The organism is Winogradskya humida (genome assembly GCF_016862215.1).
Classification (GTDB): Bacteria; Actinomycetota; Actinomycetes; order Mycobacteriales; family Micromonosporaceae; genus Actinoplanes; species Actinoplanes humidus.
In genome coordinates this window covers 1-57,671 of sequence record NZ_BOMN01000063.1, presented here as the reverse complement: position 1 = coordinate 57,671, position 57,671 = coordinate 1, and the positions used below count along the sequence as shown (strand labels likewise).

General features: G+C 68.8%; 47 protein-coding genes and 1 pseudogene (1 of these 48 running past the window's edge). 21 read left to right on the top strand and 27 right to left on the bottom strand.

Annotated features, from left to right (window positions below; translation table 11 throughout):
* The 3 genes from Ahu01nite_RS24985 to Ahu01nite_RS24975 form a co-directional block, all read right to left on the bottom strand.
* Window positions 1-1,462, bottom strand: the 5' portion of a protein-coding gene (locus Ahu01nite_RS24985; protein ID WP_239159109.1) for a S9 family peptidase. It extends 221 nt beyond the left edge of the window; 1,462 of the gene's 1,683 nt are visible here — the first part of the coding sequence; it begins with the start codon at window positions 1,460-1,462; the stop codon falls past the left edge of the window.
* 97 nt (window positions 1,463-1,559) lie between these two features.
* Window positions 1,560-3,335: an N-acetylglutaminylglutamine amidotransferase gene (locus Ahu01nite_RS24980; RefSeq protein WP_203839050.1), complete on the bottom strand. Its 1,776-nt coding sequence runs from the start codon at window positions 3,333-3,335 to the stop codon at window positions 1,560-1,562.
* Window positions 3,336-3,391: 56 nt separating this feature from the next.
* Window positions 3,392-5,977, bottom strand: a complete 2,586-nt coding sequence (locus Ahu01nite_RS24975; protein WP_203839049.1) for a carboxylate--amine ligase/circularly permuted type 2 ATP-grasp protein — start codon at window positions 5,975-5,977, stop codon at window positions 3,392-3,394.
* 293 nt (window positions 5,978-6,270) lie between these two features.
* Between Ahu01nite_RS24975 and ppdK the strand changes: the two genes are divergently transcribed.
* Entirely contained in the window at window positions 6,271-8,931 is a 2,661-nt protein-coding gene (ppdK, locus tag Ahu01nite_RS24970; RefSeq protein ID WP_203839048.1) for a pyruvate, phosphate dikinase, read from the top strand.
* Window positions 8,932-9,013: 82 nt separating this feature from the next.
* On the opposite strand, the gene Ahu01nite_RS24965 is transcribed toward ppdK, so the two are convergent.
* A complete protein-coding gene (locus tag Ahu01nite_RS24965) occupies window positions 9,014-10,213 on the bottom strand; it encodes an MFS transporter (protein ID WP_203839047.1) in 1,200 nt (399 codons plus the stop codon).
* A gap of 146 nt (window positions 10,214-10,359) precedes the next feature.
* Here Ahu01nite_RS24965 and Ahu01nite_RS24960 point away from each other — a divergent pair, with 146 nt between their 5' ends.
* The 5 genes from Ahu01nite_RS24960 (at window position 10,360) to Ahu01nite_RS24940 (ending at window position 14,167) form a co-directional block, all read left to right on the top strand.
* Complete coding sequence (locus Ahu01nite_RS24960) at window positions 10,360-10,884, top strand: TetR/AcrR family transcriptional regulator (RefSeq protein WP_203839046.1); 525 nt, start codon at window positions 10,360-10,362, stop codon at window positions 10,882-10,884.
* A 131-nt stretch (window positions 10,885-11,015) separates the two neighbouring features.
* Window positions 11,016-11,312 (top strand): Rossmann-fold NAD(P)-binding domain-containing protein, encoded by a 297-nt coding sequence (locus tag Ahu01nite_RS24955; RefSeq protein WP_203839045.1) that lies wholly within the window; start codon window positions 11,016-11,018, stop codon window positions 11,310-11,312.
* Between the two features lie 129 nt (window positions 11,313-11,441).
* Window positions 11,442-13,595 carry a SulP family inorganic anion transporter gene (locus Ahu01nite_RS24950; RefSeq protein ID WP_203839044.1) on the top strand — a complete coding sequence of 718 codons (2,154 nt, stop codon included), beginning with the start codon at window positions 11,442-11,444 and terminating at the stop codon, window positions 13,593-13,595.
* Window positions 13,596-13,681: 86 nt separating this feature from the next.
* Complete coding sequence (locus Ahu01nite_RS24945; RefSeq protein ID WP_438874825.1) at window positions 13,682-13,927, top strand: hypothetical protein; 246 nt, start codon at window positions 13,682-13,684, stop codon at window positions 13,925-13,927.
* 3 nt (window positions 13,928-13,930) lie between these two features.
* A complete protein-coding gene (locus Ahu01nite_RS24940; protein WP_203839043.1) occupies window positions 13,931-14,167 on the top strand; it encodes a hypothetical protein in 237 nt (78 codons plus the stop codon).
* Window positions 14,168-14,170: 3 nt separating this feature from the next.
* Here Ahu01nite_RS24940 and Ahu01nite_RS24935 read toward each other — a convergent pair whose 3' ends face one another.
* Both Ahu01nite_RS24935 and Ahu01nite_RS24930 read right to left on the bottom strand, forming a co-directional pair.
* A complete protein-coding gene (locus Ahu01nite_RS24935; protein WP_203839042.1) occupies window positions 14,171-15,286 on the bottom strand; it encodes a hypothetical protein in 1,116 nt (371 codons plus the stop codon).
* Window positions 15,216-15,800, bottom strand: coding sequence for a SigE family RNA polymerase sigma factor (locus tag Ahu01nite_RS24930; protein ID WP_203839041.1), 585 nt, complete (start codon window positions 15,798-15,800; stop codon window positions 15,216-15,218). The genes Ahu01nite_RS24935 and Ahu01nite_RS24930 overlap by 71 nt, the downstream gene beginning before the upstream one ends.
* Before the next feature lie 540 nt (window positions 15,801-16,340).
* On the opposite strand from Ahu01nite_RS24930, the gene Ahu01nite_RS24925 reads away from it, so the two are divergent.
* The gene (locus tag Ahu01nite_RS24925; RefSeq protein WP_203839040.1) at window positions 16,341-16,703 is read left to right on the top strand and encodes a hypothetical protein; all 363 of its coding nucleotides are present in this window, start codon (window positions 16,341-16,343) and stop codon (window positions 16,701-16,703) included.
* A gap of 826 nt (window positions 16,704-17,529) precedes the next feature.
* On the opposite strand, the gene Ahu01nite_RS24920 is transcribed toward Ahu01nite_RS24925, so the two are convergent.
* The 7 genes from Ahu01nite_RS24920 to Ahu01nite_RS24890 form a co-directional block, all read right to left on the bottom strand.
* A complete protein-coding gene (locus Ahu01nite_RS24920) occupies window positions 17,530-21,360 on the bottom strand; it encodes a discoidin domain-containing protein (protein WP_203839039.1) in 3,831 nt (1,276 codons plus the stop codon).
* A gap of 93 nt (window positions 21,361-21,453) precedes the next feature.
* Window positions 21,454-23,766, bottom strand: a complete 2,313-nt coding sequence (locus tag Ahu01nite_RS24915) for a galactose-binding domain-containing protein (protein WP_203839038.1) — start codon at window positions 23,764-23,766, stop codon at window positions 21,454-21,456.
* 18 nt (window positions 23,767-23,784) lie between these two features.
* Window positions 23,785-25,380, bottom strand: a complete 1,596-nt coding sequence (locus tag Ahu01nite_RS24910) for a glycoside hydrolase family 13 protein (RefSeq protein WP_203839037.1) — start codon at window positions 25,378-25,380, stop codon at window positions 23,785-23,787.
* Window positions 25,381-25,391: 11 nt separating this feature from the next.
* Window positions 25,392-26,360 carry a carbohydrate ABC transporter permease gene (locus tag Ahu01nite_RS24905; RefSeq protein WP_203839036.1) on the bottom strand — a complete coding sequence of 323 codons (969 nt, stop codon included), beginning with the start codon at window positions 26,358-26,360 and terminating at the stop codon, window positions 25,392-25,394.
* 11 nt (window positions 26,361-26,371) lie between these two features.
* Complete coding sequence (locus Ahu01nite_RS24900; RefSeq protein ID WP_203839035.1) at window positions 26,372-27,271, bottom strand: carbohydrate ABC transporter permease; 900 nt, start codon at window positions 27,269-27,271, stop codon at window positions 26,372-26,374.
* Window positions 27,272-27,285: 14 nt separating this feature from the next.
* Complete coding sequence (locus Ahu01nite_RS24895) at window positions 27,286-28,644, bottom strand: ABC transporter substrate-binding protein (RefSeq protein WP_203839034.1); 1,359 nt, start codon at window positions 28,642-28,644, stop codon at window positions 27,286-27,288.
* Between the two features lie 196 nt (window positions 28,645-28,840).
* On the bottom strand, window positions 28,841-29,854 hold the full coding sequence (locus Ahu01nite_RS24890) for a LacI family DNA-binding transcriptional regulator (protein WP_203839033.1): 1,014 nt from the start codon (window positions 29,852-29,854) through the stop codon (window positions 28,841-28,843).
* 159 nt (window positions 29,855-30,013) lie between these two features.
* On the opposite strand from Ahu01nite_RS24890, the gene Ahu01nite_RS51415 reads away from it, so the two are divergent.
* Complete coding sequence (locus tag Ahu01nite_RS51415; protein ID WP_203839032.1) at window positions 30,014-30,463, top strand: methyl-accepting chemotaxis protein; 450 nt, start codon at window positions 30,014-30,016, stop codon at window positions 30,461-30,463.
* A 286-nt stretch (window positions 30,464-30,749) separates the two neighbouring features.
* Here the strand turns inward: Ahu01nite_RS51415 and Ahu01nite_RS24880 are convergent, their stop codons facing one another.
* A complete protein-coding gene (locus tag Ahu01nite_RS24880) occupies window positions 30,750-31,112 on the bottom strand; it encodes a hypothetical protein (protein ID WP_203839031.1) in 363 nt (120 codons plus the stop codon).
* Between the two features lie 493 nt (window positions 31,113-31,605).
* Here Ahu01nite_RS24880 and Ahu01nite_RS24875 point away from each other — a divergent pair, with 493 nt between their 5' ends.
* The 4 genes from Ahu01nite_RS24875 (at window position 31,606) to Ahu01nite_RS24860 (ending at window position 34,549) form a co-directional block, all read left to right on the top strand.
* Window positions 31,606-31,977, top strand: a complete 372-nt coding sequence (locus Ahu01nite_RS24875; RefSeq protein WP_203839030.1) for a MerR family transcriptional regulator — start codon at window positions 31,606-31,608, stop codon at window positions 31,975-31,977.
* A gap of 100 nt (window positions 31,978-32,077) precedes the next feature.
* Window positions 32,078-32,383 carry a YchJ family protein gene (locus Ahu01nite_RS24870; protein ID WP_438874826.1) on the top strand — a complete coding sequence of 102 codons (306 nt, stop codon included), beginning with the start codon at window positions 32,078-32,080 and terminating at the stop codon, window positions 32,381-32,383.
* 22 nt (window positions 32,384-32,405) lie between these two features.
* The gene (gene kynU, locus Ahu01nite_RS24865; protein WP_203839028.1) at window positions 32,406-33,638 is read left to right on the top strand and encodes a kynureninase; all 1,233 of its coding nucleotides are present in this window, start codon (window positions 32,406-32,408) and stop codon (window positions 33,636-33,638) included.
* Window positions 33,635-34,549 (top strand): amidohydrolase family protein, encoded by a 915-nt coding sequence (locus Ahu01nite_RS24860; protein WP_203839027.1) that lies wholly within the window; start codon window positions 33,635-33,637, stop codon window positions 34,547-34,549. The genes kynU and Ahu01nite_RS24860 overlap by 4 nt, the downstream gene beginning before the upstream one ends.
* A gap of 61 nt (window positions 34,550-34,610) precedes the next feature.
* On the opposite strand, the gene Ahu01nite_RS24855 is transcribed toward Ahu01nite_RS24860, so the two are convergent.
* Window positions 34,611-35,636, bottom strand: a complete 1,026-nt coding sequence (locus Ahu01nite_RS24855) for a Gfo/Idh/MocA family protein (protein WP_203839026.1) — start codon at window positions 35,634-35,636, stop codon at window positions 34,611-34,613.
* A gap of 117 nt (window positions 35,637-35,753) precedes the next feature.
* Complete coding sequence (locus tag Ahu01nite_RS24850; RefSeq protein WP_203839025.1) at window positions 35,754-37,964, bottom strand: putative bifunctional diguanylate cyclase/phosphodiesterase; 2,211 nt, start codon at window positions 37,962-37,964, stop codon at window positions 35,754-35,756.
* A 98-nt stretch (window positions 37,965-38,062) separates the two neighbouring features.
* Here Ahu01nite_RS24850 and Ahu01nite_RS24845 point away from each other — a divergent pair, with 98 nt between their 5' ends.
* Window positions 38,063-38,923 (top strand): methyltransferase domain-containing protein, encoded by an 861-nt coding sequence (locus Ahu01nite_RS24845; protein WP_203839024.1) that lies wholly within the window; start codon window positions 38,063-38,065, stop codon window positions 38,921-38,923.
* Between the two features lie 6 nt (window positions 38,924-38,929).
* Here the strand turns inward: Ahu01nite_RS24845 and Ahu01nite_RS24840 are convergent, their stop codons facing one another.
* The 5 genes from Ahu01nite_RS24840 to Ahu01nite_RS24820 form a co-directional block, all read right to left on the bottom strand.
* A complete protein-coding gene (locus tag Ahu01nite_RS24840; protein ID WP_203839023.1) occupies window positions 38,930-40,012 on the bottom strand; it encodes a lactonase family protein in 1,083 nt (360 codons plus the stop codon).
* Window positions 40,013-40,071: 59 nt separating this feature from the next.
* The gene (locus Ahu01nite_RS24835; protein ID WP_239159108.1) at window positions 40,072-41,577 is read right to left on the bottom strand and encodes a glycoside hydrolase family 130 protein; all 1,506 of its coding nucleotides are present in this window, start codon (window positions 41,575-41,577) and stop codon (window positions 40,072-40,074) included.
* Window positions 41,574-42,671, bottom strand: coding sequence for a glycosyltransferase (locus Ahu01nite_RS24830; RefSeq protein ID WP_203839022.1), 1,098 nt, complete (start codon window positions 42,669-42,671; stop codon window positions 41,574-41,576). The genes Ahu01nite_RS24835 and Ahu01nite_RS24830 overlap by 4 nt, the downstream gene beginning before the upstream one ends.
* Window positions 42,668-43,819 carry a glycosyltransferase gene (locus Ahu01nite_RS24825; RefSeq protein ID WP_203839021.1) on the bottom strand — a complete coding sequence of 384 codons (1,152 nt, stop codon included), beginning with the start codon at window positions 43,817-43,819 and terminating at the stop codon, window positions 42,668-42,670. The genes Ahu01nite_RS24830 and Ahu01nite_RS24825 overlap by 4 nt, the downstream gene beginning before the upstream one ends.
* 185 nt (window positions 43,820-44,004) lie before the next feature.
* The gene (locus tag Ahu01nite_RS24820) at window positions 44,005-45,006 is read right to left on the bottom strand and encodes a glycosyltransferase family 4 protein (RefSeq protein WP_203839020.1); all 1,002 of its coding nucleotides are present in this window, start codon (window positions 45,004-45,006) and stop codon (window positions 44,005-44,007) included.
* Window positions 45,007-45,066: 60 nt separating this feature from the next.
* Between Ahu01nite_RS24820 and Ahu01nite_RS24815 the strand changes: the two genes are divergently transcribed.
* Window positions 45,067-46,764 carry an alpha-glucosidase gene (locus Ahu01nite_RS24815; RefSeq protein WP_203839019.1) on the top strand — a complete coding sequence of 566 codons (1,698 nt, stop codon included), beginning with the start codon at window positions 45,067-45,069 and terminating at the stop codon, window positions 46,762-46,764.
* Between the two features lie 190 nt (window positions 46,765-46,954).
* Here the strand turns inward: Ahu01nite_RS24815 and Ahu01nite_RS24810 are convergent, their stop codons facing one another.
* Window positions 46,955-47,101, bottom strand: coding sequence for a hypothetical protein (locus tag Ahu01nite_RS24810; protein ID WP_203839018.1), 147 nt, complete (start codon window positions 47,099-47,101; stop codon window positions 46,955-46,957).
* Window positions 47,102-47,212: 111 nt separating this feature from the next.
* On the opposite strand from Ahu01nite_RS24810, the gene Ahu01nite_RS24805 reads away from it, so the two are divergent.
* Window positions 47,213-47,686: a TspO/MBR family protein gene (locus Ahu01nite_RS24805; protein WP_203839017.1), complete on the top strand. Its 474-nt coding sequence runs from the start codon at window positions 47,213-47,215 to the stop codon at window positions 47,684-47,686.
* A 64-nt stretch (window positions 47,687-47,750) separates the two neighbouring features.
* On the opposite strand, the gene Ahu01nite_RS24800 is transcribed toward Ahu01nite_RS24805, so the two are convergent.
* From Ahu01nite_RS24800 to Ahu01nite_RS24785, 4 genes are all read right to left on the bottom strand, one after another.
* The gene (locus tag Ahu01nite_RS24800) at window positions 47,751-48,257 is read right to left on the bottom strand and encodes an NUDIX domain-containing protein (RefSeq protein WP_239159107.1); all 507 of its coding nucleotides are present in this window, start codon (window positions 48,255-48,257) and stop codon (window positions 47,751-47,753) included.
* Window positions 48,241-50,061: an MFS transporter gene (locus tag Ahu01nite_RS24795; RefSeq protein ID WP_275411778.1), complete on the bottom strand. Its 1,821-nt coding sequence runs from the start codon at window positions 50,059-50,061 to the stop codon at window positions 48,241-48,243. The genes Ahu01nite_RS24800 and Ahu01nite_RS24795 overlap by 17 nt, the downstream gene beginning before the upstream one ends.
* Window positions 50,054-50,650, bottom strand: a complete 597-nt coding sequence (locus Ahu01nite_RS24790; protein ID WP_203839014.1) for a winged helix-turn-helix domain-containing protein — start codon at window positions 50,648-50,650, stop codon at window positions 50,054-50,056. The genes Ahu01nite_RS24795 and Ahu01nite_RS24790 overlap by 8 nt, the downstream gene beginning before the upstream one ends.
* 276 nt (window positions 50,651-50,926) lie before the next feature.
* Complete coding sequence (locus tag Ahu01nite_RS24785; protein WP_239159106.1) at window positions 50,927-51,328, bottom strand: VOC family protein; 402 nt, start codon at window positions 51,326-51,328, stop codon at window positions 50,927-50,929.
* A 109-nt stretch (window positions 51,329-51,437) separates the two neighbouring features.
* Here Ahu01nite_RS24785 and Ahu01nite_RS24780 point away from each other — a divergent pair, with 109 nt between their 5' ends.
* Window positions 51,438-53,756 carry a putative bifunctional diguanylate cyclase/phosphodiesterase gene (locus tag Ahu01nite_RS24780; RefSeq protein ID WP_239159105.1) on the top strand — a complete coding sequence of 773 codons (2,319 nt, stop codon included), beginning with the start codon at window positions 51,438-51,440 and terminating at the stop codon, window positions 53,754-53,756.
* 10 nt (window positions 53,757-53,766) lie between these two features.
* On the opposite strand, the gene Ahu01nite_RS24775 is transcribed toward Ahu01nite_RS24780, so the two are convergent.
* Window positions 53,767-54,669: an NADP-dependent oxidoreductase gene (locus Ahu01nite_RS24775; RefSeq protein WP_203839013.1), complete on the bottom strand. Its 903-nt coding sequence runs from the start codon at window positions 54,667-54,669 to the stop codon at window positions 53,767-53,769.
* Window positions 54,670-54,825: 156 nt separating this feature from the next.
* Between Ahu01nite_RS24775 and Ahu01nite_RS24770 the strand changes: the two genes are divergently transcribed.
* The 5 genes and pseudogenes from Ahu01nite_RS24770 to Ahu01nite_RS51690 all read left to right on the top strand — a co-directional run.
* A complete protein-coding gene (locus Ahu01nite_RS24770; protein WP_203839012.1) occupies window positions 54,826-55,398 on the top strand; it encodes a hypothetical protein in 573 nt (190 codons plus the stop codon).
* 49 nt (window positions 55,399-55,447) lie between these two features.
* Window positions 55,448-56,089: a bifunctional 4-hydroxy-2-oxoglutarate aldolase/2-dehydro-3-deoxy-phosphogluconate aldolase gene (locus tag Ahu01nite_RS24765; protein WP_203839011.1), complete on the top strand. Its 642-nt coding sequence runs from the start codon at window positions 55,448-55,450 to the stop codon at window positions 56,087-56,089.
* Window positions 56,086-57,015 carry a sugar kinase gene (locus Ahu01nite_RS24760; protein WP_203839010.1) on the top strand — a complete coding sequence of 310 codons (930 nt, stop codon included), beginning with the start codon at window positions 56,086-56,088 and terminating at the stop codon, window positions 57,013-57,015. The genes Ahu01nite_RS24765 and Ahu01nite_RS24760 overlap by 4 nt, the downstream gene beginning before the upstream one ends.
* Before the next feature lie 17 nt (window positions 57,016-57,032).
* Window positions 57,033-57,446 (top strand): annotated as a pseudogene (locus Ahu01nite_RS51410) (hypothetical protein); the annotation flags it as partial.
* Window positions 57,430-57,671, top strand: a 242-nt coding sequence (locus tag Ahu01nite_RS51690) for a pentapeptide repeat-containing protein (RefSeq protein ID WP_307794556.1), incomplete at its 3' end; no start/stop codon positions are given. The pseudogene Ahu01nite_RS51410 and the gene Ahu01nite_RS51690, both read left to right, overlap by 17 nt.

Genomic DNA, 57,671 nt, shown 5'->3' with positions numbered 1-57,671 from the left:
GCGGCGCGCGGAGGTTGTCGATGCGGGTGATCGGGGACAGATCGCGCAGCAGGTCGGCGTCGAGGACCGGGTCGCCGTACTTCGAGACCGCCGCCGCCGCGATCCACGGCTCGGTGTGCTCGTAGAACGTGGCGAAGTTCGACATGCCGCACACGTCGATGCCCACCGCGAACAGCTCCGGGTAGGTCGTCAGCGCGGCGAGGGTCAGGTAGCCGCCGTACGAGCGGCCCATGCAACCCACCCGCTCCGGGTCGGTCACGCCGGTCGCGACCAGGTGCTCGACGCAGGACTTCACGTCGGCGATGGCGCCGTAGCGCAGGGCGCCGTTGTCCGCGTTGACGAAGCTGCGGCCGAAACCGGACGAGCCGCGCACGTTGGCCGCGAACACGGCGATGCCCCGGTCGACCAGTGACTGGAACAGCGGGCCGTGCCCGGGACGCTCCTGCGCCTCGGGCCCGCCGTGCAGCCAGAGCACCGTCGGGTGCGGGCCGGGGCCGAGCGGTTCGAAGAGCCAGCCGCTGATCTCCAGCCCGTCGTGCGAGGCGAAGCGGCGCAGCGTGGGATGGATCGCCTTCTCGACGACCTCGTCCACCGACACGGGCACCAGCCCGCCCGGCAGCGTCCAGGTCCACACGCCGTGCGGCTGACCGGGCCCCTCGGCGGTGAAGGCCAGCGTGCTGCCGTCCGCGCTCCACGCGGGCTGCGAAACGACCCAGCCGGGCAATTCCACCGGCATGCCGTCGACGGTCAGCGCGGACCGGCCGCCGTCGACGTTCCACAGCACGGCGAGCTTGGTGCCGTCCGAGGTGAGCGCGAAGGCCTCCACCTCGGCATCGTCCGACTCGGCCCGGAGGACGGACCCCTGCAGCAGGACCGGCCGCTCGCCGGCGTCGCTGCGTGCCCATACCGAGCCGTCGGGCCCGAAACAGGCCTGCTCGCCGCTCGTCACGTACTCGTCGACGCCCGTGGCCAGGTCGCGGACAGCGATGTAACGGCTGCCCCGCGGCCCCTGCCGCAACAGGGCGCGGGACCGGTCGGGGGAGACGTCGAAGAGGGAGACCAGCTCGCCGGTGGCGATGTCGGAGCGGGTGCCGTGCTCGGCGTCGACCAGCAGCGTGGTCGTGAGGTTCTCCGTGACCGCGAGCAGCGGGCGCCCCGGCAGCCAGCGCACGTTCTCCGCGCTGTCGGTGCCGAAACCCGCGACCTGGTGCAGCGCCGAGCCGTCCGGGCGGACCAGCCAGACCTCCGTGCGCGGGGCGCCGCCGGGCGCCAGCACGCAGGCCAGCCAGCCGCCGCCGGTGGACCAGTGGACCGAGACGACCGGTTCCTCGCCGGTGTCGACGAGGAACGTCAGCTCACTGCCGACCGGCTGCACCCACACCTTGGGGGAGCCGCTGCGGTCGGACACGTATGCCGCATGCCGGCCGTCGGGCGACAACGCCGGCGACCAGCTGCCCGACACTTCCGAAGGATAAGCACCCCTCGTCGCCCATCCAGCGGGCAGAACAGTGACGTCGACACGGTTGAGCTGACCGGTCATACGGGTCCTCCTTCGGTTGCTAGATCCCCTTGTCCTGCAGCCACATCTCGAGAAGAGCGAGCTGCCACAGCTGGTTCGCCCCGAGCTTCGTACGAGGAGTGTTCGGGTCTGCCAGGAGCGCGTCAACATACTCCGGGCGGAAAAGTGCTCGTTCACGGGCCGCTGGTGCGTGAAGCGCCTCGCGAACCATCTCCAGCATCGTGCCTTCCAGGTGCCGGATCCCCGGAACCGGGAAGTATCCCTTGGTCCGGTCGATCACCTCGTCGGGCACGACCCCGCGGGCGGCGTCCTTCAGCACGCCTTTTCCGCCCTGCGCGAGCTTCAACTCGGGCGGGCAGGCCGCCGCGAGCTCGACCAGCTCGTGGTCCAGGAACGGTACGCGTGCTTCGAGGCCCCAGTCCATCGTCATGTTGTCGACCCGTTTGACCGGATCGTCGACGAGCATCACCTGGGTGTCCAGCCGCAACGCCGCGTCGACCGAGGTCTCGGCGCCGGGCCGGGCAAAACTCGCCGCGACGAACTCCCTGCTCACGTCCGTGTCGATCAACCACTGCGGGTTCAGCTGGCGGGCCAGCTCACTGTGCGGACGATCAAAGAATTCCTGGGCGTACGCGTCCACAGCGCGATCACGCGGCACGTCGGCGAGCGGGGGGTACCAGCTGTAGCCGGCCAGGATCTCATCCGCGCCCTGCCCCGACTGCACGACCTTGACCTGCTTCGCGACGTCCTCGCTGAGCAGGTTGAAGGCGATCGCGTCATGGCTGACCATGGGCTCGCTCATCGCCGCGACCGTGCGGGCCACGGCGGGCAGGAAACGGTCCCGGCCGATCCGGATCTGGTGGTGCCGGGTGTCGAACTGCTTGGCGATGATGTCGGAGTAGGCGAACTCGTCGCCGCTCTCCCCGGCCGCCGGCTCGAACCCGATCGAGAACGTCGTCAGCCCACGCTGGCCCTGCTCGGCGAGCAGCGCCACGATGTACGACGAGTCGAGCCCGCCGGAGAGCAGCACCCCGACCGGCACGTCGGCGACCATCCGCCGCTCGACCGCGGTGCGCAGCGAGGCGTGGATCGCCTCGGCCCACTCCTTGCGGCCCGACGGCGTGGCGATCCGGGTGTGCGAGGCCTCCCAGTAGACGGTCTCGGTGGAGGTGCCGTCGCGCTGGATGATGCGTACGGTGGCCGGCGGCAGTTTCCGCACCCCCGTGACGATCGTGCGCGGCGCCGGGACGACCGAGTGGAACGTCATGTAGTGCTGCAGCGCGACCTTGTCGATCGAGGTGTCCACGTCACCGGCCGCGAGCAGCGACGGCAGGTTGGACGCGAAGCGCAGCCGCCCCGGGGTCTCCGCGAGGTAGAGCGGCTTGATGCCGAGCCGGTCACGGGCCAGCATCACCGTGCCGGTGGCGTGCTCGAGGATCGCGAAGGCGAACATCCCGAGGAAGTGCTGCACGCAGTCGGCGCCCCAGCGGTGGTACGCCTTGATGATCACTTCGGTGTCGGAGCTGGAGAAGAACGTGTAGCCGTACCCGCGCAGCTCCTCGCGAAGCTGCTGATAGTTGTAGATGCAGCCGTTGAAGACCAGGGTCAGCCCGAGCTGCTCGTCGACCATCGGCTGCGCGCCGGATGCGGACAGGTCGATGATCTGCAGCCGCCGGTGGCCGAGCGCGACCGGGCCCCGGTGCCAGAGGCCCTCGGCGTCCGGGCCGCGGTGCTCCAGGCAGGGCAGCATGCGGCGGACGGCCTCGGGGTCGGCCGTCCGGTCGTCGAACCTCAGTTCGCCGCCAATTCCGCACATAGTTTCTCAACCTCCACGGTTTCCGTTTCGGGGGTGTGTCCGGGTCGTGAAAGGGTTCACTCGCCCAGTAGCCAGGTGTCCTTCGAGCCGCCGCCGCGCGAGGAGTTGACGATCATGCTCCCGGCGGGGGCCACGCGGGTCAGGGCCGCGGGGGCGACCACCGATTCCCGGCCGGTGAAGACGAAGGCGCGCAGGTCGACGTGGCGCGGCGCGAGCTGGTGACCGTCGAAGACCGGAGCCGTCGACAGTTGCACCACCTCCTGCGCGACCCAGCGGTGCGGGGCCGTGCGGATCTGCCGGCGTACGGCGGCGATGTCCTCGGGGCTCGCGTGCGGCCCGATGACGATCCGGTCACCGCCATAGCCGTCGACCGGCTTGAGCACGAGCTCCTCGAGCCGGGCCAGCACCTCGACCCGCTGCTCCGGGATGCCGCAGAGGTACGTCCGCACGTCCTGCAACAGCGGCTTCTCACCCAGGTAGTACTCAATCATCTTGGGCACGTACGCGTACACGGCCTTGTCGTCGCCGATCCCGTTGCCCAGCGCATTGGCGAGCACGATCGTGTCGGCGTGCAGCGCGGTGACCAGGCTCGGCCCCAGCGGCATGCCGTCCGCGCCGGGGGAGTGGACCAGGCTGTCCTCGCCCATCCGCAGGTAGATGACGTCGACGCGGTGCTTGCGGCCGCTGACGATCCGGTAGACCCGGCCCTCGTCGACGAGCAGCTGGGTGCTGCGGACCAGCGGGATGCCCATCTCCTCGGCGAGCATCCGGTGCTCGAACCACGCGGAGTCGTCCGGGCCCTGGCTCAGCACCACGAGCTGCGGGTCGTCGCCGGCGGCCGGGCCGGCGGCGTCCAGCAGGGCCTGCTTGAGCAGCTGCGGGGTGCCTTCAGGGCTGAGCAGGTCGTCGGGGCGGGGCAGCTCCGGCAGGACGGACTCGGCGAGCCTGCGGTTCTGCATCGAATACGCGATGCCGGACGGCACCCGCAGGTTGTCCTCCAGCACGCGCCAGTTGCCCTCGCCGTCGAGCACGAGGTCGACACCTGCCACCTGGGCGCGCACGCCGGGCCGGTCGACCAGGGCACCGCTGGGACGCAGCTCGGGGGAGCCGTCGATGACCCATTCCGGCACCACACCGTCCTGGACCACCTGGCGTTCGGCGTACACGTCGTTGACGAACGCGTCGAGCGCCCGGACCCGCTGCACCAGGCCGGTGCGCAGCTCCTTCCAGTCGGCGGCCGGCACGATCCGCGGCACCAGGTCGAACGGGAAGAGCCGGGTCGCCGCCTCGCCGGCCACGCTGAACGTGATCCCGCGGGCGCGCTGCTCGTCGTCCTTGGCGTCCTCGCGGCGGCGCAGGCCGGCCGGTCCGAGTGCGCTCAGGACATTCAGGACTCCTTCGTACGCGGGAACGACGTCCCCGCCCGGGAAGGCCTCGTCGCCCGTGGAGGCGTACGGCGTGAGCCCGGCCGGAACCGTCTGGCCCCCGGGCCCGATGCCGGTGGCACCGCCCCGGGTGTCGGCGACCACGAGATCGACCACGTCGGAGAGCCGGCCGCGGCGGGCCATGGCACGGCGCTGGCGGGCCGCCGAGCTGCCCCGGCTGAGCGCCTGCACCGAGAGGTCGAAGACCTGCTCCCAGTCGCCGAGCTCCTCCAGCTGCGGGCGCAGATCGCCGACCAGGCGCTCCACGGCGACCGCGGCGGGCACCGGCACGGGCGAGCGCGGCAGGTCGAGCAGGTCGCCCTCCAGCCCGGAGCGGGCAGCGCGCCACATCGCCGCGCGGTGCAGCGGCGGACGGGTCACCACGAGCGGGCGCCCGGCCCGGTAGTCCTGCTGGGCACGCAGGACGAGACCACGGAAGAGCCCGGCGAGCAGCACGACGGTGTCGACGTCGGGGCTCGAGTCGGTGACCCGGAGCTCGACGGTGGGCAGGTGCGCCGACGGGCGTACATCGAAATAGACCATCTTGGGATCGCTGATCGTGCCGGACGCGATCAGATCGGCGACCAGCGCGTCGTGGTCGGCGGCGTCCTTGACGACGCCGCTGTCCCCGGCCGTGGGCCAGCGCATCCAGACCAGCGACCGGACGCTCGCGTAGCCGCTGTCCTCGCCCATCCAGTAGGGCGAGCTGGCGGAGATGCCGAGCAGCACCGGCAGCGCGGGGGCGACCCGCTGGGCGATGGAGACGGCCTCGTCGCGGTCGGCGATGCCGACGTGCACCTGGGCGCCGCAGATGAGCTGCTCACGGGCGAGCATCTGGTATTCGTCGACCATCCGCTGGTAACGCGAGGTCGGGGTGACCGGCAGCGAGTCGAGATCGACGATCGGCATCGTGCCCGCCGCGACCAGGCCGAGCCCGAGCGACTCGGCGACGCCGATGGCCCGCCGGCGCAGCGTCACGATCCCGTCGCGCAGCTCGTCCAGGCTCTGGGCGACCGGGGTGTTCGTCTCGACCACCGAGCGGTGCAGCTCCGCCGAGTAGTTGGCGGCGTCGAGCTGCTCCAGGATCTCGGGCGCGCGCGGCACCAGCTCACGGGTCTTGAGATCCACTACGTGGAGCTCCTCCTCGGCGCCGAGCGTGAGGTCGGTGCCGACCACGCCGCTACCGTCGCTCTCGCTGACCTTGAGTGACTCCGTCATGTTCCAGACCCCTAGCTGTCGCGCTCGCCGTCTCGGGCTTTCCCGGAGCCTTGTCAGCTCGTGTACCGAAGCTGTGACGTGCCCATTTCCGGTCAACGTCAAGCATGACGATCGTGACACCCTGCGCTGTGTTCGCAGGGGCGGTGCGCGCAACTGCTCGCGGGAGCGTGTTAACGAACGCAAATACGCGTGGCCTTGTGCAATTCTTCACGAGCGGTTGGAATCGCCGCCACCGGGCACTTAACCTCCGTTAATCATTGCCGCTGTTCGCACGATTCCCCCAGGAGGCGATCATGTCCGGCGAGAAGTTTGTCTACGATTTTTCCGAGGGCCACAAAGATCTGAAAGAGCTGCTCGGCGGCAAGGGTGCGAACCTCGCCGAGATGACCCGGCTCGGGCTGCCGGTCCCGGCGGGGTTCACCGTCACGACCGAGGCCTGCCGCGCCTACCTGGCGACCGGGAGCGCACCGGACGAGCTCGCCGGGCAGATCGACAGCCATCTCGCCGCTCTGGAAGCAACCATGGGCCGCCACCTGGGAGATCCCTCCGATCCGCTGCTGGTGTCGGTGCGTTCCGGTGCTGCCTTCTCGATGCCCGGCATGATGGAGACCGTGCTCAACGTGGGGCTCAACGACGCCAGCGTGGCCGGGCTCGCGGCCCAGGCCGGCGGTGACGAGCGGTTCGCCTGGGATTCCTACCGGCGGCTCGTGCAGATGTTCGGCAAAACTGTCTGCGACGTGCCCGGTGACGATTTCTCCGACGCGCTGGAAGAAGCCAAGAAAGCGTGCGGTGTCACCAATGATCTGCAACTCGACGCGGCCGACCTGCGCGCGCTCACCGAGCGTTACAAGCGCATTTTCGCCAAGCACACCGGGCACGAGTTCCCGCAGGAGCCGCAGCTGCAGATGCGGCTGGCGATGGAGGCGGTCTTCCGGTCCTGGAACGCCGAGCGCGCGGTGCTCTACCGCCGCCAGGAACGCATCCCCGCCGACCTCGGCACGGCCGTCAACGTCGTCGCGATGGTCTTCGGCAACCTCGGCCCGGATTCCGGCACCGGGGTCGCTTTCACCCGCGATCCGGCCACCGGCGCCCAGGGCATTTACGGCGATTACCTGCAGAACGCCCAGGGCGAGGACGTCGTCGCGGGCATCCGCAACACCGTCGGCCTGGAGGAGCTCAAGGAGCTCGACCACCGCTCGTACGACCAGCTGCTCGAGATCATGGCCCTGCTCGAAGGGCACTATCGTGATCTCTGCGACATCGAGTTCACGATCGAGCGCGGCAAGCTCTGGATGCTGCAGACCCGGGTCGGCAAGCGCACCGCCGCGGCCGCGTTCCGGATCGCGGCGCAGCTCGTCAACGAGGGCGCGATCGACCTCGACGAGGCGCTGCTGCGGGTCAACGGCGCCCAGCTCGCGCAGCTGATGTTTCCCCGCTTCGACCTGGCCGGTGAGCCCGCCGTGCTGACCAGCGGCATCGGCGCGTCCCCGGGTGCCGCGGTGGGCAAGGTCGTGTTCAGCGCGGCACGGGCGACCGAGCTGGCCGCGGCGGGTGAGGACGTCATCCTCGTGCGCCGGGAGACGAACCCCGAGGACCTCGCCGGGATGATCGCCGCGCAGGGCATTCTCACCGCCCGCGGCGGCAAGACGAGTCACGCGGCGGTGGTCGCCCGGGGCATGGGCCGCACCTGTGTCTGCGGTGCCGACGCGGTGGAGATCTCCCGTGACCGGTTCACGGTTGCCGGGCGTACGGTCGCCGAGGGTGACGTCATCTCGATCGACGGCACCAGCGGCCGGGTCTACCTCGGGCCCGTCCCGGTGCGCCCGTCCGAGGTCGTGCAGTACTTCGAGGGTGAGCCGGTCGACTCCACACTGGTCGAAGCCGTCCACACGCTGATGGACCACGCCGACGCGCGCCGCCGCCTCGCGGTGCGCACCAACGCCGACACCGGGGCCGACGCTGCCCGGGCCCGGCGTTTCGGCGCGGAGGGCATCGGCCTGTGCCGCACCGAGCACATGTTCCTCGGCGACCGCAAGGAGCTGGTCGAACGCCTGATCCTGGCCGGCTCCGACGGCGATCGCAAGGCTGCCCTCGACGCGCTGCTCCCGCTGCAGCGTGCCGACTTCGTCGAGTTGTTCCGCGCGATGGACGGCCGCCCGGTGACCGTGCGCCTCATCGATCCGCCGCTGCACGAGTTCCTGCCGTCGCTGGAGGAGCTCGCCGTCACCGTGGCGGTGGCTCGCGAACGCGGCGAGGACCACGCCGAGGAGGCCCAGCTGCTCGACGCCGTGCGCCGGATGCACGAGCAGAACCCGATGCTCGGGCTGCGCGGCGTACGCCTCGGACTGGTCATTCCCGGCCTGTTCGCGATGCAGGTCCGCGCGATCGCCCAGGCTGCGGCGCAGCTGGCCGCGGACGGTTTCGACCCGCAGCCCGAGATCATGGTCCCCCTGGTCGGCGCGGTCCAGGAGCTCGAAATGGTCCGCCAGGAATGCGAGCACATCGTCGAGGAAGTCATCAGCGGCACCGGCGTCCGTATCCTGATCGGCACCATGATCGAGGTCCCCCGGGCCGCCCTCACCGCCGGCCAGATCGCCGGGGCCGCCGACTTCTTCTCCTTCGGCACCAACGACCTCACCCAGATGGGCTGGGGCTTCTCCCGCGACGACGTCGAGGGCGCCTTCTTCTGGCGCTACCTCGAGCTGGGCATCTTCGGCATCTCCCCCTTCGAGTCCATCGACCGCGAAGGCGTCGGCCGCCTCATCCGCATCGCCACCGACGAGGGCCGCGAGGTGAAACCCGACCTCAAGATCGGCGTCTGCGGCGAACACGGCGGCGACCCCGAATCCGTCCACTTCTTCCACGAGGTCGGCCTCGACTACGTCTCCTGCTCCCCGTTCCGCGTCCCGGTCGCCCGCCTCGAAGCCGGCCGCGCGGCCATCACCCGCTCCTGACCCCGGCTGCGTGGCCGGTCGGGCGGCTTTGAATCCGGCTGCGTGGCCGGTCGCGCGGCTTTGAATCCGGCTGCGTGGCCGGTCATGCGGCTTTGAGGCCGGCCGCGCGGCGCGACCGGGTGATTCCTGCGGCCGTCGCGATCAGGACCAGGGCGACTTCGAGGGTTCCGTACGCGATGGCCGTCGGTTTGAGCCCGAACCGCTCGACGGCGAGCCCTGCCGCGAGCGCCGGCACGCTGAAGGCGAGATAGCTGACGATGTACATCGTCGCGAACGTCTGTCCTCGCTGGGCGCCGGGTGCCGCCTCACCGAGCGCGTTGATGGCGGACCGGAACGCCGCACCGAAGCCGGCCCCGGCAACCACGGATCCGGCCAGGTAGAGCGGCAACGCACCCGTCAGCATCGCTGCGATCGTGACCAGAACACCGACGGCGAGAGCCGCGTAGCCGAACCACTCGCGAAGGTGCGGTGGCAGGACCGTCGAGACGACAGTGCCTGATATCCCCGCGGCGAAGAAGACCCCGAGCACGATGCCCACGACGAAGTGACTGTGCACCTCGAGGACGGTGCTGAGAATCGACGACCCGAGCGACAGATACAGGCCGGCGAGCGCCCACGTCGCGCCGATGGACGGAACCAGCGCGAAGAAGACCGGTCGCGTGGCCGGCGGAAGCCCTGCGCTGGGCAGCAGCGCTCGCCAGATCGAAGTCCGCGGGGCAGGCTCGGGGCGGGCGCGTTCGGGAATCCACCACACGAGCGCCGCCAGCACCAGGTAGCCGGCGGCGAGGACCCAGAAGACGAGCTGGCGGGGGAGGGGCGCGAACTCCACCAGCGCGCCGGCGAGGACCGCTCCGACGGCGATTCCCAGTGAGGGGACCGCGCTGCTGACGATCGAGCCGGCCCGCGGGTCCGGCGCCGCATCCATGATCATGGCCGTGGTGGTGCCGGTGGCGGCGCCGACGGCAAAGCCCTGCACGATTCGTGCGGCCATCAGGCCACCGGGACCGCCCGCGATCGCGAAGAGCAGCATGCCCAGCGCGAGGAGCACGAGGGCTCCGGAGGCGACGGGCCGGCGCCCCACCCGGTCGGAGATCGAGCCGACGGTCAGCAGGGCAGCGAGCAGAGCGAAGACGTAGACGGCGAAGATGACCGTCAGCGTGAACGCGGAGAAGCCCCAGAGACGCTGGTAGACGGGATAGAGCGGCGACGGCGCCGAGGCGGCTGTCAATGTGGCGGCGCCTGCGGCCCCGGAGACGAAGAACGAGACTGGACGGTTGAGCACGAGACCCCCGCTACCTCCGGTGGAAAGCAATGATCTTTGCTTTAAGCACCGTAGGGCAGAGCCTTGTTAAAGCAAAGATGTTTGCTTAAGGTTGTGACGTGCCTGACCGAGCAGCCGTAAGTCGCCCCGGAGGACGGAGCGGCCGGGTGCAGACCGCGATCTACACGGCGGTCGGCGAGCTCGTGGGCGAGGGGGCCGACAAGATCAGCTTTCCCGTCATCGCCGAGCGGGCCGGCGTCAACCCGACAACGCTCTACAGGCGCTGGGACGACGTCAACGCGCTTCTCGAGGAAGTCGCGGTCGCCGCCCTGACCCGCGACGGTGAATCTTTACCTGACACCGGATCACTCGAGCGGGACCTGACCGAGTGGGCGACCATCATCGCCCGCGACATCACCCGTCCCGAGCGGGTCCGATATCTGCGCGCGATGGTGTCGGCGCGCATCGAGATCGTTTCCCGCTGCGTGCTCACGGAGACGCGGCGCGAGCAGGCATCAGAGATGGTCCGCCGGGCCCGCGAACGCGGTGAGACGACACCGGCGGTCGCGCAGATCCTCGATCACGTCATCGCGCCGCTCTACTACCACGTCGTGTTCGCCCTGCCTGTCGATCACGACTACGCACAACGGCTGGTCGGCGATGTGCTGGCCATGGTCGGCCGGCGGGGATGATCGGCGCGGTGCTGACCCGGTTCCAGTCGCCGCTCAGGCCTCCTCGGCCTCACCGAGATATTCGACCCGCTCGACCCTTCAGCATGCGCGGATCGTAACGAGAGCGATCCACCGTGGACTATCCTCCGGGCGTGCAGAATGCCCTGGTCGTCGGTAGTACGGACCGTATCGGTCTGGCTCTGACGCGGCGGTTGCTCGCCGGAGGGTGGGTGGTCATCGGGGTGGGGGAGCTGCTCGACCTGGCCGATCTGGGGGCGCAGACCCGGGCGATCGAGGTGAACCTGGTCGGGGCGGCGCGGGCCGTGGACGTGGTGCTGGGCTGCGTGCGTACGCGTGCTGTGGTGGTGTCCTTTCCTCGCCGGATGGCGGCGGTGGCCATGGTGTTGCGGCCGCGGCTCCGGGTGCAGGCGCGGCTGAGAAAGAGCTGAGAGTACCCGTAAGTATTGCTCTGCGTAACAGTGCGTTCACGGACCTTGGTTAGGGTGACCGAAATTTCCCCATTGCGGCTTATCTCCTGATAGCCGCAACCAAGCCGAAACGGCTACGAAGGGACCATCATGCCCACGCCGGAACGCACCGACGTAGACAGGCCCCACCGCTGGCAGACCTTGCTCCATGACGACCTGCCGGCGTCGATCGTCGTGTTTCTCATCGCCATCCCGTTGTCGCTCGGCATCGCCGCGGCCTCGGGTGCCCCGCTGCTCGCGGGGCTCATCGCCGCCGTCGTCGGCGGCATCGTCGCCGGGGCGCTCAGCGGCGCCCCACTGCAGGTCAGCGGGCCCGCAGCCGGACTGACCGTGATAGTCGCCGGGACCGTCGCGGACTTCGGGTGGGCCGCGACCACCGCGATCGTCGCCATGGCCGGGCTCGTGCAGCTCGCCCTGGGCGCGTTGCGGCTCGGCCGTGCCGCCCTCGCACTCTCGCCGGCCGTCGTGCACGGCATGCTCGCGGGGATCGGCATCGTCATCGCGCTGAGCCAGGTTCACGTGGTGCTCGGTGGCGCCGCCCAGAGCTCCGCCTGGCACAACCTGCGCGAACTGCCCCGGCAGATCATCGGCAACCACGGGCCCGCCGTCATCGTCGGCGTCCTGACCATCGCGATCCTGCTGCTGTGGCCGCGTTTCGTGAAGACGTCCCTGCTGCCCGCCGCCCTGATCGCGGTGGCCGCCGCGACGCTGACGGCCTCGTTCGCCGGCTTCGACCTGGCCCGGGTGGACCTGCCCGCGAACCCGCTCGGCGAGCTCACCTTCCCGCGCTGGCCGGACGGCAGTGCCGGGGCGATCGCCATGGCGGTCGTGACCATCGCGCTGGTCGCGAGCGTCGAGTCGCTGCTCTCCGCGGTCGCCGTGGACAAGCTGCACGAGGGCAAGCGCGCGGATCTCAACCGGGAGTTGCTCGCCCAGGGCGCGGCCAACACGGTGTCCGGGGCGCTCGGCGGGCTGCCCGTCACCGGGGTGATCGTGCGCAGTTCGACGAACGTCGCAGCTGGGGCGCGTACCCGTGGCTCGGCGATCTTGCATGGGGTCTGGGTTGCGGTTTCCGTGCTGGTCCTCGGGGCGTTGCTGGAGCAGATCCCGCTCGCCGCGCTGGCCGCCGTGCTCGTCGTTGTCGGGTTGCGGCTGATCAGCCTCGCCCAGATCAAGGGGTACGCCCGGCACCGCGAACTGCCGACCTACCTGGTGACCGCGATCGGTGTCGTCTTCACCGACCTGCTCACCGGCGTCGCGCTGGGCATGGCCACCGCCGTGGTGTTCATGATCGGCCGGCTGGCGCGGTGCGAGATCACCCGGACCTCGCCGGCCGAGGGGCGGTGGACCGTCGTCATCACCGGCACCCTCGCGTTCCTCGGCGCCGGCCGGATCGCCCGCGAGCTGTCCACGATCCCGCCCGGCGAGCGTGTCGAGCTGGAGCTGCACCTCGACTATCTCGACCAGGGGGCGTTCGAGGCGATTCAGGACTGGCGGGACGCGTACGAGCGGGGTGGCGGGCAAGTGCACGTCCGCGAGGTGACCGAGAGCTGGTTCCATCAGGCCACGGCCGGGCGGCTCGGCGGCGTCCGGTCCCAGGCACGCCCGGCGCGTTACCTCGGCTCCTGGTCGCAGTGGGTCTCGATCAACGAGCAGCGCGACGACGCCATGCAGGCCGGGATCGACGAGTTCGAGCGCAGCGTCGCGCCGCTGGTCCGCCCGCACCTGGCCGACCTGGCACGGGACGGGCAGAAGCCGGAGCAGCTCTTCATCACGTGCGCGGACTCCCGGCTCGTGCCCAACATGATCACGACCAGCGGACCCGGTGACCTGTTCTGCATCCGCAACGTCGGCAACATCGTGCCCGCGTACGGCTCCGCCGACGATTCGGTCGGTGCCGGCATCGAGTACGCGGTGGACGTCCTCGGCGTCACCACGATCACGGTGTGCGGGCACTCCGGCTGCGGGGCCGTACGCGCCCTGATGGGTGGAGCGGCCGGCTCGCCGTCGGCCCTGGGCTCGTGGCTGGCGGAAGCGCGCATGTCCTCTTCGGACGGCATTACCGAGGAGGACTGCATCACCGCGAACGTCGCGCAGCAGCTCGAGAACCTGCGCGGCTATCCGAGTGTGCGCCGGGCGGTGGCCGAGGAGCGGCTCACGCTTACCGGTCTTTACTTCGATTTAGCCGAAGCGCGGATGTACTCGGTAGCAGATGGAGTGCGTACACGCGTGAACGTGTCATAAATCTGCAATCTTTGTGCCAATAGTGCAATCGCCATTGAGCTCGGCCCCCGGAGCGCCCAAGGTGAAGTCGGCGAAGGGTGACTTCATTGACGATTGCGGAGCAGATGGTACGGGCGGGCGACGTCGTCCTGGTGGGACGAGCGGCGAGCGTCCAGTTCGCGGGGCCCGCCGGCTTTGCCTTCCGCGTGGTCGATGTGGACTCCCGCCCGACGTATGACGGCTGGGTCTGGCTGGACGGTTACCAGCTCGACCGGACCGGCCGCCCGGTGCTGCGCCGCAAAATCTTCGTCCGAGAGGCCGGTTTACGCCGGCCGCGGCCCAGGACAGCATGAGACATGGGTGATTTGAAGGCGGGTGGCATCGTCCATGTCGGGCGGGCCGCCAGCGTCCAGTTCACGGGCCCCGCCAGTTTCGACTTCCGCATCATCGCCGTCGACGCCCGCCCCACCTACAACGGGTGGGTCTGGCTCGACGGTTACCAGCTCGACCGTCGTGGTCAGGCACAGCACCGGCGGCGCATCTTCGTGTGCGCCGCCGGTCTGCGTCCCGCCGTCATTCCCGAGACGGCCTGAGCCCTATTTGTTTGCAGGGACCCACGTGCTCTGGTCGGCGTAGTCGAGCGGCTTGATGCCCTCGGCGACCTTGCGGACCTCGTCGACGGAGAGCGAGTTGTTCCAGCCGCCCACGTCGATCGTGTAGTCACCGTCGATGATCGTGCAGGACGGCAGCTCGGGGTAGCAGTGCACGCCGTCCTTGCCGACGATGTCCGAGTCCTTCGGGTCGCCCTTCATCACCATGATCTTGAGGCTGTCGGGCAGTACCTCGTCGATCCGGGTAGCGGAATCCTGCACCGGACCGTGGTGCAACCAGACCTGCGAGACGATGGTGCTCGATGTCGCGCTCACCTGGTCGACGGCGACGGTCTGCCAGCCCTCGGGCACATAAGACAGGGTGTACGGCACCTTGAGCTCGCGCTCCGCGGCCGTGGTCAGCGCCGCGGCGACCTTCACGACGTCGGCTCGGGTGATGTCCTTCTTACCGTAGTTGGGCAGGAAGGTGGCCCAGGAGTTGTCGGCGTACTGCCAGGCCAGCGCGGCCCGCAGCCACTGCTTGTCCGCCTGGACCGGGGACTTGAAGGTCCAGTCCTGCCCGAGGGCGGGCCGGCCCTTCACCTTGGTCGAATACTGATCGCCGATGACAAGAGTCGTGTCGCCGAGCGTGCCGGCGAACGTGGCCGGGTCGTAGACGCCCTTGTTGTAGACGGTGATCTCGCCGTCCCTGATGCCGTCCTGGTCCGTGTTGTCCTGGTAGACGGGCAGGACCGCATAGCCCTCGGTGATCCGGGAGACCGGGCCGACCCGGTAGGCGCCCGTCCGGTAGCCGGCCAGCTTCGTGGTGAAGTCGACCTTCCGGACCGGCAGCGCGAACTTCTGCGGCTCGGGGAACGCCGCCGACGACGCCTGCGGCAGCGGCTGCGCGGCGACCTGCCCACCGCCGGTGCCGGGCGCGTTCAGCGTGGTTACCGCGGTGACCGCGAGTGCTGCGAAGACGGCGGCACCGCCCAGCACCGTGGCTGCTGTGCGCCTGGTCCGGATGCGCCCGGCCTGCGCGATGATGTCGTCAGTTGTCGTGCGCGATTCCGGTGCCGTGTCCCGCACCGACTTCAACACGTCCTGAATGTGATAGGACATGGTCGCTCCCTTCGTCTGCTTGCAGGGTGATGTCATCGGCGGCCAGAACGGTCCGCAGTGTGTTCAGCCCCCGCGCGCACTGGCTCTTGACGGTGCCGGGCCGGCACCCCAGGACCTCGGCGGTCTCCTCGACGCTGAGGCCCTCGAGGAACCTCAGCACCAGCACCGCCCGCTGCCGTTTCGGCACGTGCCCCAGGGCGGCATGCAGCCGCATCCGCTCATCGATCTTGCCGGTGTGATCGGGCTCGGCAACATCGGGAAGCGAGTCACCGGCTGAGCGTTCCCGCCGCCACGGCCGCCGCTTCTCGCCGATCGCCGCCCGCACCACCATCGTGCGCGAGTAGGCCTCCGGCGAGGCCACCTTGCCCCAGCGCAGATAGAGCCGGGCCAGAGTGCCAGAAACAGCATCCTCCGCGGTCTGCCAGTCCCCACACGTCACATACGCCAGCGATCGCAGCGACTCCGACCGGTTGCGAACGAACTCGCGGAAGCTCTCGGTCTCCTTGGCATCCACTCGGTCGTATCTCCCTTCGTCGCCGGTAAGAGGAGCACCGCGCCCCGAAGAGTTGCACGCACCGCCCAACTTTCTCAGTGACCTTTGCTGTCGCGAGGTGCATCAGGCCATGCCGCCGCCGAGGAACGTGTCAGCGTCGCCACTGCCGTGATTCCATGTCTCGCCGGACAAGCGCGATCGACACCTCCCAAGTTCCTGCCGAGCGGTTTGACTAGCTCCTGCGCGAGCTCACCGGTGGCGCGGACGGTGCTACGGGCGCGGTTGAATTGCTGCTCGGGGTGGGTGCGCGCCCGGTTTTCGGTTCCTTGAACGCGACCTCGGGGTACGGGGTGCACCCTCGGCCTCGCGGCCGCCCCATGACCCGTCGACGTGTCATAACGAACGGGCCCGGCAATCATCGCCTTCCCAGAATCCTTCCACCATCACTTCACTCCTCTCCGGATACTCGCCATTTGCCATTCAAAAACGTGTGATCTACCTCAATCCGACAATGGCACACCCACCCTTCCGATCATGGGATCCCTTGAGAAGGATTAGGGAATGAAGTATGTGCAGGAAGAGATCTTCACGCCAATTGAATTGGCGTGGATGCGTGACCCGACACGGCGCCGGAACTACTCTCCGGCAACCGAGGCTTTCCGGCGTGAGCACCGAGTTCGCCGGGCTTTCGGGAAAGCACTTGGCCATACCGCTCGGCTGCGGCGTGACTCTCCCGAGGCTCAGTCACCGGATGGCAAGGTGATGTGGATCGAGGCCGCACGCGCGTTGTTTCGTGACGCGAACACCAGCCGGGCGCAGGCCGATGCCGAATACGAGCGTGACCGCAGGCGTGCTGCCGGCGACCTGTTCGACTGGGGCCGTTTCACCAACCGCTGGCGAGTGAAGTACGCCGCCGCCTGCTAGCCCACCAACAACGGACCGCCCTGGCTGCCCTGGCTGCCCTGGTTGCTCTGGTTGCACTGGCCGCCACTGTGGCGCGACACGCGTTCAGCCCCGATCCTTTCCAGGCCGGCGGAGAAGTGCAGGCGCCAGGAGCGGTCCTCGGTGGCGTGGTAGTCGAGGATGGCGGGCTTTCCTCGGGCCGTTCCTGGCCACGGCCCCGGGGCTCGCCGCAAGCAGTGGCCGCCACGCACCACACTGCCGCGATCCCCAGGGTGGCTGTCGGTGAACTCCTACACGACGGACACGCCGATCGGAGGCATCCACGCGTGGCCCCCTGTCGCGATCGGAGGCATCAGCGGCGTGGCCCCTACCGCGAAAAGGTGTCCCGGCAGCCGGGCTGTGTCCTGCCTTGACGCGCTCGACGACCTCCCACGTCCGCGCGACCTGCCCCGCCAGGCCCGGGGACGCCGCCATGGGGCTCCGGCTGATGAGTCATTCCGGATAACCGATCGGGGGCTTTCCGTGACTTGTAGCGAGTGTCCGGGAAGCGCCGCTACCCGGTTGACTCGGGCGGGAAGGCGCGGCACTCCGAAGTGAATTGTTCTCGCCCCCGCTCCCCGTGGGAACCCGGTAGCAACGAAAACCTGGATCGGATCGTCCGGGAGTTCTTCCCTAAAGGCGTTTCCCGATCACCGCGGACCCGAGCTATGCCCGTACCAGCATCGTGAATCTTTGCCGAAGTGCCCTGTCCGAGAGGAGCGTCACAGTGAGGTGCCCGCGTAGCCATTAATAGGTAACGATTCAGGGCCCGCGCCGAATCGGCGCGGGCCCTGAGGTCGGGGGAGGGTTAGTTGCGGTTGATGGTGAAGGTTGAGGTGGTGTTTTCGATGTCTCGGTAGTTGTTGCTGAGTTGGAGGTTGGTGAAGGTGACCGAGCCGACCGCGGGGCCCTGGCCCGTTTCGGGGAGCGGGTTGGCGTAGAGGGCGAAGCCTGACTTGGCGTCGAACTGGTCGCCGCTCTTCTGGGCGCCGGTGATGGTCACGTTGGTGAAGATCGTGTCCTGGATGATGTTCTGGGGCTGGTTACCTACGTAGTTTGTCTGGAACATGATGCCGGAGTAGGTGGGGTCGATGATGTCGACGTTGCTGACGCGGATGCCCTGGAAGATCTTCGAGGCGGAGAAGACCCAGATCGCCGGGAAGACCTGCGAGCCCCAGAAGTGGCCGCCGGCGCGGACGATCGAGATGTTGTCGAAGACGGTCGGCGGGTTCGCGCCGAAGCCGTTCATCGGGTAGCCGAAGTCGAGCGAGCTGATGGTGATGCCCGAGTAGACCAGGGTGTCGGCGATGTAGATGTTGCGGAACGTGTTGGCGTAGCCGCCGTAGACCGCGACGCTGGCCGCGCGCCAGGTCAATGTGGATGACAGGTTCGAGAAGACGTTGTTGATCTCGTCGCTGCCGCCTGCGTCGATCGCCGAGAACAGGGCGAAGCTGTCGTCGCCGGTGGCTCGGGCGTCGTTGTTGTCGACGAGGTTGTCGGTGCTGCCGTTGGTCATGTTGACGCCGTCCGCGAAGGTGTCGCGGATCCGGGAGTTCTTGATGACCATGTGATCGGTGTTCGCGCCCCAGTAGAGGCACACCGTGTGCTCGGCCCAGATGTTGTCGATCGTCACGTTGGCGACGTTGGCGAAGTCGAAGACCTTGCCCGGGCCGTCCTGGCGGATCGTGTAGTTGCCGAAGAACGCGAAGTTGGCGAACGTCGAGCCGTTCGCGGTGGCCTCGGCGCGGAAGCCGGCGTCGGTCTCCGACTGGGTCTGCGGGGTGAAGAACCGGGTGTACCAGGGGCCGGCGCCGATGATCTGGACCGGCTTGCCGTACACCTGGAACTTGCTGGAGGTCTGGTAGTCACCCGCGGGCAGGTAGACACCGGTCTTGCTGCTGTCCATCCGGGCCGCGTCCAGCGCTGCCTGAACCGACGACTGGTCGAAGCCGGTCGGTACGACGTACGTCGCGGGGTTCGGGTTGGCGACCGGTGCGACCTGCTCGGTGTTGATGAAGTCGATCGCGATGTTGCCGGTGTTGCCGCTGTCCTTCTGCAGCTTGATGACGCTGCCCGCCGGGAACGAGCCCGTGAGCTTGATGTTGGCCTCGTCGTAGATGTGCCGCGGGTCGGAGCCGGAATTCTGCGGTGCGGTCTCGTTGCCGTACAGCCATGCGTACTTCGAGTTGAGTGGCAGCGTTATGTTGACTGCATTGTTGACGTACACATTGATTGAGCTTGTCGTGTTGTCGGGGATGGAGAACCGCGCGACGATCGTGTTGGTCGCGGCCCGGGTCGTCCACTGCACATAGGCGCCGGTCGAGTTCAGCGTGACGGCCTTGCGGCCGGACGCCTCGCCGGCCAGGTCACCGATCGTGCGGTTCGGCCCGACGACCTGCGCGCCGCCGCCGGTTGTGCCGTCCTCGGCCTCGTACATGTCGTAGGGCATGTTCGCGCCGCGGCCCACGAAGAACGGCTTCTCGCTGGTGTTGTTGGCCTGCTTGACCGCCAGCTCGTTCGCGTCCACCGCGACGACCGTGCGGACCGTGTACTTGCCGTTGACCGCCGGCCAGGTGCCGAGCGTGATGGACGGCGAGGAAGCGCCGGCTGCGAGGGTGCCGGTCCAGGAGCCGGTGAGCGTACGCACAACCGTGCCGTTCGCGCCGATGACCGTGACCGTGACACCGTGCGAGCCACCGGCCGTCGACGCCGTGCCCTGGTTCTTCAGCGTGACCGCGAACGTGACGGTCTGTCCGGCCGACGGGTTCGACGGCGACCAGCTGGACACCGACGCCACCAGGTCCGAGCTCGACACCGGGGACACCACGAGGTTCGAAGGACTGGTGTAGGCGTTGTTCGCGTCGTTCTGCTCGACGACCGTGTTCGCCTCGTCAACCTTGGCGCTCAGCACGTACGTGCCGGAGTTCTGCGCGCCGGCGTTCGCGGTGACCGTGGCGGATGCGCCGGCGGCGAGTGCTCCTACGTTCGCGGTGCCGACCTTGGCCGTACCCAGATAGAAGTTGACGTTGCTCGCGGGACTCGCAGCCGAGCCCGCGTTGCGCACCGTGGCCGACAGCGTGACCGCGTCGGTCTCGACCGGTGCGGACGGGGACGCCGTCAGGGCGGTGATGGTCAGGTCCGGGTTCGGCGCGGGCACGCCGATGACCTGGAACTCGGCGACCTGCCCGCTCGGCGCACCACTGTTCGCGGTGAAGCTGAGCCGCACGTCGGCGGCGGTCGCGCTGACCGGGATCGTCACCGTGTTACCGCTCGCCGGGTTGAACGTGTACGTCGCCGAGCTCACCAGCGTCGTGAAGGCGGTTGCGCTCTGCTCGCGGCCGAGGACGGCGAACGTCTGGGTACGCGTACCCCAATCGGTGCCTGGGTTGAGCTTGACCACGACGGAGCTGGTGGTGGCGTTCGCGCCCAGGGCCACCGTCAAGGTCGCCGGGTATGTGCTGCCCTCCCAGTACGTCGCGGTGTCGTTGTCGTTCGCATTGGCCGCGACGAACGTGAAGATGCTGGACGACGCGGTGACCGGCTTGCCGACGGCGAGGTTCGTGCCGTCCGTGATCGTGCCCGTGCGCGTCACCGTGTTGCTCGCCGCGGACACGTTGCCGGCCGCGTCACGCGCCTTCACGTAGTAGGAGACGGTGACGTTCGTGGCCTGCGTGTCGGTGTACGTGAGCGCGTTGACCGTCGTGGCCAGCGAACCGTTGCGCCAGATCTCATAACCGGTCACTCCGGTGTTGTCCGACGACGCACCCCACGCGAGGCGGATCTGCCCGGTCGCCGGCTGGGTGTACGACAACGTGCCCGGCGTGGTCGGTGCGGTGGTGTCACCACCCTGACCGGTACGCGTGACCGTGTTGCTGTTCGCCGACGAGTTCCCAGCGGCGTCCTTCGCGCGCACGTAGTACTGCACGGTCGCGCTGTCCGGCTGGTTGTCGAGGTAGGTCAGCGCGTTGACCGTGGAGAGCAGCGAACCGTTCGCGTAGATCTCGTAGCCGGTCACGCCCACGTTGTCGGTCGACGCGGTCCAGGTCAGGCGGACCTGCCCGCTCGCCGGCTGGGTGTAGGCGAGGTTGCCGGGCGCGGTCGGCGCCTGGGTGTCGCCGGTGGCCGGGCCGTAGACCTCGAGCTCGGAGATCTGACCGGCGGGCCAGCCGGTGTTGCCGGTGACGTTGAGGCGTACGTAACGCGTGGTCGCCGCGCCGAAGTCGATGGTGACGGTGTTGCCGGTCGTCGGGTTGAACGTGTAGCCGGCGCTCGCCTTCAGATCGGCGAAGTTCGAGCCCGTGGTGCTGCCCTGCACGGCGAGGGTCTCGGTGCGGGTCGACCAGGCGGTTGCCGGGGGGAGTTTGAGGATGACCTGGTTGACGCTGACCGACGCGCCGAGGTCGACCTGCAGCCACTGGGGGAAGGCGTTGTTGGCGCTCTCCCAGTAGGTGCTCGCGTTGCCGTCGCCCGCGTTGCCCGAGCCGTAGACGTCGGAGACGCTGCTAGCGGAGAACGTCTTGCCCGCCGCGAGGTTGGGGCCGGCCGCGTGGGCGGGGGTGGTGGGGGATATGAGCTGGAGGCCGATGGTGACGAGGGCGGCTGAGGTCGCCGCGGCGACAAATCGCCTGAATTTGGACATGGGGGAGCGCCTTCTTCCATGAGGGCGGTTAAAAACGGGGAGGGCCGCGATCGGTGGACGCTGCCCTCCCCGGGTCTTGCGAGGCGGAACCTCTCAGGAGGTGTAGACCTCGAATTCGGAGACCTGGCCGGCGGGCCAGCCGGTGTTGCCGGTGAACGTCAGGCGGAGGTAGCGCTGGTTGGTCGCGGTGAACGAGACCGTGGCGGTGTTGCCCGTGGCCGGGTTGAACGTGTAGCCGGCGGATGCCTTGACGGTTGAGTAGCTCGAGCCGTCAGAAGAGCCGAGCACCGAGAGCGTCTGGGTGCGGGTGGCCCACGCCGTGGCGGGCGGGAGCTTGAGCACGATGCGCGATACCTGGCGGCTCTGGCCGAGGTCGACCGTCAGCGACTGGGGGAAGGCGTTGTTCGGGCTTTCCCAGTAGGTGTTCGCGTTGCCGTCGACTGCGTTGCCCGGGCCGTACACATCGGCTTGGCCTGTGGCTGTTGCCGGTCGGTTGAGAGCGAGGTTGCCGGTGGCAGGCGGAGTAGTAGTAGGCGGGGTGGTGACGGGCGGCGTGGTGGTGGGCGGTGTGGTGGTGGGAGGAGTTCCGGTGTTGTTCCACTGCGGGGTGGGCCAGGGGCCGCAGAAGGGCGGGTCGGCGTACCAGCCGGTGTTGGTGCCGGTGCGGGTGATCTGGAAGCCGGCGCCGACGCAGTTGTGGATCGGGTTGGGCTGGGCGATGCCGCTGGCCCGGACGTTGTTAAAGCTGACCTGGCTGTTGGCCTGGACCTGCAGCGCGTACGTTCCGGCGCCCTGGATGTTGACGTTGTCGAGGTGGATGCCGTTGGTCTGGCCTTCGATCCACATGAGGGCGGCGTACGAGCTGTCGATGATGTCCGTGTCGGTGATGTTGATCGTGGGGTTCTGGAACGCCTCGTTGAGGGCGGAGAACCAGATCGCGCCGACGCCGAAGTTCCAGTTGTAGTCGGAGTTGCCGGCCCGGATGAGCGTGTTGCGTGCCAGCGTCCACGTGCCCTGCACGCCGGTCTGCCCGTTGACGCCCGGGTAGCGGTTGGCGACGTGGATGCCGCCGCCGTTGGTGACAGTGTCTGTCACCACGTTGTCCGTCATCACGATGTCGCGGCCGCCGTAGCTGACGATGTTGTTCGCCAGGATCGGCGCGACGACCGTGTTGTGGGTGAAGGAGTTCGCGACGTTCGGCGTGTTCTCCGCCCACATCGCGAGGCCGTCGTCGCCGGTGTTGCGGACGAACGTGTTGGTGACCGTGGAGTTGGTGACGCCGATGTGGAAGTTCACGCCGTCCGCGGTCTGGTCCAGGATGCGGCTGTTGCGGATGGTGAAGCGGTCCATCGGGCCGTCCATCCACGCGCCGACCTTGGTGTGCTGCATCCACACGTTGTCGATGACCGAGTTGCTCATCGCCCCGCCGAACGCGTTGACCTGGTCGTCGTCGTTGCGCTCACGGATGTCGCCGATGACGGCGAGGTCCTTGACGGTGACGTTCTGGCTCGGGCCGCCGCTGCCGTTGTACTTGCCGTAGATGCCGGCGGCGAGGTTGCGCTGGGTGGGGTGCCGTCCGCCGAGCACGGTGTACCAGGGGCCGGCCCCGGCCAGCGTCACCCGGTCGACGATCACGTGGCTGTAGAGCGTGTAGTTGCCCTGCGGGATGTAAACAGTGCGGCCGGCGGCGGCATTCACCGCGGCCTGAATCTTAGCCGTGGAGTCGGTAGCCCCGGTGGGGTCCGCACCGTAATCCGCGACGACGTCAATAGCACCGCTAGGTTTCCCCAGAGGTGCCGGCACGTTCTCGAAGTCGGCCAGGTCGATCGTGAAGCTCGGCGCCTGCGCGGTCGACGCGACCTGGATCCGCACCTTCGTCCCGGCCGCATACGTCGTCCCGAACAGCGTCCGGGCCTCGTCGTAGAAGTGGTGCGGGTTGGTGTCGCCCGGGTTGTTGTTGAACGGGTAACCGCCGTAGTACCAGCCGTACTTCGAGGTGACCGGCACCGACTTGACCAGCGTGCCGTTCGCCCGCACGTCGAGCGCCGCGTCGAGGCCCGCGCCGCCGTTGCCGTCCGGGATGCTGTAGCGGAAGGTGACCGCGTTGGCGGGTTTGGTCAGGGTGAACTCGACGTACTCACCGGTGGCGTCGAGGGTGACGGCCTCGCGGCCGGACGCCTCCGACGACAGCTGACCGTAGTAGCGGCTGGTTCCGGTTCTGGTGCCGTTGGTGGCCGCGTTCTCCGCTTCCTGCTCGGTGAACGGGACGGTGGCACCGCGGCCGGGGACGTCGAAGGGGGAGAGACCGGCGGCCAGCGCGGGGGCTGCTGACCACGTGACTATCGCTGTTGCCGAGGCCGCCACTGTCGCGGCGGCCGCCAGCACGGCGAGCGTTCTCTTGGCCATGGGGATCCCTTTCTGGTGTTACAAGCGCAGCCAGACGGCGGTGTCCTGGGGGAGAAGCTCGCCGTCGAGGGGACTGCTGAGGAGAAGGACGGATTGGTGCTCCGGAAGCTCGACGGCTTCCGGCGACATGTTCAGGACACAGGCAAAACCCGGGCCCCTGGTGTACGCGAGGACGCCCGCACCACTCGCGATCCACTCCAGGTGCGGCGTGTGCAGTCCCTTTTCGACGCGACGCAGGGCGATCGCCGAGCGGTAGAGCTCCAGCATCGAGCTCGGATCCCCGGTCTGCGCCTGCACCGTGCGGTCCTTCCACTCGGCGGGCTGGGGAAGCCAGGGATCGCCCGTGGTGAAACCGAACGGCGGTTCGTCACTGCTCCACGGCAGCGGCACCCGGCAGCCGTCGCGGGAGTGGCCGCGGCGGGCGTACATCGGGTCCTGCATCCGCTCGACCGGGATGTTCTCGTTCTCCCAGAGGCCCAGCTCCTCGCCCTGGTAGACGTAGGTCGAACCGGGGAGCGACAGGGAGAGCAGGGCGGCGGCGCGCGCCCGGCGGGTGCCCAGCTCGAGGTCGACCGGGGTGCCGTCGAGGTTGTTCTCGAAGCTGAACGTGGTGGTGATGCGGCCGTAGCGGGTGACGTGGCGGGTCACGTCGTGGTTGGACAGGACCCAGGTGGCCGGCGCTCCGACCGTACGGTGCGCGTTGAGAGTGCGATCCACGCACTCGCGCATCAGGTCCGGATCCCAGGCGCAGCCGAGGAAGTCGAAGTTGAACGCGGCGTGCAGTTCGTCGGGGCGCAGGTAGTTGGCGAACCGCTCGACCTCGGGCATCCACACCTCGCCGATCAGCGCGCGGTCCGGGTATTCGTCGGCGACGCGGCGCCACGCGCGGTACACGTCGTGCACCTCGTCGAGGTCGTGGAACGGGTGCGGCTGCCCGTCGACGACCGGGGCGAGGTCGCGGTCCTTGAACAGCAGCGCCGCCGAGTCGATCCGGATGCCGTCGACGCCGCGGTCGAACCAGAACCGCAGGATGTCCTCGAACTCCGCGCGCACGGCGGGGTGGTCCCAGTTCAGGTCCGGCTGCTCCGGGGTGAACAGGTGCAGATACCAGGCGCCGTCGGGCGTACGCGTCCACGTGCTCCCGCCGAACTCGCCGACCCAGTCGGTAGGCATCTCGTCGCCGTTCTCGCCGCGTCCCGGGCGGAACCAGAACAGCTCGCGCTCGGGGGCGGCCGGGTCGGCGAGTGCCTTCTTGAACCAGACGTGCTCGCTGGAGATGTGGTTCGGGACGATGTCCACGATCATCCGGATGCCGGCCTCGTGCGCCTCGGCGATCAGCGCCTCCGCGTCGGCGAGCGTGCCGAATGCCGGGTCGATGTCGCGGAAGTCCGCCACGTCGTACCCTGCGTCGGCCATCGGCGACGGGTACCACGGGCTCATCCAGATCGCGTCGACGCCGAGGGCGGCCAGGTGGCCCAGGTGGCCGCGGATCCCGTCGAGGTCCCCGACGCCGTCGCCGTTCCCGTCGGCGTAACTGCGCGGGTAGACCTGGTAGATGACGGCGTCACGCCACCATTTCGGGTCGGCAATAGCCACAGTGACCTGCTTTCTCATGATGGTTCGTCTCAGCCCTTCAACGAGCCCGAGCCGAGGCCGCCGATGATGCTGCGCTGGAAGATCAGGAAGACCACGATCATCGGGAGGCTGGCGATCGCCAGGCCGGCCATGAGCTCCGTCGGTGGCACCTGGCTCGTGTTGGCCAGCCGGGCCAGCGCCACGCTCAGCGTCTGGTGGTCCGGGTCCTGGAGCACGACCAGCGGCCAGAGGAAGTCCTTCCACAGCGCGACGATGATGAAGATCGAGACCACCCCGAGCACCGGGCGGGACAGCGGCAGGACGATCGACCACAGCTGGCGCAGCTTGCCGGCGCCGTCGATGGCGGCCGCGTCCAGCAGGTCGTTCGGGATCTGGTCGAAGAACCGCTTGAGCACGTAGACGTTGAACGCGTTGGCGGCGGCCGGGAGCCACAGTGCCCACGGCGTGTTCAGCAGGTTGAGGTGCACCAGCGGCAGGTCGACAACCGTGAGGTACGCGGGGACGAGCAGCGCCGTCGGCGGCAGCATCAGGCTGGCGAGCATCCCGCCCAGCACGATCTTGCCGAAGATGGGCTTGAGCTTGCTGAGCGCGTACGCCACCCCCACGTCGACCAGCAGCGAGATGATCCAGCCGCCGAACGCGTAGAAGACCGTGTTCGTGAAGTACTTCGCGATCTGCATGTTGTTCCACGCGGTCACATACGTGCCGGGATGGAACGACTCCGGGATCAGCGTCGGCGTGCTCCGGGCGAACTCCGCCGGCGACTTCACCGCGCCGCTGACCATCCAGTACAGCGGGAACAGGAACACCAGCGTGAACACGAGCAGGGTCAGCCCGAGCACGACAAAATACAGCGTGCGGTGCCGCCGAAGATCAACAACCGAGACCAGGGTCCGGCTGGCAGGTCCGCTCGCGGCCGTCCGGGACCTTCTTTTCGATGCCACGGGTACGCCCGGAGCGCCGTCGACCGGAACTTTTGGTGGTGCAGTCAGAGTCATCGGGGTTGTCCTCAGTCCGCGCTTCGGGTCAGTCGCAGGTAGATCGCCGAGAAGGCGCCGAGCACCACGAAGAGCAGCACACTCATCGCGGCGGCGAGCCCGAAGTCGTTGTTCACGGTGAACGCGTAGCGGTAGACGAGCACCAGCACCGTGACGGTGTCCGGGTTCGAGGTGCCGGTCAGCGCGTACGGCTCGATGAAGACCTGCATCGTCGCGACGATCTGCAGCAGCAGCAGGACCAGCATGATGAACCGCATCTGCGGGAACGTCACGTGCCGCAGCCGCTGCCAGATGCTCGCGCCGTCGAGCTCGGCCGCCTCGTAGAGCTCACCGGGGATGTTCTGCAGCGCGGCCAGGTAGATCAGCGTCGCCCCGCCGAGGTTGGCCCAGGTGGAGATGAGCACCAGCGAGATCATCGCCGTGTCCGACGACTGGGTCCACTGCGACTCCGGCAGGCCCACGCCACGCAGGATCGAGTTGAACAGGCCGTTGCCGGGGTCGTAGAAGTAGCGCCACAGCAGCACCGAGACGATCGGCGGCAGCATCACCGGCAGGTAGACCAGCACCCGGAAGTAGCCGCTGAAGTGGCGGAACTCGTTGAGCAGCACCGCGATGAAGAACGGCAGGACGTAGCCGAAGACCAGGGCCAGCGCGGTGAAGAACAGCGTGTTCTTCCACGCCGTGTAGAACAGCGGGTCGGCGAACAGCGCCCGGTAGTTGTCGAGGCCCACCCAGTAGGGCGGGACCACGAAGTTGTCCTGCTGGAAGCTGAGGATCACGCCCTTGACGAGGGGATACCACGAGAAGAGCGCGAAACAGGCGAGGCCGGCCGCCATGAACGCGTACGCCAGCAGATTGTCGGAAAGCTTGCGGCGCAGGAGACCCGCGCGCGCCTCACGCGCGCGGGTCACCGTGGGAAGTGCACTCACTTGACGCTGGCCAGAATCTGGTTGGCCTGAGTCTCCGCATCCGCGAGGAGTTGGTCGACGTTCGCGTTCTTGTCGGTCAGCACCTTCTGCATCGCCACGTCGAGGGTCGCGTAGATCTGCTGTGCGTTCGGCGGCTCGAGCTTGACCGGGATGGTGGCCATGCTCGCGGTGAACGGTGCATAGTTGGCCTGCGGGACGTTCGCGTACTTCTTGTCGGACGCCGCCTGGGTGTCGGCGGCCGCGCCGGTGAAGATGGCCGGCTCGGGCAGGCCGACGGGCTGCTTGGTCTCGCTGGACCACTTGTTCTCAGCCTCGTAGCGGTCGGCCGAGGTGAACCAGAACGTCAGCCACTTGAGGCCGGCCTTGATCTTCTCGGGGCTCAGGCCCGCCTTGAACATGTAGCCCTCACCGCCGCCCAGCGTGCCCTTGCCGTCCGGGATCGGGCCCAGGCCGTACGTCTCGTACTTGCCCTTGTACTGGTTGACGATCGTCGGGATGTTGTCGGCGGTCGCGAGGTACATGCCGAGCTTGCCCGAGCCCATCTGGTTGAGCAGGTCGGCCCACTCGAGCAGCTGCTTCTGGCCCATCGAGTTGTCGGTCCAGCGCATGTCCTTGAGCTGCTGCAGGACCTGCTTGCCCTGCGGGCTGTTGAACGCCGCCTTCCAGGTGCCGCCGTCGTTCACGGCCACCTCGCCGCCGAGCGAGTAGATCTCGGTGGTGAAGTGCCAGCCGCCGGTGTTGCTCTTGCTGTAGTCGCCGTACCCGGTGACCCCGTTGCCCAGCGCGGTGATCTTCTGCGCTGCCGTCCGCACGTCGGCCCAGGTCTTCGGCGGGTTGTCCGGGTCCAGGCCGGCCTGCTTGAACAGGTCGCGGTTGTAGAGCAGACCCATCGAGTAGTTCTTGTACGGCAGCCCGTACGTGGCGCCCTTGTCGTCCTGGAACACCCGCAGCACCTCGGGCTTGAGCTGCGAGGTGATCGGGAAGTCCTTGGTGTACTTGCTGATGTCGGAGACCTGGCGCTTGGCGATCAGGTTGGCCGGGTCGGTGAAGTAGGTGTAGAAGACGTCCTCGAGCTGGCCGCCGGCGAGCTTCGCGGGGAACGTCTGCGGGTCCATCTTGCCCTCGCGGGGGTCGATGTCGATGTTCGGGTTGGCCTTCTCGAACTCCGCGACGTTGGCGAGGAAGCGGTCGTGGGTGGCCTTCTCGGTGGCCGGCGGCAGGCCGTTGATCACGAGCGTGACCTTGCCGTCCTTCGACGCGGCCGAGTCGTCGTCCCCGCCGCACGCAGCCGCCGACATGGCGACCCCGGCGACGAGCATGAGCCCGAGGGCACTGCGCAACCTGGTTCTGAACATGGCGGATTACGCCCTTCCTTGGGGCTATATGTGACCTGAGTCTCGTTGCTTTGTTACGTGCGGATGACGATACAAAGTCAAACTCCAGCCCGCAAGAAGTCGACGGCAACTAGAAAAAACGCGACTGTCCTGTTAACGGTCACACAAAAGAGGGCGAGCCCGGCCGGGCCCGCCCTTTGCGCTGATCAGCTGTGGTCTATGTGGTCTTCCGCGGCACCGGCGCCGTCGAGCCGCGTACGACCAGCTCCGGCTCGAACAGCAGCTCGTCGGTGGTCGCCGCCGCGCCCTCGATCTGGTTGACGAGCACATCCACGGCGGCCTGGCCCATCAGCTCGATCGGCTGGCGCACGGTGGTCAGCGGCGGATCGGTGCACGTCATCAGCGCGCTGTCGTCGAAGCCCACTATCGACACGTCCCGCGGCACGTCGAGGCCGAGCCGGCGGGCCGCCCGGATCGAACCGAGGGCCAGCACGTCGCTGGCGCAGATCATGCCGGTGATGCCGCGCTCGATCAGCCGGGTCGCGGCGAGGCGGGCGCTCTCCATCGTGAAGTTGGTGCGCTCGACCGGCCACTGCTCCTTCGGGTCGGTCCACCCCGCGACCTCGGCGACGGCGGCCAGCTTGCGGCGCGAGGGCACGTGGTCCTCCGGGCCCAGGACCAGGCCGATCTGCTCGTGGCCCAGGGAGCGCAGGTGCCCGTACGCCTGCTCGACGGCGACCGCGTCATCCGTCGAGATGTGCGGGAACCCCAGATCGCCGACGCCGCCGTTGACCATGACCACCGGCATCCGGCGGTCGAGCAGCTGCTTGTAGTGCCCGTGCTCGGCATCGGCCAGCGCGTAGGACCCGCCGGCGAAGACCACACCGGACACCTGATGGTCCAGCAGCATCTCGATATAGTCGCGCTCGGGCACACCGCCGACCGTGCGCGCGCACAACGCCGGGGTGAAGCCGCGCTGCGCGAGCGAGGCGGTCACCACCTCGGCCAGCGCGGGGAAGATCGGGTTCTGCAGCTCGGGCAGGACGAGCCCGACCAGCCGGCCCCGCTCGCCGCGCAGCTTGGTCGGGCGCTCGTAGCCGAGCACGTCGAGCGCGGTCAGCACCGATGCCCGGGTCGCCTCGGAGACGCCGGAGCGGCCGTTGAGCACCCGGCTGACGGTCGCCTCGCTGACGCCTGCCTTCTTGGCCACTTCGGCCAGACGTTTGGTCACGTCGCAATCTTACGTCTTTCCGTTGCAAAAATTGAACCGCATCTTGCGCCGATCTGCTTGCTCTTGCAGATCCTTGATAAAAACCCGTGCCTGGTCGATAAGGGGGGCGACGTTGAGGCCGGGGCGAGCGATGGGCGGATCACAGTGACTAATTCTTCGATGCACCGGCTCGCGGACGTCAGTGGCGACATGGCCACGGCGCACCGGCTCGCGGACGTCAGTGGGGACATGGCTACGGCGACGCGCTCGGCGGTCCGCGCCGCGGAGACGGCCGTCGCGGTGATCCAGCGGCTGGAAGCAGCCAGCACCGAGATCGGCAAGGTCGTCGAGCTGATCGCGACCATCGCGAAACAGACCAACCTGCTCGCCCTCAACGCGACCATCGAGGCCGCCCGGGCCGGCGAGGCGGGCCGTGGCTTCGCGGTCGTCGCCGGCGAGGTCAAGGACCTGGCCAACGCGACCGCCACGGCGACCAACGGGATCGGCGACCAGGTCGCCGGCATCCGCGAGGGCACCCATGACGCGGTCGCAGCGATCGCGGAGATGCGGGACCTCATCGCGGAACTCGACCGCTGCCAGCAGGTAGTCAGCGACATCGTTGCTTCCTGAAAGTGGGTCCAGATCCGATAGGTGGGCACACCGCTGGCGGACGGTCCTCGGCTGCTTCCCGTAAAGGCAATACGTAGAGGGTTATTCAGGACCTACCTTGAGGTGCAGATCGCCGCAGGTGTACGGCCTGATCGCCCTCGTCCTGAACAATCCTCTCTGAATGCACGGCTCACCCATGGCCGTAGATGACGATTTCGGCCGTTGTGCGTGAGGCTCGAGAAGATTCTCTTGTGTGAACGCGTGGCGTCATCGGTGTGGTGTCCCGAGCGGGTCAGGTGTTGGTGGGCTAGCAGGCGGCTGCGTACCTCACCTGCCAGCGGTTGATGAAACGGGTCCAGTCGAACAGGTCACCGGCGGCACGCCTGCGGTCACGCTCGGCGTCGGCGTCAGCGTCGGCCTGCGTGGTGTTCGCTGCCCGGAACAAAGCACGAGCTGCCTCGATCCACCTGAGGTTGCCGTCCGGTGTCCGCGCCTCGGGGGAGTCGCGTCGCAGCCGGGCGGTATGGCCCAAGGCTTTCCCGAACGCGCGCCGGACCCGGTGCTCACGGCGGAACACTTCGGTTGCCGCGGAGTAGTTCCGGCGCCGCGTGGGATCACGTAGCCATGCCAATTCGACCGCCGTGAAGATTTCCAGCTGCGCGTATTTCATCCCTTAATGCTTCTCGGGGAGTCGGATGATCGGAAGGGGTAGGCGTGTCATTGTCGGGTTGAGATGCATCATGGGATGCGTGAATGGCAGATGGTGAGTATTCAGTAGGTTAGGAAATGGTGGCGGGCGGAGGGCGGCCATTGTCACACTGTGCCGGTGCTCCGAACTGCAGAGGCAGGGAGGTTTGCGTCATCGCACTCCACTTCTACAAGATCGCCTGTGAATTGCCCTCGTAGTGTCACCATGCGCTGTGGTTCGTCGTGCTTCGAGTGCGCCGCGACGAGAAGGCCTATCGCGACTCAGCGCACCACCCCCACTGTGACACCCCGTGTCGTCCATCGCGTGAACGATCATCGGCCATTCGGCAGGTCGCAAAAGCCGCAGGACATTGCGCTGAGACCCGCATGCCGCAACTTCTGGATGTTTATGTCGAACAGGGCCGGGGACCCTTCCGGCCGGACCCTCCTACCGCCGGTCGCTGTAACATGGGTGTATGCCGTATACGCCCGGTGAGATCGCTGAGAAGACCGGATTCAGCCTCGACACGCTGCGCTACTACGAGCGGATCGGCCTGCTCGAAAACGTCTCCCGCACTGCCGGCGGGCAGCGGATCTTCACCGACAACGACATCGCCTGGCTGAGCATTCTGCGGTGCCTGCGCGACACCGGCATGCCCATCGCCCAGATGCGCCGCTATGCCGAGCTGAGCCGTGACACCACCACCGTCACCGAACGCCGCGAACTGCTCGAGGACCACGACACGAAGATCGGCCTCCGGATCGACGAGCTGATCCTGCAGCGCGCGCACGTCCGCGAGAAGATCCGCTACTACCAGTCGGTCGACGTGGGGGCTAGGGAAGAATAGGGCAATGGCGTTTTCTGGTTGTCCCTGCGGGTTCGGTCTTCCCTACGAGGAATGCTGCGGTCCCGCTCACGAAGGCAAGGCCCCGGCGACGGCTGAGGCGCTGATGCGGTCGCGTTATGCGGCCTTCGCGCTCGACAACGAGGCCTACGTGCTCAAGTCGTGGCACCCCGAGACCCGCCCCGCCGAGGTGGAGCCCGACCCGAACCTGCGCTGGGTCAGCCTCGTCGTGATCGAGTCCAGCGGCGGTGGCATGTTCGACGCCGAGGGGCAGGTCGAGTTCAGGGCGCACTACCGCGATCGTGGCAAGCCCGGCGAGATGCGGGAACGCAGTCGTTTCGTCCGCCATGACGGTCAGTGGGTGTACTGGGGTCCGATCCTTACCAACGGGACCCTCGTCAACATCTGACCTCCTGTGATCTTCTACCGGGGTGACTTCCTCCTCCCTGCAGGCGCGTGCGCTCGAATTTGACGCGGCCGATCCCCTGGCACCGTTGCGCGAGCAGTTCCTCGCGCCGGACGACTTCGACGTTGTCTCGTATCTCGACGGGAATTCGCTCGGTCGGCCGTTGCGCGCGACTGCTGCGTTGCTGGACAGCTTTGTGCGTACGCAGTGGGGCGGGCAGTTGATCCGGGGCTGGAATTCGCCGGCCGATCCGTGGCTCTCCTGGCCCGAACGCCTCGGCGACCGGCTGGGTTCGGCGGCGCTCGGTGCGGCGCCGGGGCAGGTGGTGGTCGCCGATTCCACGACGGTGCTGCTCTACAAATTGGCGCGCGCGGCGGTCGCGGCCCGGCCCGGCCGTCGCGAGATCGTGGTCGACACGGACAACTTCCCGACCGACCGCTACATCGTCGAAGGCATCGCGGCCGAATGCGATCTCGACCTGGTCTGGATCGACACCGACCCCGCCGCCGGTATCACCCCGGAACAGGTCGCTGCGGCGGTCACCCCGTCGACGGCATTGGTGCTGCTCAGTCATGTCGCCTATCGTTCGGGCTGGCTCGCCGACGCGGCCGCCGTCAATGAGATCGCGCATGCCGCCGGTGCGTTGACGCTCTGGGATCTGTCGCACTCAGTGGGTTCGGTGGAGCTTTCGCTGGACGACTGGGGTGTCGACTTCGCAGTCGGCTGCACCTACAAATACCTGAACGGCGGTCCGGGAGCACCCGCATTCGCCTATGTGGCATCCGCGTTGCACGACGTTGTCGAAGGGCAGCCGATCCACGGCTGGATGGGGCACCGCGCGTCGTTCGAGATGGGCCCCGGATATGAGCCGGCGCCGGGGATCCGCGCGCTGCTGAGCGGCACGCCGCCGATCCTCGGAATGGTTCCGCTCGACGCCAACCTGGACATGCTGTCCACCGCCACCATTCAGGCCGTGCGCCGGAAATCGCTGCAGCTCACCGATTACGTGCTGCTCCTGGCGGACGAATGGCTGGTGCCGCACGGTGTCACGGTGGCGAGCCCCCGCGATCCGGCACGGCGAGGCGGGCACGTGACTCTGCGGCGCGAGGGATTCGCCGCACTGCTCGAGCCGTTGTGGCAGCGCGGGGTGATTCCGGACTACCGCCAGCCCGACGGACTTCGCATCGGGCCGGCACCCCTGAGCACCAGTTTCGCCGAGGTGTACCGCGGTCTCGACGCGCTGCGGAGCCTGTTGTGAACCTTCCGGGAACAGTTCTGCCGGGACTGATCGACGCGCACGCCCACGCCCAGCTGCTACATCTGCCGACCCTGCGCGCGGGCGGGATCTCGGGTGTCTGGGATCTCGGCGGGAATCCGTCCGCAGTGACGCCGTTTCTGATCGAACGATTCGCGGGACCGTTCCTGACCGCCCCTGGCGGCTATCCCACCGACCGTTCCTGGGTGCCGCCGGACAGTTGCCGGGAAATCCGTTCGCCCGCCGATGCGGCGGACGCGGTCGCCGAGGCACATGCTTTCGGTGCCACGCTCATCAAGGTGACTGCTCACGCCGGCGGGCCGATGTTGCCGGCGTCGACGCTGTCCGCGCTGGTCACGGCGGCACATTCGCGGGAGCTGCCGGTGGTCGTGCACGCCGAAGGGCCGGGAACGGTCGAGGCCGCGCTCGAGGCGGGTGCGGACATGCTCGCGCACACGCCGTGGACGGAATTGCTCGACGCGGGACTGGTGCGCGACTGCGCTGCGCGGATGACCTGGATCAGCACCATCGACATCCACGGCTGGGGAACGTCAACCCCGGCACGCGAGACCGCCATCGCCAACCTGCGGCAATTCGTCTCGTACGCGGGAAAGGTGCGCTACGGCACCGACTTGGGGAACGGGCCGTTGCCGCTCGGAGTCAACGCCCGCGAAATCCGCGCACTGCAACTCGCGGGCCTTTCCCCCTCCGACATCCTCACCGCGATGACGGGCTCCGACAGCGACTTCACCGCGGCGACGGGCTTCGGCGGCGATCTCAGCGCGGTGACGGGTTGCGGCGCGGTCGAGTCGTGCTGGGTGCCGGGTGGTCTCGACCTTTCAGCCGGGGGTTTTGCCGATTCGCTGGCGACCGCTCGGGTGCTCGGGCCGGAAGTTCAGCCGCGGCAATTCTGAGGGTGCTTTGTGGGTGCTTTGTGGACGCCGCCGGGGGTGATCCCCGGCGGCGTCGACGCTGTCAGAGGGTGATGGTTTTGCCGGAGGTGGCGCTGATGCGGGCGGCGTCGAGGACCTCCATGTTGCGGACGGAGTCCCACGGGTCGACGGGCAGCGGACCTTCGCCGCGGACGGCCTTGCCGAACGCCGGGTAGAACTCGTCCCAGCGGCCGCGGTCGCTGCGCACCGGTGCTCCGGTCGCGCCGCGGTAGAGGCGGCCCCAGGCGTGCTCCGCCTCGACACCCCAGCGCTCGCCGAGGGCGGCGGGGGAGCGGCCGGCCTTCAGCGCTGCCTCCTGGCCGTCGAGCCCGTCGATGATGTAGGTGCCGGTGGTGCCGCTGACCCGGAACCGTGGGCCCGGCGCGGCCTGGCGCCAGCTGCCCCAGAGGTGCGACTCGACGCCGCTCTCGTGGTGCAGCGCCACGAAGAAGTCGCTGTCGAGGTCGTCGGGGGTGTCGCTGCGCAGTTCGGCGTACACCCTGGTGGAAGGTCCGAAAAGGAGGTGGGCCTGGTCGACGAGGTGGGCGCCGAAGTCGAGCAGGGTTCCGCCGCCGGCCGCCGGGGGCTGACGATCGGGGGCGAAGCGCTCGAAACGGGACTCGAAGCGCCGGACGTCACCGAGCGCGCCCTCGCGGATGAGTCGCTGGACGGTCAACAGGTCGGAGTCGTAGCGCCGGTTCTGGTAGACGCTGAGCAGCACACCGGCGTCGGCGGCGAGCGTGGTGATCTCCCGGGCGGCCTCGGCGTCCAGCGCGAACGGCTTGTCGACCACGACGGCCAGCCCCAGCCCGATGGCCTCCTTCGCCAGGCCGGCGTGGGTGTCAGCGGGTGTCGACACCGTCACGGCATCGACACCGGCAGCGGCTAGATCGGCCACCGTGTCGTACGCGGGGACCCCCGGGAACAGCTTGGCCAGCTCCTCCCGCCGCTCGGCGGACCGGGTGACCACACCGGCAAACTCAACGTCCTCCGCGGCCGCGATGAGCGGGGCATGAAAAATTCGCCCGCCCGCTCCGAACCCGACCAGTCCGATCCTTGTTGCCGTCATGTTTCGGATCTTACAAACCAGGACCCCCGCGAGCCATGCCGCGAAGCCATGGATCTGATCTTCGCCACAGTCAGCGTTTACTCATCAACCACATCAGCCCACCCCGTCCCGGGGGTCTCAGGCACGGCCCGGGATCGGGGCGTGGCCGTCGGTCAGCAGGGTGGCGAGTGCGGCGGCCGTCATGATCGGGGCGATCAAGGGGCCCTGGCCCGCGGTGGCGGAGGTCCGGCGCAGCCGGTCGAGCTGCTCCGCGGTGGTGACACCCTGCACGACGGTCTCCGTGCCGAGCAGGTTGCCGACCGACAGCACCAGGTCCAGGGCCGCCGGATCGCCGTCGAGGAACGCCCCGTCGATCTTGAGCTGGTGGATCGGGAACGCCCGCAGCGAGGCCAGCGACACGTAACCGGTCCCGAAGTCGTCCAGTGCGATCCGTACGCCGCACGCCGCGAGCCGGTCCAGTTGCAGCCGGGCCCGGGCGTCGTCGATGTGCTCCGACTCGACGATCTCCAGCGCCAGCCGCGACGGTTCGAGCCCGCACTCCGCGAGCGTGTCCAGGACGGTGTCGGCGAAGCGCGGGTCGAAGAGCTGGTGGGCGCTGAGGTTCATGCCGATGCGCGTCGTGGCGCCGGTGGGCATCGGCGCGAGCTGCGCGGCGACCTTGCGCAGGAAGTACGCGGTCATCAGCGCGAGGTCGCCCGTGCGTTCGGCGAGGTTCAGCAGCTCGCGGCAGTCCACGTCACCGAACGTCGGGTGCTGCCACTGCACCAGCGCCTCGACGCCGGCCCAGGTGCCGGTGCCCAGATCCAGGTACGGCTGGTAGTAGACGTGGATCTCGCCGCGCTCTATCGCGTACGGAAGCTGGTCCTCCAGGGTCCGGTGCCGCGCGACCTCGCCGTGCTCGACCGGGTTGAAGATCTCGACCCGGTTCTTGCCCCGGGCCTTGGCGGAGTACATGGCGATGTCGGCGCGGCGGGTCAGCTCGGCGGCGGTGGTCCGGGGTGCGCTCAGGGCGACGCCGATGCTCGCACCGACGCGTACGGTGGCGGCCGTCAGTCGCATGGGCTGGACCAGCCGCGAACAGAGCAACTCAGCGGTCTGCTCGGCCTCGACCGGATCCTTCAGACCGGTCAGCATCAGGACGAACTCGTCGCCGCCGAGGCGCCCCGCGACACCATGCGCGCCGCCTGCCTCGGCGATGCGCTCGGCGACCCGGACCAGCAGCTCGTCACCGGCGGGATGGCCGTAGACGTCGTTGACCTGCTTGAAGTCGTCGAGGTCGATGTTGAGCAGGGCGACTGCTCCGGGCGTACTGTTGTCGACCGCGTTGATCAGCTCTCGGAAGAATTTCGCCCGCGTCGGCAGCTGGGTGAGGCTGTCATGGTTGGCCTGGTGGTCGAGCTCGGCGTGCGAGCGCAGGTTGGCCTCGCCGAGCCGGACCTGGGTGCCGAGCGTGCGGAAGGCGTCATGTACGGGCTCGGGCACGCGGTGCACGCCCCCGATCAGCCGGTATCGCTGACCGGTGAGCAGCTCCTCCACCTGCCAGTGCCGCATTCGTGGCGCGGTCGTGGCCAGGGCGGACGCCGGGTCGGTCAGGGTGCTCAGCGGCAGGATCTGACCGGTGAGGTCCTGAATCTCGCCGACCGTTCCGGCGACGAGCAGGCCGTCGTCGGTCCTGGCCACCAGCACCACGGCGACACCGGGGGCGAACGCGATGATCCCCTGAGAGGTCTCCAGCGCGATGCGGTGCACGGTCGCGATGTCGGTGGCGGCGAGGACCTCGTTGCCGGCCCGCGCGAGCAGGGCGTCCCGGGCGGCGGCCTGTTCCTGGCGGCGCAGCGCGGAGTAGATGGCCCGGGTCAGGGCGGTGACGAGCACGATCTGGGGTACGAGCTGAGCCGACCGCCCGAGGTCCATGATCGCGCCGACCGGGGTGGGTGCGGCGATGAGCGCGGCCGGCAGCGACAACATGCCGAAGAACGACCGGACCGCCCAGGACCGGAACGAGCCGTACAACGACTGGACCATCAGCAGCACCATGGTCAGACCGATCGTGGCGATCGGGTCCTTGAGCGCCGACCCCGCGACGGCCACCAGCGCCGGCAGCACGATCGGGTCGAGGAGCCAGGTGCGGCCGAGCGCGTAGGTGAGCACGAACCCGAGGCCGAGCACGGCCAGCGAAACCCGGGCCAGCGTGTCCCAGAGCGGCGATCCGGTGGTCGCCCCGATCTGCCCGGTCTCGGTGATCAGGCTGACGAGCGACAGTGCCACCGCGCCGAGCCGGACCCGGCCCAGCGTCGTGGTCGGGATGACATCCTGCCAGCGGCGCACGCCAGCCTGATCGGTAGATCGCCACCGAAAGTGAGGCTTCCGTGTCGGAAGGTTGACGGCCGCCTGCACCGCGCCGCCGGCCGCGTCAATATGGCGCCATGGAGCCCGCTCAGCTGGAACGAACCCCGTTCGCGGACCTCGACCGGACGTCGCCCGCCATGCTCGCCATGCTGGTGGCGGCCCTCGAGGCGATGTCACGTCACCCGGAGATCCGCCGCGTGCGGCACACCGCCTGGGAGGCGCTGCGCCCCGCCCCGGGCCAGCGGCTGCTCGACGCGGGCTGCGGCACCGGCGACGTCTCACGCGAACTGGCCGCCGCGGTCGCTCCAGGCGTCTCGGCCGGCGGCGTCTCGGCCGATGGCGCTCAAAGTGGCGAGGTCGTGGCGCTGGATCGGTCGGCGGCAACGCTCGCGGCGGCGCGGGAGCGGCACCAGGGCGGCGAGATCAGCTATGTCGCCGGGGACATCGGCGCCCTCGACCTCGCCGACGAGAGCTTCGACGGCGTCTGGTGCGAGCGGGTGCTGCAGCACGTCGACGACCCCGGCCGCGCGATCGCCGAACTGGCCCGGGTGACCCGCACCGGCGGCCGCGTCTGCCTGATCGACACCGACTGGACCTCGCTGGCCTTCGACGGCGTCGACAGCGCGCTGGCCAGGGCGGTCATCGAGCACGCGCGGGGTCCGCTCACCCCGGTGCAGGACGACCTGGGCCGTACGCTTCGCCGTCGTCTCCTGGACCACGGGCTGCGCGAGGTCACGGCCACCCCGGTGACCTGTTACTTCCCCGATCCGGCCTCGGCCGCCGTGGTGCTGCCCATGATCAATGCGGGCGTGCCCGAGGAGACGTGGAAGGCCCCGGCCGGTCTGCGGGCCGCCTGGCTCGACCAGGTCGCCGCGGCCGGCGAGCGCGGCGACTTCCTCGCGGTGCTGACCATCTGGGTGGCCTGCGGCACGGTCTGACCCTGCTCAGAAGAGGATCTGGGCCGCCCCGGGTGCGGCGACAGTGCCGCCGACCTGGCCGGGGATGCCGTCGAGGAGCGGCAACCAGGCGATCGTGCCCGAGCGCTGATTGGCCACGTAGAGCCGCTCGCCGGCCGGGTCGAGCGCCAGGTGCCGGGGCCAGTCCCCGCCGCACGAGGGGGCGGCCACACGCGTGAGGGTCGTACCGTCGGCTCCGGTGGTGAACACGCCGACGGTGTTCGTGCCCCGGTTGCTGACGTAGACGTGACTGCCGTCCGGGGACACCGCGATCTCGCCGGGGTAGTTGGTCACCCCGGTTTCCGGTGCGGCGGGCACGACCTGGCCGGGCTGTAGGACGCCCTCGGCGTACGAACAGACGGTCACGGTCGAATTGAGCTCGTTGGCCAGGTAAGCGACCGTGCCGGACGGGTGGAAGACCAGGTGGCGAGGCCCACTGCCGGCCGGGAGCTCAACGCGGGTGACCTCGGTGAGGGAGCCCGCCCGGCGGTCGAGCGCGTAGGTGAAGACCGTGTCCCGGCCCAGGTCGACGGCGAGGACGTAGGCGCCGAGGGGATCAACGACGACCTGATGCGCGTGCGCGCCCGTGCCGTGGGAGCGCCTGTCCGTGGCTGCAGCGGGGGTGCCGTCGGCGTTGATCGGGTGGGTGACCACGGCGCCCTCGCCATAGAGCGAGACGAACAAGAACGACCCATCGGGGTGTACGGCCACATGTGCCGGGCCGTTGCCCGTGGCCACCGTGCCGAGCAGGTCCAGCGCGGGCGTGAGGGCGCTGATCGTCCCGCGTTCCTGCTCGCTGATCGCGTAGAGAATGCTGCCGGCGGCGCTATTGGCCAGCCAGGAAGCCTCGGGTACGACGGCGGTGCTGCTCTCGACGGCGGGCCGGCCGGTCGTGGGGTCGAGATGGCCGGCGGCGATGCCGGGGCCGCCCGCCGAGGTGTACGTGCCGAGATGGAAGCCGGCCGGTGACGCCTCGTGGCCGGTGATCGCTTCGGTCCCCGTTACCGCGGTGACTGCCGCGGCGCCGCCGAGCTTGAGGATTCCCCGCCGCGTGGTGCCTTTTCCATCCATGTACGTGAATTTAACGCAGCGCCGCCCCGATCCGCGGACCGGGGCGGCGCTGCGGCTGATCAGGAGACCGGAACCATGGCCCCGAGCAGGCGGTCGATGGAGATGCTGGCGAAGCCGACGCGTACGTCGCTCGCGCCGTAGGGCAGCCAGAAGCGGCCGTCGTGCAGCATGCCACCGCACGAGTAGACGACGTTCGGGACGTAGCCCTCGCGCTCGATCTCGTCGGGTTCCAGCAGGCCGTGGGGCAGGTCCGCGATCACGCGTTCCGGGTTGTCGAGGTCGAGGAGCATGGCGCCGATCGCGTACCGGCGCATGGGACCGACCCCGTGGGTGAGCACCAGCCAGCCGTCGCTGGTCTCCACCGGCGAGCCGCAGTTGCCGACCTGGATGAGATCCCAGCCCCGGTGCGGCATGAGCAGGGGCACCGCCGCGTGCCAGCGGTTGGACTCGTCGCGTTCGCTGAGGCCGAGGGTCTCGCCGTCGGAGCGGCACAGGGCCAGGTGACGACCGTTGACCGCGCGGGGGAACAGCGCCATGCCCTTGTTGCGCGCGGCGGGGCCCCGAAGGGCGGTGACCTCGAAATGACGCAGGTCGCGGGTCTGCAGCATGCGGCCGGCGATCTGCCTGCCGTCGTACGCGGTGTAGGTGGCGGCGTAGGTGATCCGTCCCTCCGCGTCCTCCGTCTGCACGAACCGGGCGTCCTCCATGCCGTTGCTCTCGGCCGGGGCGGCCGGCCAGAGCACGCGCTGGTGCAGCGGGACCGTGGCCGGGAAGGCGACCGCGTAATCGGTGGCCACGATCTCGCGCAGGAACGCCAGCGTCTCCCCGGTGGTCGGGCGGGCCAGCAGCTCACCCGGGAGGTGACCGAGGACGTCCTCGAACTCCTCCTCGCTGTAGCTCTCCGGCAGCGCGGCCAGCACGGTCGCCGAGAGCTCGTTGTCGAGCTCCAGCTCGGCCAGGCCGGCGGCGAGCGCGTCGCGCTGGTGGCGTGCCCCGGTCCGCTCGCCGACCAGGAGCGGGCCGTCGCGGTCCTCGAGCCGGAAGTTGTCGTCCGGGCCGAGCACCGCCGAGCAGAAGCCGATGGACGAGATGTGACCCTCGCCGATCTGGCGGAGGCTGATCGCGGCCCTGAGCTCGCCCGGCTGCAGCCCGCTCTGATCCGGGTGCGGCACCATCGACGGGTTGCACAGCGCCGCGGCCTCGATGGCGTACTCATGGCTGAAGTACGCACCGATCAGCATCCGGGCGTTCGGCGAGAGCTCGGCATCCGGCGGGACCCGGTGGTGCACCAGGTCGAAGTGATGGCTGAACGTCGTGAGCAGGTCGTGGTGACGTCCCGCGAACCGGGTGAGCACGTCGTCGAGCAGCCGGGCGATCTCGTCCTCGTCGAGCCGCAACATCCGCTCGATGAGGCTGGACGCGCGGTTCTGCACGAGCTGCGCGTCCTCGCCGGGCACGAAGAGCTTGATCACCACGCGCCGCGCGTCGGGCTGCATCGTCAGCGCGTGGCGCATGGCAAGACTGGTGGTCCGGGCACGTTCCTGGGGATCCATAGTTGCGGTCACGCAAGGCCGCCTGACGGTCGGGTCGCGCTGCGCCCCGCCCACGCGCGAGCGTGCTGCAACGTGGAGACGAGCGCGAGAGTGGATTCGGCACCTTGATTCAGATTAGGGCCTTCCGGGGTCAATCCGTCATAACATCCGCCGGTCAGCGGGTCATACATGACAATTCCGGCGTCGTTGTCACCCAGGAACCAGGCGATGGCCTGGAAGAGCGGGGCGTCCCAGGCGTCGTCCCCGGTCGCTGTCGCGGCGGCGGCACACGCGTCGGCGGTCGCGGCGGCCTCGATCGGCTGCTGGTCGAAGCGGTGCCGGCCGTCGGGGGTGCTCAGATCCGCCGGCTGCCAGCCGGCCACCGGAACGGTCGACAGGTGACCCTGGTGCTCCTGCACGCGGCACAACCAGCCGAGCATGCGGAGACCTTCCTCCAGGAGGTGCTCGTCGCCCAGCAGATCGCCCGCGTGGATCAGCACCTCGGCCAGCGCCGGGTTCGCGTACGAGAGCCGCTGCTCCGGCCAGACCCAGCCGGGGTCGCTTCCCGGCAGACCCACGACGGTGGCCGCGTCCGCCAGCAGTTGCGCCGCTTCGCCGCAGGCCGGGTCGCCCCGGAGCACCTCGGCTGCGCCCAGACCGGCGAAGGCCATCGCGCGAGACCACTGCGAGCGTTGCCGCGCGCCGATCAGGAACGCCTGCCGGGCCTCACGGCGGATCCAAGGGACCGCGCAACGGCCGGCCGCGGTGCCGAGACCCCAGAGTGCCCGGCCCCAGCAGTCGTCCGTGCCGGGCTCGTCCTGCCAGCGCCGATCGTAGGAGAGCCGGTTGCGTACGGTGCCGTCGGGTGCCATCGCGTGCGTGACGAACGCCAGGTAACGCTCGGCCAGCCCGGTGACCAGGGCGGTCGGTTGCGGTTCCCGGCCGGCGAGCAGCAGGCCGCGGGCCACGTCGTCGACGCAGTAGCCGTGCTCGCGTCGTACGGTCGCGTTGCGGGCGTGCTCCAGCAGCCCCGTGTCGTCGGAGAGCCGGGCCACGTGGGACCAGTTCGGTTCGGGCGCGTCGATCAACCGCACGGGCGGCGGGACCAGCCGCAGAGTCACGCTCACGCGGGAACCGAGGTGGCGACGGGCGTGCTCGCGGTCAGCAGGTGCGCCGCGAGGCTCTGATAGCGGGCGGCCACCGCGGGCCAGCGCAGCGTCGGTCCACCGGCCAGGCCGGTCAGATGATTCGCCACGTCCGGGGACTGCAGCAGATGCCGGATGCCGGCGGCCATGGCCACCGGGTCCTGGTGCGGGACGAGCAGGCCCGGCCCGTCCGCGAGCAGCTCCACCGCGTGCGGGAACTCCGTGGCCACCACCGGGACGCCGGCGCCCACGGCCTCGATAAGCACCCCCGAGGTGACCTGCTCGGTCGAGTCGTAGGGGAGCACCACCACGTCGGCCGAGCGGATGAGCCGGCTCAGCGAGGCCTCGTCCAGGTAGACGTCCTCCCAGTGCACCCGGTCGGCCACGCCGAGCTCGTCCGCGAGCCGCACCAGCGACTCGCGATAGCCGTCGCCGTGGTAGTCCAGCACCTTCGGATGGGTGCGTCCTGCAACCGTGTATCGCGGCATCGGGTCCAGGTCGCGCAACCCGGCGAGGGCCCGCAGCGCCCATTCGATGCCCTTACCCGGGCCGAGCAGTCCCCAGGTGAGCAGGTGCGGCACGTCGTGAACCTCGCGGGGAGCGCTGGAATGGCTGCCGGCGCCGTGCGGGATCACGGTCACCTTGTGCGGGTCGACCCGGTAACCGGCGGTGAGTCGCTGCCGAGCGGTGTCCGTCATGGTCACGACCGTGTCCGCGAGGGCCACGATCCGTTCGAGCACCGAGCGTTGCATCGGCGTCGGGGTGCTCAGAACGGTGTGCAGCACCACGATCGCCGGAACCTTGAGGGCCCTCAGCAACGGCAGCACCTCGTCGCCGTCGAGACCCGGGTAGATGCCGTACTCGTGCTGCACGACGGCTACGTCGAAGCGGTTCAGCGCATTCGCGGCGGCGGTCCAGCCGCCGGCGGTGTCGGTGGGCCAGGTGTGTACGACCCGCGGCGCCGCCCGGTCGACCTCGAGCCCGCCACCGGCCGCGTCCGCGGAGAGCAGCCGTACCACCCCGCTGCCCGGCACCCCCGCGGTCAGGTGAGATGCCAGCGCGGCATTGAATGTCGCCAAACCGCATTGTGTCGGGGGATAGGTGCTGAGAAATCCGTAGGTCGCGGGCATGACAGGCCCCTTCTGTTCAGGCGGCTGCCTCCCCGCGGCGCTTACGGGCGCGCGGAACTGTGGACCTGCCTTTTCGGGAGAATTGCCGCAATTGAGTAATGCGACGTTAACAAGAATTGCCTGGTCAGTGAGGGTTATTCAGGACCTGGGTCGAGCCGTGGGCCCGCTACCGTCCTGAATGATGCTCATTTGAGTAATTCGCGGTAGATGGCCAGGTAGTCGTCGACCATGCGGTCCGCGCCGAAACGGCTCCGGGCGCGGGCCCGGCAGGCCGCGCGGTCGATCAGGTCGATCTTGGCGACCGCGGCCACCGCCTGGTCGATGTCCTCGACCAGGCGGCCGGTGAGGCCTTCGTCGACGACCTCCGGCATGGAGCCTTTCCGGTACGCGACCACGGGCGTCCCGCAGATCATCGACTCGACGACCGAGAGCCCGAACGGCTCGGCGAACCGGATCGGGTGCAGCAACGCCGCGCTGCCTCCCAGGATCCGCGCCCGGTCCTGGGGCCCCACGGAGCCGAGATACACCACCCGGTCCCCGTCGATGTGCGGCTCGACCTTCTCCTCGAAGAAGCGCGAGTCCTGCACGATCCCGCAGAGGGTCAGCCGCCGCCCCGCCCGCCGGGCGATCTCGATAGCGGTGTCCGTGCCCTTGTCCGGATGGATCCGCCCGAAGCACACCAGGTCGTCGCCGCCGTCCGCCGTGAACGGGAGCTCGTCAAGGTCGACGCCGTGGTAGACGGTCCCCACATAGCTCAGGTCATGACTGCGGTCCGCATCGGAGATCGACACGAACGACGACCGGGCCCGTTTGTACGCCGGCAGGATGTTGCGTCCCGAGAAACCGTGGATCGTGGTGAGCATCGGCGCCCGGCAGTGTGCGGAGAAGGCGAGCGGCAGCCAGTCCAGATGGTTGTGGACCAGGTCGAAATCGCCGGAGCGCTGCAGGGCGTACGCGACGTGCAGGGCCTCCCAGACCCGGCCGTCCAGATCGGGGTCGTCCTCGTAACCGTGCACCGCGACGCCGTCCAGCGTGGCCTTGGTGACGGAGTCCAGCGTCGCGAACAGGGTCACGTCCACCCCGCGAGCGGTCAACCCCTCCGCGAGCAGGCTCGTGACGAGCTCCCACGGGCCGTAGTGGATCGGAGGCGTACGCCAAGCGATCGGTCCCAGCAGCGCCACCTTCATGGTCCCCAGTATGGGAGCGATTCGGTGTTTCGTCAGTGCTTCACGTGTTAAAGAGAGACCATGGACAACCCCTGGTGGCACAGTGCCGTCGTTTACCAGATCTACCCCCGGAGCTTCGCCGACGCCGACGGTGACGGCATGGGTGACCTTCGCGGCATCATCAACCATCTGGATCACATCAAGGGCCTGGGCGCCGACGTGATCTGGCTGTCGCCGGTCTACCCCTCGCCGCAGGACGACAACGGCTACGACATCAGCGACTACCAGGACATCGAACCCATTTTCGGTACGCTCGCCGACTTCGACGAGCTGCTGACGGGCGTACACGATCGGGGCATGCGCCTGGTCATGGATCTTGTGGTCAACCACTCGTCGGACGAGCACGCCTGGTTCGCCGAGAGCCGCTCCTCGAAGGACAGCCCGAAACGCGACTGGTACTGGTGGCGCCCCGCCCGCGACGGAGTCGAACCCGGAACCCCCGGCGCCGAGCCGACCAACTGGGGATCGGTCTTCGGCGGCCCGGCCTGGGAATACGACCCCGCCACCGGCGAATACTTCCTGCACATCTTCAGCCGCAAGCAGCCCGACCTCAACTGGGAGAACCCCGAGGTCCGCGACGCGATCTACACGATGATGAACTGGTGGCTCGACCGCGGCGTGGACGGCTTCCGGATGGACGTCATCGACCACATCTCCAAGGACACGGCGCTGCCCGACGGCATGGTCCGGGCCGGATCGCTCTACGGCGACGGCGGCCCGCACTACATGAACGGCCCGCGCAACCACGAGTTCCTGCACGAGATGCACGAGCGGGTCTTCGCCGGCCGCGACGCGCTGCTCACCGTCGGCGAAATGCCCGGCGTCACGGTCGACGAGGCCATCCTCTACACCGACCCGGAACGCGGCGAGGTCGACATGGTCTTCAACTTCGACCACGTCTGGGTCGACCGGGGCGCCGACCCGTGGCTGCTCTACCCGTTGCAGCTCACCCGGCTCAAGGCGATCTTCGCGCGCTGGCAGGCCGGCCTCGCCGACAAGGGCTGGAACAGTCTCTACTGGAACAACCACGACCAGCCCCGCGTCGTCTCGCGCTACGGCGACGACTCGCCGCAATGGCGGACCCGCTCGGCCAAGATGCTGGGCGCGGTCCTGCACCTGCACCGCGGGACACCGTACGTCTACCAGGGCGAAGAACTCGGCATGACCAACACGCCGTTCGCGTCGATCGCCGACTTCCGTGACATCGAGGCGCTCGGCCTCTACGCCCAGGCCGTGGAGCACGAGGGGCGGCAGGCTTCGGACGTCCTCACGGTGCTGCGCGCCCGCAGCCGCGACAACGCCCGCACACCGATGCAGTGGGACGCCTCACCGAACGGCGGATTCACCACCGGCACGCCATGGCTCGCCGCCAACCCCAACCATGTGGAGATCAACGCCGCTGCGGCGATCAAGGACCCGGACTCGGTCTACCACTTCTACCGCCGCCTCATCGAACTGCGCCACGAGGAGCCCGCGGTCATCTACGGCGACTTCACGATGCTGATGCCCGAGGACGAACGCCTGTACGCCTTCACCCGCCGGCACGGCAGCACAGAGCTCCTGGTCATCGGCAACTTCACCGGGGAGCTCGCCCGGGCGGAGATCGACGACGCCGAGGCCTGGTCGACGGCGGAGCTGCTGCTGACCAACGCCCCGGCGCCCGAGGGCCTGCTCCTCGAACCGTGGCAGGCGGTGATCTACCGCCGCACCGTCAGCTGATCCGGCTCTGCTCTGTCGCGGCCTTGCTCTGGCTGGCTGTGCTTGGCCCCGCCTTGCTTGGTTCGGCCTTGCTTGGTTCGGATTTGCTTTGTCCGGCTCTGTTTCGTCCGGCCCTGCTCGTTTCGGGGCCGGACGCACGGCACCGGCCCTGCCTGGAAGCGGCGGGACCGGTGCCGGGGTGGCCGGGTGATCAGGCGGTGATCGTGTCCCAGGAGTAGGCGAGGAGGGCGAAGGCCGCTCCGAGCAGGGCGAGCGAGATGCCCCGGGTGCCGATCGGCAGCGCGGCGAGCACGAGCAGGATCACGGCGATGATGTAGAACAGTCCCTGGATGGACATCGGAGAGCCTCTATTCTGTGGGGGTAAGGCGGCGCCCTGATACCCCGAACGGAAGCGCTCCCAAACACAGTCATGTGCATGATCGTCAAAACAGCCGGGTAAACGTAGGGCATGACCAGCCACGTCGCCCGCCGGCCCTACCTCAGCCTCGCGCCGTTCGCCGCAGCCGTCGCCGTGGCCGCCCTCGTCGGCGGGCTCGGTGTCGCCGGGACAGCATCGGAATACCAGAGCCTCCAGCAGCCTTCATGGGCGCCGCCGTCGTGGCTGTTCGGGCCGGTGTGGACGCTGCTCTACGTGCTGATCGCCGTGGCGGGCTGGCTGGTGTGGCGGCGGGTGGGATGGACTCCGGCGCTCACGGCGTACGGTATCCAGCTGGTTTTGAATGCGGTCTGGACCCCGATCTTCTTCGGGTTCGGGCAGTACGGTCTGGCGCTCGCCGACATCATCGTGCTGTGGCTCATGATCGGCGTCACGATCGTTCTGTTCCGCCCGGTCTCCCGGCTCGCCGCGGGCCTGATGCTGCCCTACTGGGCGTGGGTGACCTTCGCGACAGCCCTCAACGCCTGGATCTGGCACGCCAACTGATCAGACTGTCTTGGCCGGGTAACGCCAACTGATCAGGCTGTCTTGGCCTGGTAACGCCAACTGATCAGGCTGTCTTGGCCAGGTAGCGCCCCAGATGCGGGTCGAAGCGTGCCGGATCCGCCGCGGCCAGTTCGGCCCGCGACCACCAGCGAACGTCCGCGAACTCACCCTCGTCCACCGTCATCGGCGTCCCCCGGTGCAGCGTCGCCGGGTACCACAGGCTCACATCGGTATGACCCGCGTCGATGCCCACAGTGCGGGTCACCGTCAGGAAAATCGGCACCGACGCCGCCCCGGTCACACCGAGCTCCTCGGCCAGCTCGCGCGCCGCAGTGACCGCCGGGTCCTCCCCGGGCTCGACGTGGCCTCCCGGCGGCAGCCACAGCTTCGCGTTACGGTGGTCCACCAGTAGCAGGTCACCGGTCCGGGGATCGGCCGGCACCACGTAGGACACCAGGTGGCGGGCCGGCACAGCCGGCTTGACCCGGCGGTACACGTCGTCCGTCGAGCTTAGCCAGAACAGGGTGTCCGCCCGATGCTCGGCCTCGAGGTCGTCAAACGGCTGGAGCATGGAGATCGTCTCGCGCAGGCTCCTCCGGCGCTGGCTCCTCTCGTGCAGGCTCGTTTCGTGAGTGCTCATCTCGTGCGTGCTCGTCTCCTGAGGGCTCGTCTCCTGAGGGCTCGTCTCCTGAGGGCTCGTTTCGTGCGGGCTCGTTTCGTACTGCTCGACCTGCGTATCCATCGGTGTCGCCGACTGCGGGCTCGTTTCGTGCGGGTTCGGCTCGGGTCTTTTGTGGGCTGGGGGCATCTGGCGATGATGTCAGGCGGTGGGGCAGCGCCAGGAGCACGACGATGCCGGCCGCGGTGTAGGCGACGCTCTGAACAGAGATCACCGGAAGGACGCCCCAACGTCCGGCGAGCGAACCCGCCGCGACCGTGCCGACCAGCATCGCCGTTGCGTCCACCGCGGTGAACGCGCCCCAGACCCGGCCGCGGTGGCGATCCTCGGTGGCCTGCTGGAACACGGTCATGCCACCCGCCACGATGAACGCCGCGGGCAGCCCGGCCGCGACGATCAGCACGACGGCGGGCCAGAGCACCCGATCGAGCAGGGGATAGGTGAACAACGCCAGGTCGATCAGCCCGAAGGCCACGGTGCCCCAGACGAACATCGCCCGCGGCGGGAACCGATGCCCGACCAGCGTGACGATCAGACCGCCGGCCAGCCCGCCGATCGCCTGCGAAGACATGATCATCCCGTACGCCCGAGCGTCGCCCCCGAGCACGTCACGCACGAACGGCGCCGCGAGGGTGCCGATGGCCGCCTCGCCCACGCCCGTGATCAGGCCGAAGATGAGGAAGACGCGTAGTGCCCGGTTCGCGAGGGCGATGTGCAGGCCTTCGGACCACTCATGGAGGACGTCCGGGCGAACCGTGTTGGTGCGCTCCGGGCGTACCCGTAGCAGGAACAGTAGGCCGGCAGCCAGCAGAAACGTGCCCACGTCGACCGCACCGAGCAGGGGAATGCCGCCCAGAGCGGCCACAGTCCCGCCGAGCGCCGCGCCGATCAGCCGGGCGATGTCGCTGACCTGGCCGTTCAGGGAGTTGATCCGGACCAGCCGGTCGCCGCCCACCAGAGTGGGCACCAGCGAGGCCTCCGCCGCCGAGAAGAACGGTGCGACGCAGGCGTGCACCGCCATGACCGCATAGATCAGCCACGCCTGGCCGGCACTGCGCACCGCGAACAACGGCAGCAACGCCACCGCCATGAGCAGATTCGCACCGATCATGGTCCAGCGCCGGTCCCACCGATCGGCATAAACCCCCGCGATCGAACCCAGCACGATCTTGGGCAGCAGCGACACCAGCAGAGCCCCCGCCGAAGCAAGCGTCGACCCCGTCAGCACATAGATCTGGTACGCCACCCCGATCCGCAACGTCCAATCCCCGATCAGCGAAACAAGATTCGCCCCAAGAACCAGCCAGACGTCACCCGCTGCACGGCTGCCGGCTGTTGGGCCCCTGTCCGCAGCTGGACGGCCCTCCGTGACTGGACGGCCCTCCGTGACTGGACGGCCCTCCGTGGCTGGGCTGGTGGCGGCGCCTGGACGGATAGCGGCGGCTGGACGGATAGCGGCGGCTGGACGGATAGCGGCGGCTGGGCTGGTGGCGGCGGCTGGACGGCTGCCCGTGGCTGGGCTGGTGTCGGAGGCTGGGCGGATAGCGGCGGCTGGCTGGGTGTCCGTGGCTGGGCAGGTGTCGGCGGCCGGGCGGATGGCTGTGGCCGGATGGGTGGGTGTGGCCGGACGGTTGTGGGCGGCTGGGTGGATGTCGGCCGCTGGGCGGGGGTCGGCGGCCGGATGGAGGTCAGCCACCGGAAGCCGTCGGGCGTAGCGGGGCCGTCACCAGTGTGAAGTTCACCGGCACGGCGTCGGCGGGCCGCTTCGTGGCGTCACCGAGCGGCCGTCGCCGGGCGCGCTCGGCGAACAGGGCGTTCACGGCCTCCTTGAGTTCGGCCACCTCCTCGATCGTGAGGTACAGCAGGGACTGATCCGAGCCGGCGAGCTCGGACCAGCGTGGATCCTGGTCCTCGCGCCGCAACTGCCAGTCCGCGAGCTGCTCCACGGCCTGCTCAGCCATGTAGCGGTCGAGGAACTCCACCGACTCCCAGGCCTCGGGCGAGTCGTCGCCCCGGAACCTGTTCGCGGTGGACGTGATCTGCCACGGGCGCTCCCGGCCGTCCCCGGCGGGGCTCGGCTCCACATAGCCGTACTTCGCCAGCTGTCGCAGGTGGTGCGATGCGAGCGCCTGACTGATCCCGATCTGACGGGCAGCCTCGGCGGCGGTCATGCGGCCTTCACGACCGACCACCCCGTAGATCTTGAGACGTAGCGGATGGGCGAGTGCCCGGAGCGCGAGCGGATCGGTGACAACCCGCCGCCCCGGATGAGATTCCAAGGACATGCTTGGAATCCTGGGTCTTCCGGAGCGGCGATGTCAAGCAAGTGCTTGGAATCAAGCTCCCGCCCGAGCCAGGAACCCTGGTAGGCGCCGGAGGCAGGAGCTGTGTTCATGCCGGGCCCAACGGCCGTGCTCGCGCCTGGACCAGGGGCTTTGTTCGTGCCGGGCCCGAGGGCTGTGCTCGCGCCTTGACCAGGGGCTTTGTTCGTGTCTGGACCAGGAGCCTCGTTCGTGTCTGAGCCGAGAGCTTCGTGCGTGCTGAACCGGGGAACTCCTGAATCAGGAGCGCAGGCAGACGTCGAAGGGGTGGCCGGCCGGGTCGAGGAGCACGCGCCAGCGGTTCGGCTGGGGCTGCTCGGACGGACTGGTCGCACCGAGCGCGAGCGCCTGCTCCTCCGCCTTGTCCAGGTCGTCGACATAGAAGTCGAGGTGGAAGCGTTTCGGGGTGCTCTCCCCGGGCCATCCCGGACCTGAGTAGCCGGGAACCTTGCCGAATCCGATGCTGGTGGAGCCGTCGCCGATCATTGCGTACTCGTCCTGGGAGTGCTGGACCTCCCAGCCCAGGACCTGCGAGTAGAAGGCGGCCAGGGCCGCGGGGTCCTCGGCGTCGAGGTTGATCATGGCCAGAGTGGCGAAGCCGGGCATGTCGGGCCTTTCGTCGGTGGAGTCGGTCTCGATCATGCCGGGTATAGCTGACACCTTCTGGCAGGTTCATCCTGGGAAACGCTTCTCGCCGGAACGTCCCGGCCTGGCGCACTAAGTGGGCGGCACGACCTGCCGATGGGGGGTTGTGATCTCTGCGTTGGTCCCGAAGGGCACGGAGGCCGTCGCTGCGGCGGCTTCCGATGGGTTGCCTCGGCGTAGTGCCGCCCGGGCCTGGGTGTTCACCGCCGGGTCCGCGGGTGCGCTGATGCTGCTCGCTGTGGGGCCGGAGCTTCTGCGCATGCCGCTTTTCGCGCTCTCCATAGCTGCCGGGCTGGGAGCCATGACCTATGGCGTGCGGCGTATCGCGCTGCCCGACCAGCGGGGACCATGGGTGCATCTGGTGATGGCGGCGTGGCTCTTTTTCGGCGGCATCGTGATCCGGGCGCTCGTGCCAGGCGCCGGTGACTCCCCGCCGACCACGATGGCCCTGATCCCGGATGCTTTCGTGCTGCCCGCCTATCTGCTCGAGGGTTACGCCTTCGGGACGATGCTGCAGCGGCGCCGAGCTGCCGACGACGATCCCGCCAGGGTTGATGCCGTGCTTGTCGGGCTCGCTGCGGGCTTCATGAGCTGGACCTATCTGATGGCGCCCTCGATCGATCAGGACGGGCTGCCGCCGCTGCGGGTCGCCAACGCGTTCTTCCCGATCATCGACGTGGTGCTCGTGGTCCTGGTCGCACAGCTCGCGCTCTCGGGTGCCCGGGCGCCGTCGCTGTGGATGCTGAACCTCGCCGCCGCGTCGATGTTCATCGGCGACTTCTTCTTCATGCTGCGCGACGGTGCCGTGGCGGACGTGCCCGGTCACCTGGTCGACGTGCTCTTCACCGCGACCTTTCTGCTGGTCGGCGCGGCGACGCTGCATCCGTCGATGCGCACCCTCACCGAGCCGCAGCGGATCATCGTCACGAAACTGGGGAAGCTGCGCACCGGGCTGATCGCCCTGATGGTGGCCGTGCCGGTCGTCATCACCACGGTCGAGCCGATCGGCGGTGTCCTGGACGGCACGGTCCGGGCGGTCCTCTGCGTCCTGCTGATCATGACCGTCTTCTACCGGGTCGTGCGTTCCAACAACTCCCGTGCCCGCGCCGAGAACGTCACCCGGCGCCGAGCCACCCACGACAAGCTGACGGACCTGCCGAACCGGGAACTGCTGACCGACACCATCACCCGATGGGGCGACCGGGCGTCCGCCGAGGGCCAGGAGATCAGCCTGCTCTTCATCGACCTCGACCACTTCAAGATGGTCAACGACCACTGGGGTCACGAGGTCGGGGACGAGCTGCTCTGCGCGGTCGCGGGCCGGCTCAGCTCGCAGGTACGCGGCGAGGATCTGGTCTGCCGGATCGGCGGCGACGAATTTGTCATCGCGCTGGCCAGCCCGTCGCACTCCGCTGTCGCGGAGTCGCTGGCCGCCCGGGTGCTGGCCGTATTTGTCCATCCGTTCGAGCTGTCTGTCGGCAACGTCGTCGTCTCGGCCTCCATCGGCGTGGCCAAGTCGCTCGGTGGCGCGCACGCGGTCGAACTGATCCGGGACGCCGACACCGCCATGTACAAGGCGAAGGGCTCCGGGCGGAACGCTTACGCCGTTTTCGATTCCTCCCTGCGCGAGCGGGTCCGCATCCGGATGGACCTGGAGCAGGCACTGCGCGGGGCACTGGAGCGCGGTGAACTGTTTGCTACCTACCAGCCGATCATCGATCTGACCACGGGGGAGCTCGACGGCTTCGAGACGCTGATGCGGTGGGAACATCCCGAGCTCGGCCCGGTCTCCCCGCTGCAGTTCATCCCGATCGCCGAGGAGACCGGCCTGATCGTGGACGCCGGCGCGTGGCTGCTGCGCGAGTCGGCCCACCAGCTCGCCGCGTGGCGGGCCGAACGCGGGCCGGACGCCCGGCCGTTGCACGTCTCGGTCAACGTGTCGGTGCGCCAGCTGCGAGACCGGGCGCTCGTGCAGCTCGTGCAGGACGTACTGGCCGAGACCGGGCTGCCACCCGAGGCGCTCTGGCTCGAGATCACCGAGTCGGGCGTCATGGAGGACATCGAGACCGCCCTGGACACGCTCAACGCCCTGCACGACCTGGGCGTCACCATGGCGATCGACGATTTCGGCACCGGTTACTCGTCGCTGAGTTATCTGAACCTGCTCCCGGTGGGGATCGTGAAGCTGGACCGTTCGTTCGTCTCCGAGGTCGGCCTGCACGGGGCTAACGAATCGATCGTGCGGGCCGTGCTGGCGATGACCGGAGCGCTGAACCTGCGGGTCGTGGCGGAGGGCGTCGAGACCGAACTGCAGCGTGACTGGCTCCATGAACAGGGCTGTGACCTGGGGCAGGGATGGCTTTTCGGCAAACCCCTGGTCGCCACCGCCCATGCCGAGCTGATCCACCGCGACGTGAAGGTCTGACCCGGGCTGATCATTCAAGGGACAGGACCACCTTGCCCCGCCCGTGGCCGCTCTCCACGAGGGTGTGCGCTGCCACGATCTGCGCGAACGGGTAGACCTGCACGGGCATGACGACCTCGCCCCGGGCGGCGAGCGCGATCACTCCTGCCAGACGGGTCGGGGAGCGGCCGGCCCGGACCATCCTGGCGCCGTATTGCTGCGCGGAGGGGTTACCGACGATGGTGCCGACCCGCTCCGGGGCCACCCCGAGCTCCACGGACTGCTTGATCGCCTGGCCGCCCACGGCGTCGATGGCGACGGTCACCCGTTCACCCAGAGCACGGACGGCGTCGACCAGGCCGTCGCCATAGGTCACCGGGATCGCCCCCAGCTCTCTGAGATAGTCGTGGTTTGCCGGGCTCGCCGTGCCGATGACGGTGGCGCCCGCGAGCCGGGCGAGCTGGGTGGCGACCGTGCCGACCGAGCCGGCCCCGGCATGCATGAGCAGGACGTCGCCCGATCCCACGCCAAGCTCCTGCAGGGTGCCGGAGGCGGTCTGCGCGGCGGCGACCAGCCCGGCGGCGACGGGGAAGCCGAGCTCGGCGGGCTTGGGGACGACAGTGGCGGCGTCGGCGACCACGTAGTCGGCACAGGCGTCGAGCATCGAGGAACCGAGCACCGCGGCGCCCACCTCGAGGCCGGTGACGCCGGCGCCGACCTGATCGATCACCCCGGCATATTCCTGGCCGATCCGCTGTGGGAAGGCGGTCTCGACCCGGGTCATCCGGCCGGTCCGGAACTTCACGTCGAACGGCTGGACCCCGGCGGCGTGAACCCGCACCCGGACCTGGCCGGCTCCGGGCTCGGGATCGGGCAGCTCGATGATGCGCAGGACGTCGGGCGGGCCGAAGCGGTCGAACGTGGCGGCTCTCATGCCATAGACCCTCCGACCTCCAGTCGAGGGGAGGTCAAGGGCGGGAGCCGAATTTTCCGTGCCTATTTTCTGGACCGATTTTCTGACCCTGGGCTGAACGGTCACGATCTGGTGCACCGCTGCGACCGGCGTGCCGGGCATCGCTACGGTAAGCGCGTGTCTGAGATCCCGTGGTGGGGCCTTCCCCTCGTCGCCGCAGTGTCTGCCCTGGTGGGCGCCGGTGTGGCAGTGCTCGTGTCGGCCCGCAACAACTACGTGCGCAGTCGTGCCAAGCGCACCAAACGGTGGTACGCCGAGCGCCGTGACGCATATGTCGCATTGCTGACCCAGTTCGAGCGGGCGAGTTACCGGCTGCGGGCAGCACTGGACTCCGGGCAGCCGATGCCCGCGCCGTTCACGTACCTCGACGAGGCCGGTCCCGCCGTCATGCAGGTGCGTCTCCTGTCCTCCGGAACGGTGCGCAGCGCCGCTCTCGCCGTGCACCTGCTGCTGGAGAAGCTGTACACCCCGAGCCCCACGCCGCCGCCCGGGGTGGAACCGGGCAAAGCCGTCCGCGAGATGCTCGGCCAGGTGTCGCTCGTGATGCAGGAGCTGGAAGCCGCGATCCGCGTGGAGCTGGGAATCGAGATCACCCCGCCTCCCGCGCTGCCCGAGTCGGCACCGAAGTCCCGCCGGTCAACTTTCAAGAGGGCAGCTGCGGAAAATCAGGAGTCACGCGTCACTGGCTGAGTCGGCCCGGGCGCGGGATGCTGGAGCCCTTCGAAGGGGGAGGGCATCCATGACGGACAATCCAGTTTCTGAAGAGATCACCGAGTCGGTTGTTCGCAGTGGGGTGGTCGCGGTCCTGCGGGCGCCCACTGCGGACTACTTCGCAGCCGTCGGCGACGTGCTCGTGGAAGCCGGCATCACCGCGCTCGAAGTCACGCTGACCTGCGAAGGCGCCATCGACGCGATCGCGGGGCTGCGCCGGCAACTACCACCGCACGTGGCCCTCGGCGCCGGCTCGGTGCTCACCCTCGACGACGCGAAGGCCAGTGTGGACGCGGGTGCGGCCTTCCTGGTCTCGCCCGTCCTCGTGCCGGGCCTCGACGGCTTCGGCGTGCCGTTCTATCCGGGCGCGTTCAGCCCCACCGAGATCTACAACGCCAGCCGCGCGGGTGCGCCGCTGGTCAAACTCTTCCCGGCGTCAGCGGTCCGGCCGCGCTATCTCAAGGATCTGCACGCCCCGCTGCCCGGTCTGCGCATCATGCCAACCGGTGGCATCGAGATCTCCGACATCGCCACCTGGCTCTCCGCAGGTGCTGCCGCGGTGGGCCTGGGCAGCCCGCTCGTCGGTGACGCCGTTCGCGGCGGGAGTCTCGCTGCCCTGGCCAGACGCGCCCGTCACGCCGCCGACGCCGTGGCCTACGCCCGATCATGACGGGGCTGCTCACCTTCGGCGAGACCATGGGCGTGGTCGCAGCCGACACGATCGGCCGGCTCGAGCACGCACGCGGTTTCACCTTCGGCATCGGTGGCGCGGAGAGCAACGTCGCCCTGGGGGTGGCTCGTCTCGGCGGCGACGCCGTCTGGATAGGCCGCATCGGGCCGGATGCGGCGGGTGACCTGATCGAGCACCGGCTCCGCGCCGGCGGGGTGCGAGCGGTGACGATCCGAGACCCGTCCTTCACCGGACTGATGGTCAAGCACCGCCGCACGGGTTCGGTGTTGCACGTCGACTATCACCGCGCGGGCAGTGCCGGTTCCCGCCTCGCCCCCGCCGACATTCCGGTGGAGACAGTGCGAGAGGCAAGCATTCTGCACGTCACCGGCATTACTCCGGCGCTGAGCGACACCGCCCGTGCAACGGTCTTCCAAGCGGTGGAAACGGCCCAAGCGGCGCAGGTGCCGGTCTCGATCGACATCAACTACCGCTCGAAGCTGTGGTCGCGGTACGACGCGTCGCCCGTGCTGCTGGACCTGGTCACCCGCGCCGACCTCGTCTTCGCGGGCCCCGACGAAGCTGCCCTGATCGTCGACGGGCCGCCGTTGAAGGGCCTGGCCGCGCTTGGTCCGTCCGAAGTGGTCATCAAGGACGGCGCGCGTGGCTGCGAAGCGCTCATCGGCGGCGAGCGTTACGAGCTCCCAGCACTATCGGTGGCGGTTGTGGATCCGGTGGGTGCCGGAGACGCCTTCGTGGCCGGCTATCTCACGGAGCGGCTGGCCGGTGCGGGTGCGGATTCACGGCTGCGCACGGCGATCGCGGCGGGGGCGTTCGCGGTGACGGTGCCGGGGGACTGTGAGGGCATGCCGTCGCGGGAGGATCTTGGGCTCCTGGTCGCGGCTTCGGACAACGTCGCGCGTTGACGTTGGGGTGCCGGGCGATGTTGGGGTGCCGGGCGATATTGGGGTGCCGGGCGATGTCGTACCCCCGGCCTAGGCTCTGGTCCATGGCAGCAGTGATGGATTACTCGTCGGCCGGAGCTTTTACCGATCTCAGCGGGGTGCCGGCCGGGGCGCTCGAAGGCTTGCCCTATGACCCCGTGGCGCTGTGTGATCTGGTGCGCCACCTGGTGATCCAGCCCTCGGATGCCCGGGCGGCCGGTGTCCCGGAGGAGCGATTTGCCGAGAACCAGCTGCATCGGGCTGCCGACATGGTCAGTGCGCTGATGGCGCTTGATCCTGCGCCGCTGACGTCGCCGCGGTCGCCGGAGCACCGGGTTATCGGGACCTGTCGGCACTTCGCTGTTCTGGCCTGCGCTCTGCTCCGGCATCGGGGGATTGCGGCGCGGACCCGCTGCGGGTTCGGGACGTACTTCCAGGCGGGGAAGGGCCTCGACCACTGGATCATCGACTACCAGCAGCCTGAGCAGGGCCCACTTGAGCAGGGCCGACTTGAGCAGGGCCGACCTGGGCAGGGCCGACTTGAGCAGGGCGCACTTGAGCAGGGCGCACTTGAGCAGGGCCGACCTGGGCAGGGCGCACTTGAGCAGGGCCCACTTGAGCAGGGCCGACCTGGGCAG

Coding starts and splice junctions, on each gene's coding strand:
- Ahu01nite_RS24980 (WP_203839050.1), bottom strand. CDS start 3,335: ATGTGCGGAATTGGCGGCGAACTGAGGTTCGACGACCGGACGGCCGAC.
- Ahu01nite_RS24975 (WP_203839049.1), bottom strand. CDS start 5,977: ATGACGGAGTCACTCAAGGTCAGCGAGAGCGACGGTAGCGGCGTGGTC.
- ppdK (WP_203839048.1), top strand. CDS start 6,271: ATGTCCGGCGAGAAGTTTGTCTACGATTTTTCCGAGGGCCACAAAGAT.
- Ahu01nite_RS24950 (WP_203839044.1), top strand. CDS start 11,442: ATGCCCACGCCGGAACGCACCGACGTAGACAGGCCCCACCGCTGGCAG.
- Ahu01nite_RS24940 (WP_203839043.1), top strand. CDS start 13,931: ATGGGTGATTTGAAGGCGGGTGGCATCGTCCATGTCGGGCGGGCCGCC.
- Ahu01nite_RS24935 (WP_203839042.1), bottom strand. CDS start 15,286: ATGTCCTATCACATTCAGGACGTGTTGAAGTCGGTGCGGGACACGGCA.
- Ahu01nite_RS24925 (WP_203839040.1), top strand. CDS start 16,341: ATGAAGTATGTGCAGGAAGAGATCTTCACGCCAATTGAATTGGCGTGG.
- Ahu01nite_RS24920 (WP_203839039.1), bottom strand. CDS start 21,360: ATGTCCAAATTCAGGCGATTTGTCGCCGCGGCGACCTCAGCCGCCCTC.
- Ahu01nite_RS24915 (WP_203839038.1), bottom strand. CDS start 23,766: ATGGCCAAGAGAACGCTCGCCGTGCTGGCGGCCGCCGCGACAGTGGCG.
- Ahu01nite_RS24910 (WP_203839037.1), bottom strand. CDS start 25,380: ATGAGAAAGCAGGTCACTGTGGCTATTGCCGACCCGAAATGGTGGCGT.
- Ahu01nite_RS24905 (WP_203839036.1), bottom strand. CDS start 26,360: ATGACTCTGACTGCACCACCAAAAGTTCCGGTCGACGGCGCTCCGGGC.
- Ahu01nite_RS24895 (WP_203839034.1), bottom strand. CDS start 28,644: ATGTTCAGAACCAGGTTGCGCAGTGCCCTCGGGCTCATGCTCGTCGCC.
- Ahu01nite_RS51415 (WP_203839032.1), top strand. CDS start 30,014: ATGCACCGGCTCGCGGACGTCAGTGGCGACATGGCCACGGCGCACCGG.
- Ahu01nite_RS24880 (WP_203839031.1), bottom strand. CDS start 31,112: ATGAAATACGCGCAGCTGGAAATCTTCACGGCGGTCGAATTGGCATGG.
- Ahu01nite_RS24875 (WP_203839030.1), top strand. CDS start 31,606: ATGCCGTATACGCCCGGTGAGATCGCTGAGAAGACCGGATTCAGCCTC.
- Ahu01nite_RS24855 (WP_203839026.1), bottom strand. CDS start 35,636: ATGACGGCAACAAGGATCGGACTGGTCGGGTTCGGAGCGGGCGGGCGA.
- Ahu01nite_RS24845 (WP_203839024.1), top strand. CDS start 38,063: ATGGAGCCCGCTCAGCTGGAACGAACCCCGTTCGCGGACCTCGACCGG.
- Ahu01nite_RS24840 (WP_203839023.1), bottom strand. CDS start 40,012: ATGGATGGAAAAGGCACCACGCGGCGGGGAATCCTCAAGCTCGGCGGC.
- Ahu01nite_RS24825 (WP_203839021.1), bottom strand. CDS start 43,819: ATGCCCGCGACCTACGGATTTCTCAGCACCTATCCCCCGACACAATGC.
- Ahu01nite_RS24820 (WP_203839020.1), bottom strand. CDS start 45,006: ATGAAGGTGGCGCTGCTGGGACCGATCGCTTGGCGTACGCCTCCGATC.
- Ahu01nite_RS24815 (WP_203839019.1), top strand. CDS start 45,067: ATGGACAACCCCTGGTGGCACAGTGCCGTCGTTTACCAGATCTACCCC.
- Ahu01nite_RS24810 (WP_203839018.1), bottom strand. CDS start 47,101: ATGTCCATCCAGGGACTGTTCTACATCATCGCCGTGATCCTGCTCGTG.
- Ahu01nite_RS24805 (WP_203839017.1), top strand. CDS start 47,213: ATGACCAGCCACGTCGCCCGCCGGCCCTACCTCAGCCTCGCGCCGTTC.
- Ahu01nite_RS24800 (WP_239159107.1), bottom strand. CDS start 48,257: ATGCTCCAGCCGTTTGACGACCTCGAGGCCGAGCATCGGGCGGACACC.
- Ahu01nite_RS24790 (WP_203839014.1), bottom strand. CDS start 50,650: ATGTCCTTGGAATCTCATCCGGGGCGGCGGGTTGTCACCGATCCGCTC.
- Ahu01nite_RS24785 (WP_239159106.1), bottom strand. CDS start 51,328: ATGATCGAGACCGACTCCACCGACGAAAGGCCCGACATGCCCGGCTTC.
- Ahu01nite_RS24775 (WP_203839013.1), bottom strand. CDS start 54,669: ATGAGAGCCGCCACGTTCGACCGCTTCGGCCCGCCCGACGTCCTGCGC.
- Ahu01nite_RS24765 (WP_203839011.1), top strand. CDS start 55,448: ATGACGGACAATCCAGTTTCTGAAGAGATCACCGAGTCGGTTGTTCGC.
- Ahu01nite_RS24760 (WP_203839010.1), top strand. CDS start 56,086: ATGACGGGGCTGCTCACCTTCGGCGAGACCATGGGCGTGGTCGCAGCC.